The organism is Serratia sp. Sp408 (assembly GCF_057180665.1).
Map to the genome: position 1 here is coordinate 57672 of NZ_JBXUFT010000003.1, position 56337 is coordinate 114008.

At 56.4% G+C, this 56337-nt stretch carries 58 protein-coding genes and 1 pseudogene (2 of these 59 running past the window's edge); 22 read left to right on the forward strand and 37 right to left on the reverse strand.

The window, feature by feature from the left end:
• The 3 genes in view from ftsX to ftsY are tightly spaced (at most 5 nt apart) and all read right to left on the reverse strand, a layout consistent with a single transcriptional unit that may run on beyond the window.
• Positions 1–229, reverse strand: the 5' end (the start) of a protein-coding gene (gene ftsX, locus AC2AXP_RS12675) for a permease-like cell division protein FtsX (RefSeq protein WP_004957534.1). 725 nt of this gene lie to the left of the window's left edge; 229 of the gene's 954 nt are visible here — the first part of the coding sequence; the start codon lies at positions 227–229; the stop codon falls past the left edge of the window.
• Positions 219–890: a cell division ATP-binding protein FtsE gene (gene ftsE / locus AC2AXP_RS12680; RefSeq protein WP_004957531.1), complete on the reverse strand. Its 672-nt coding sequence runs from the start codon at positions 888–890 to the stop codon at positions 219–221. The genes ftsX and ftsE overlap by 11 nt, the downstream gene beginning before the upstream one ends.
• A gap of 5 nt (positions 891–895) precedes the next feature.
• A complete protein-coding gene (gene ftsY / locus AC2AXP_RS12685; RefSeq protein WP_484381724.1) occupies positions 896–2569 on the reverse strand; it encodes a signal recognition particle-docking protein FtsY in 1674 nt (557 codons plus the stop codon).
• A gap of 192 nt (positions 2570–2761) precedes the next feature.
• On the opposite strand from ftsY, the gene rsmD reads away from it, so the two are divergent.
• Both rsmD and AC2AXP_RS12695 read left to right on the forward strand, forming a co-directional pair.
• Complete coding sequence (gene rsmD, locus AC2AXP_RS12690) at positions 2762–3385, forward strand: 16S rRNA (guanine(966)-N(2))-methyltransferase (RefSeq protein WP_004957523.1); 624 nt, start codon at positions 2762–2764, stop codon at positions 3383–3385.
• On the forward strand, positions 3375–3647 hold the full coding sequence (locus AC2AXP_RS12695) for a DUF1145 family protein (RefSeq protein WP_004957517.1): 273 nt from the start codon (positions 3375–3377) through the stop codon (positions 3645–3647). Before rsmD ends, AC2AXP_RS12695 begins: the two co-directional genes overlap by 11 nt.
• Positions 3648–3657: 10 nt before the next feature.
• Here AC2AXP_RS12695 and AC2AXP_RS12700 read toward each other — a convergent pair whose 3' ends face one another.
• The gene (locus AC2AXP_RS12700) at positions 3658–4017 is read right to left on the reverse strand and encodes a DUF2500 domain-containing protein (RefSeq protein WP_004957515.1); all 360 of its coding nucleotides are present in this window, start codon (positions 4015–4017) and stop codon (positions 3658–3660) included.
• Between the two features lie 436 nt (positions 4018–4453).
• On the opposite strand from AC2AXP_RS12700, the gene AC2AXP_RS12705 reads away from it, so the two are divergent.
• The 5 genes from AC2AXP_RS12705 (at position 4454) to AC2AXP_RS12725 (ending at position 8493) form a co-directional block, all read left to right on the forward strand.
• The gene (locus AC2AXP_RS12705; RefSeq protein ID WP_484381725.1) at positions 4454–5230 is read left to right on the forward strand and encodes a hypothetical protein; all 777 of its coding nucleotides are present in this window, start codon (positions 4454–4456) and stop codon (positions 5228–5230) included.
• Positions 5227–5697: a hypothetical protein gene (locus AC2AXP_RS12710; RefSeq protein ID WP_004957506.1), complete on the forward strand. Its 471-nt coding sequence runs from the start codon at positions 5227–5229 to the stop codon at positions 5695–5697. The genes AC2AXP_RS12705 and AC2AXP_RS12710 overlap by 4 nt, the downstream gene beginning before the upstream one ends.
• Before the next feature lie 831 nt (positions 5698–6528).
• Entirely contained in the window at positions 6529–7323 is a 795-nt protein-coding gene (locus AC2AXP_RS12715) for a winged helix-turn-helix domain-containing protein (protein ID WP_273868668.1), read from the forward strand.
• Positions 7320–7799 (forward strand): hypothetical protein, encoded by a 480-nt coding sequence (locus AC2AXP_RS12720; RefSeq protein WP_004957501.1) that lies wholly within the window; start codon positions 7320–7322, stop codon positions 7797–7799. The genes AC2AXP_RS12715 and AC2AXP_RS12720 overlap by 4 nt, the downstream gene beginning before the upstream one ends.
• A 328-nt stretch (positions 7800–8127) precedes the next feature.
• Positions 8128–8493: an STY0301 family protein gene (locus AC2AXP_RS12725; RefSeq protein ID WP_039991549.1), complete on the forward strand. Its 366-nt coding sequence runs from the start codon at positions 8128–8130 to the stop codon at positions 8491–8493.
• 111 nt (positions 8494–8604) lie between these two features.
• On the opposite strand, the gene AC2AXP_RS12730 is transcribed toward AC2AXP_RS12725, so the two are convergent.
• Positions 8605–9519 (reverse strand): haloalkane dehalogenase, encoded by a 915-nt coding sequence (locus AC2AXP_RS12730; protein WP_004957498.1) that lies wholly within the window; start codon positions 9517–9519, stop codon positions 8605–8607.
• Between the two features lie 54 nt (positions 9520–9573).
• Between AC2AXP_RS12730 and AC2AXP_RS12735 the strand changes: the two genes are divergently transcribed.
• Entirely contained in the window at positions 9574–10011 is a 438-nt protein-coding gene (locus AC2AXP_RS12735) for a MarR family winged helix-turn-helix transcriptional regulator (RefSeq protein ID WP_484381726.1), read from the forward strand.
• A gap of 119 nt (positions 10012–10130) precedes the next feature.
• Here the strand turns inward: AC2AXP_RS12735 and AC2AXP_RS12740 are convergent, their stop codons facing one another.
• From AC2AXP_RS12740 to AC2AXP_RS12785, 10 genes are all read right to left on the reverse strand, one after another.
• On the reverse strand, positions 10131–10811 hold the full coding sequence (locus AC2AXP_RS12740) for a LuxR C-terminal-related transcriptional regulator (RefSeq protein WP_484381727.1): 681 nt from the start codon (positions 10809–10811) through the stop codon (positions 10131–10133).
• 1097 nt (positions 10812–11908) lie between these two features.
• Complete coding sequence (locus AC2AXP_RS12745; RefSeq protein WP_004957490.1) at positions 11909–12424, reverse strand: fimbrial protein; 516 nt, start codon at positions 12422–12424, stop codon at positions 11909–11911.
• A 24-nt stretch (positions 12425–12448) separates the two neighbouring features.
• Positions 12449–12955 carry a fimbrial protein gene (locus AC2AXP_RS12750; protein WP_449145511.1) on the reverse strand — a complete coding sequence of 169 codons (507 nt, stop codon included), beginning with the start codon at positions 12953–12955 and terminating at the stop codon, positions 12449–12451.
• Between the two features lie 17 nt (positions 12956–12972).
• Positions 12973–13494, reverse strand: coding sequence for a fimbrial protein (locus AC2AXP_RS12755; protein WP_484381728.1), 522 nt, complete (start codon positions 13492–13494; stop codon positions 12973–12975).
• 198 nt (positions 13495–13692) lie between these two features.
• Positions 13693–14208, reverse strand: a complete 516-nt coding sequence (locus AC2AXP_RS12760) for a fimbrial protein (protein WP_484381729.1) — start codon at positions 14206–14208, stop codon at positions 13693–13695.
• A 79-nt stretch (positions 14209–14287) separates the two neighbouring features.
• Positions 14288–15283 (reverse strand): fimbrial protein, encoded by a 996-nt coding sequence (locus AC2AXP_RS12765; protein WP_484381730.1) that lies wholly within the window; start codon positions 15281–15283, stop codon positions 14288–14290.
• 5 nt (positions 15284–15288) lie between these two features.
• Positions 15289–17853, reverse strand: a complete 2565-nt coding sequence (locus tag AC2AXP_RS12770; protein ID WP_449145507.1) for a fimbria/pilus outer membrane usher protein — start codon at positions 17851–17853, stop codon at positions 15289–15291.
• Positions 17854–17958: 105 nt separating this feature from the next.
• Positions 17959–18636 carry a fimbrial biogenesis chaperone gene (locus AC2AXP_RS12775; protein WP_484381731.1) on the reverse strand — a complete coding sequence of 226 codons (678 nt, stop codon included), beginning with the start codon at positions 18634–18636 and terminating at the stop codon, positions 17959–17961.
• Positions 18637–18740: 104 nt separating this feature from the next.
• On the reverse strand, positions 18741–19265 hold the full coding sequence (locus AC2AXP_RS12780; RefSeq protein ID WP_449145505.1) for a fimbrial protein: 525 nt from the start codon (positions 19263–19265) through the stop codon (positions 18741–18743).
• A 295-nt stretch (positions 19266–19560) separates the two neighbouring features.
• Positions 19561–19788 carry a hypothetical protein gene (locus AC2AXP_RS12785; protein ID WP_484381732.1) on the reverse strand — a complete coding sequence of 76 codons (228 nt, stop codon included), beginning with the start codon at positions 19786–19788 and terminating at the stop codon, positions 19561–19563.
• 236 nt (positions 19789–20024) lie between these two features.
• Here AC2AXP_RS12785 and AC2AXP_RS12790 point away from each other — a divergent pair, with 236 nt between their 5' ends.
• Both AC2AXP_RS12790 and AC2AXP_RS12795 read left to right on the forward strand, forming a co-directional pair.
• On the forward strand, positions 20025–20417 hold the full coding sequence (locus tag AC2AXP_RS12790) for a DUF1090 domain-containing protein (protein ID WP_004957468.1): 393 nt from the start codon (positions 20025–20027) through the stop codon (positions 20415–20417).
• Between the two features lie 360 nt (positions 20418–20777).
• A complete protein-coding gene (locus AC2AXP_RS12795; RefSeq protein WP_004957466.1) occupies positions 20778–21404 on the forward strand; it encodes a lysoplasmalogenase in 627 nt (208 codons plus the stop codon).
• A gap of 35 nt (positions 21405–21439) precedes the next feature.
• Here the strand turns inward: AC2AXP_RS12795 and AC2AXP_RS12800 are convergent, their stop codons facing one another.
• Both AC2AXP_RS12800 and AC2AXP_RS12805 read right to left on the reverse strand, forming a co-directional pair.
• Entirely contained in the window at positions 21440–21754 is a 315-nt protein-coding gene (locus tag AC2AXP_RS12800) for an AprI/Inh family metalloprotease inhibitor (RefSeq protein WP_449145504.1), read from the reverse strand.
• 124 nt (positions 21755–21878) lie between these two features.
• Positions 21879–23330, reverse strand: a complete 1452-nt coding sequence (locus tag AC2AXP_RS12805; RefSeq protein ID WP_039991543.1) for a serralysin family metalloprotease — start codon at positions 23328–23330, stop codon at positions 21879–21881.
• A gap of 764 nt (positions 23331–24094) precedes the next feature.
• Here AC2AXP_RS12805 and AC2AXP_RS12810 point away from each other — a divergent pair.
• Entirely contained in the window at positions 24095–26413 is a 2319-nt protein-coding gene (locus AC2AXP_RS12810) for a zinc/cadmium/mercury/lead-transporting ATPase (RefSeq protein WP_484381733.1), read from the forward strand.
• Positions 26414–26534: 121 nt separating this feature from the next.
• Here AC2AXP_RS12810 and tusA read toward each other — a convergent pair whose 3' ends face one another.
• On the reverse strand, positions 26535–26780 hold the full coding sequence (gene tusA / locus AC2AXP_RS12815; RefSeq protein WP_004957449.1) for a sulfurtransferase TusA: 246 nt from the start codon (positions 26778–26780) through the stop codon (positions 26535–26537).
• 284 nt (positions 26781–27064) lie between these two features.
• Here tusA and AC2AXP_RS12820 point away from each other — a divergent pair, with 284 nt between their 5' ends.
• From AC2AXP_RS12820 to AC2AXP_RS12830, 3 genes and pseudogenes are all read left to right on the forward strand, one after another.
• The gene (locus AC2AXP_RS12820; protein ID WP_004957447.1) at positions 27065–27730 is read left to right on the forward strand and encodes a 7-cyano-7-deazaguanine/7-aminomethyl-7-deazaguanine transporter; all 666 of its coding nucleotides are present in this window, start codon (positions 27065–27067) and stop codon (positions 27728–27730) included.
• Between the two features lie 116 nt (positions 27731–27846).
• A pseudogene (locus AC2AXP_RS12825) lies at positions 27847–27984 on the forward strand (GNAT family N-acetyltransferase); the annotation flags it as partial.
• Positions 27985–28065: 81 nt separating this feature from the next.
• The gene (locus tag AC2AXP_RS12830) at positions 28066–28629 is read left to right on the forward strand and encodes a DcrB family lipoprotein (protein ID WP_039991537.1); all 564 of its coding nucleotides are present in this window, start codon (positions 28066–28068) and stop codon (positions 28627–28629) included.
• A gap of 80 nt (positions 28630–28709) precedes the next feature.
• Here the strand turns inward: AC2AXP_RS12830 and glpC are convergent, their stop codons facing one another.
• The 3 genes from glpC to glpA are packed head-to-tail and all read right to left on the reverse strand — an operon-like array spanning position 28710 to position 32816.
• Positions 28710–29909 (reverse strand): anaerobic glycerol-3-phosphate dehydrogenase subunit GlpC, encoded by a 1200-nt coding sequence (gene glpC, locus AC2AXP_RS12835; protein WP_004957439.1) that lies wholly within the window; start codon positions 29907–29909, stop codon positions 28710–28712.
• The gene (glpB, locus tag AC2AXP_RS12840) at positions 29906–31177 is read right to left on the reverse strand and encodes a glycerol-3-phosphate dehydrogenase subunit GlpB (protein WP_004957437.1); all 1272 of its coding nucleotides are present in this window, start codon (positions 31175–31177) and stop codon (positions 29906–29908) included. Before glpB ends, glpC begins: the two co-directional genes overlap by 4 nt.
• A complete protein-coding gene (glpA, locus tag AC2AXP_RS12845; protein WP_088499814.1) occupies positions 31167–32816 on the reverse strand; it encodes an anaerobic glycerol-3-phosphate dehydrogenase subunit A in 1650 nt (549 codons plus the stop codon). Before glpA ends, glpB begins: the two co-directional genes overlap by 11 nt.
• 358 nt (positions 32817–33174) lie before the next feature.
• On the opposite strand from glpA, the gene glpT reads away from it, so the two are divergent.
• Together glpT and glpQ are read left to right on the forward strand one after the other, a co-directional pair.
• Positions 33175–34527 (forward strand): glycerol-3-phosphate transporter, encoded by a 1353-nt coding sequence (glpT, locus tag AC2AXP_RS12850; RefSeq protein ID WP_004957424.1) that lies wholly within the window; start codon positions 33175–33177, stop codon positions 34525–34527.
• A 76-nt stretch (positions 34528–34603) separates the two neighbouring features.
• A complete protein-coding gene (glpQ, locus tag AC2AXP_RS12855; RefSeq protein WP_039991535.1) occupies positions 34604–35683 on the forward strand; it encodes a glycerophosphodiester phosphodiesterase in 1080 nt (359 codons plus the stop codon).
• A 29-nt stretch (positions 35684–35712) separates the two neighbouring features.
• On the opposite strand, the gene yigL is transcribed toward glpQ, so the two are convergent.
• The gene (gene yigL / locus AC2AXP_RS12860; protein ID WP_004957418.1) at positions 35713–36513 is read right to left on the reverse strand and encodes a sugar/pyridoxal phosphate phosphatase YigL; all 801 of its coding nucleotides are present in this window, start codon (positions 36511–36513) and stop codon (positions 35713–35715) included.
• 11 nt (positions 36514–36524) lie between these two features.
• Positions 36525–37562 carry a lysophospholipase L2 gene (pldB, locus tag AC2AXP_RS12865; protein WP_004957417.1) on the reverse strand — a complete coding sequence of 346 codons (1038 nt, stop codon included), beginning with the start codon at positions 37560–37562 and terminating at the stop codon, positions 36525–36527.
• A gap of 149 nt (positions 37563–37711) precedes the next feature.
• On the opposite strand from pldB, the gene rhtB reads away from it, so the two are divergent.
• On the forward strand, positions 37712–38332 hold the full coding sequence (gene rhtB, locus AC2AXP_RS12870; RefSeq protein ID WP_004957416.1) for a homoserine/homoserine lactone efflux protein: 621 nt from the start codon (positions 37712–37714) through the stop codon (positions 38330–38332).
• A gap of 64 nt (positions 38333–38396) precedes the next feature.
• Here rhtB and rhtC read toward each other — a convergent pair whose 3' ends face one another.
• Genes rhtC through pldA form a run of 3 tightly spaced genes read right to left on the reverse strand, consistent with a single transcriptional unit; the run spans position 38397 to position 41805 of the window.
• Complete coding sequence (gene rhtC / locus AC2AXP_RS12875; protein ID WP_004957413.1) at positions 38397–39023, reverse strand: threonine export protein RhtC; 627 nt, start codon at positions 39021–39023, stop codon at positions 38397–38399.
• Positions 39024–39035: 12 nt separating this feature from the next.
• Positions 39036–40868 (reverse strand): ATP-dependent DNA helicase RecQ, encoded by a 1833-nt coding sequence (gene recQ / locus AC2AXP_RS12880; RefSeq protein ID WP_039991532.1) that lies wholly within the window; start codon positions 40866–40868, stop codon positions 39036–39038.
• Positions 40869–40926: 58 nt separating this feature from the next.
• Positions 40927–41805, reverse strand: coding sequence for a phospholipase A (gene pldA / locus AC2AXP_RS12885; RefSeq protein ID WP_039991531.1), 879 nt, complete (start codon positions 41803–41805; stop codon positions 40927–40929).
• A 203-nt stretch (positions 41806–42008) separates the two neighbouring features.
• On the opposite strand from pldA, the gene AC2AXP_RS12890 reads away from it, so the two are divergent.
• The gene (locus AC2AXP_RS12890; protein WP_004957407.1) at positions 42009–42479 is read left to right on the forward strand and encodes a thioesterase family protein; all 471 of its coding nucleotides are present in this window, start codon (positions 42009–42011) and stop codon (positions 42477–42479) included.
• A 64-nt stretch (positions 42480–42543) separates the two neighbouring features.
• Positions 42544–43431 (forward strand): EamA family transporter RarD, encoded by an 888-nt coding sequence (rarD, locus tag AC2AXP_RS12895; RefSeq protein WP_004957406.1) that lies wholly within the window; start codon positions 42544–42546, stop codon positions 43429–43431.
• Here rarD and AC2AXP_RS12900 read toward each other — a convergent pair.
• The 4 genes from AC2AXP_RS12900 to AC2AXP_RS12915 form a co-directional block, all read right to left on the reverse strand.
• Positions 43423–44481, reverse strand: coding sequence for an AbrB family transcriptional regulator (locus AC2AXP_RS12900; protein WP_449145502.1), 1059 nt, complete (start codon positions 44479–44481; stop codon positions 43423–43425). The genes rarD and AC2AXP_RS12900 overlap by 9 nt on opposite strands.
• A 163-nt stretch (positions 44482–44644) precedes the next feature.
• Positions 44645–45595 carry a magnesium/cobalt transporter CorA gene (corA, locus tag AC2AXP_RS12905; RefSeq protein WP_004957399.1) on the reverse strand — a complete coding sequence of 317 codons (951 nt, stop codon included), beginning with the start codon at positions 45593–45595 and terminating at the stop codon, positions 44645–44647.
• 163 nt (positions 45596–45758) lie between these two features.
• Positions 45759–45851 (reverse strand): YsgD/CorL family protein, encoded by a 93-nt coding sequence (gene ysgD, locus AC2AXP_RS12910; protein ID WP_420894630.1) that lies wholly within the window; start codon positions 45849–45851, stop codon positions 45759–45761.
• Between the two features lies 1 nt (position 45852).
• Complete coding sequence (locus tag AC2AXP_RS12915) at positions 45853–46020, reverse strand: hypothetical protein (RefSeq protein WP_156000351.1); 168 nt, start codon at positions 46018–46020, stop codon at positions 45853–45855.
• 22 nt (positions 46021–46042) lie between these two features.
• Between AC2AXP_RS12915 and AC2AXP_RS12920 the strand changes: the two genes are divergently transcribed.
• Positions 46043–46516, forward strand: a complete 474-nt coding sequence (locus AC2AXP_RS12920; protein ID WP_484381734.1) for a WbuC family cupin fold metalloprotein — start codon at positions 46043–46045, stop codon at positions 46514–46516.
• Between the two features lie 21 nt (positions 46517–46537).
• On the opposite strand, the gene uvrD is transcribed toward AC2AXP_RS12920, so the two are convergent.
• From uvrD to lptM, 6 genes are all read right to left on the reverse strand, one after another.
• Positions 46538–48700, reverse strand: coding sequence for a DNA helicase II (uvrD, locus tag AC2AXP_RS12925; RefSeq protein ID WP_198773607.1), 2163 nt, complete (start codon positions 48698–48700; stop codon positions 46538–46540).
• 77 nt (positions 48701–48777) lie between these two features.
• Entirely contained in the window at positions 48778–49494 is a 717-nt protein-coding gene (yigB, locus tag AC2AXP_RS12930) for a 5-amino-6-(5-phospho-D-ribitylamino)uracil phosphatase YigB (RefSeq protein ID WP_004957389.1), read from the reverse strand.
• Positions 49494–50408: a tyrosine recombinase XerC gene (gene xerC / locus AC2AXP_RS12935; protein WP_198773606.1), complete on the reverse strand. Its 915-nt coding sequence runs from the start codon at positions 50406–50408 to the stop codon at positions 49494–49496. The genes yigB and xerC overlap by 1 nt, the downstream gene beginning before the upstream one ends.
• Entirely contained in the window at positions 50405–51109 is a 705-nt protein-coding gene (locus tag AC2AXP_RS12940) for a DUF484 domain-containing protein (RefSeq protein WP_004957385.1), read from the reverse strand. The genes xerC and AC2AXP_RS12940 overlap by 4 nt, the downstream gene beginning before the upstream one ends.
• Positions 51106–51930, reverse strand: coding sequence for a diaminopimelate epimerase (gene dapF / locus AC2AXP_RS12945; protein WP_004957382.1), 825 nt, complete (start codon positions 51928–51930; stop codon positions 51106–51108). The genes AC2AXP_RS12940 and dapF overlap by 4 nt, the downstream gene beginning before the upstream one ends.
• A 201-nt stretch (positions 51931–52131) precedes the next feature.
• Positions 52132–52338 (reverse strand): LPS translocon maturation chaperone LptM, encoded by a 207-nt coding sequence (gene lptM, locus AC2AXP_RS12950; RefSeq protein WP_310648681.1) that lies wholly within the window; start codon positions 52336–52338, stop codon positions 52132–52134.
• A 79-nt stretch (positions 52339–52417) separates the two neighbouring features.
• Between lptM and cyaY the strand changes: the two genes are divergently transcribed.
• The gene (gene cyaY, locus AC2AXP_RS12955) at positions 52418–52738 is read left to right on the forward strand and encodes an iron donor protein CyaY (RefSeq protein WP_004957367.1); all 321 of its coding nucleotides are present in this window, start codon (positions 52418–52420) and stop codon (positions 52736–52738) included.
• A 54-nt stretch (positions 52739–52792) separates the two neighbouring features.
• On the opposite strand, the gene AC2AXP_RS12960 is transcribed toward cyaY, so the two are convergent.
• Positions 52793–55348 (reverse strand): class I adenylate cyclase, encoded by a 2556-nt coding sequence (locus AC2AXP_RS12960; protein WP_004957365.1) that lies wholly within the window; start codon positions 55346–55348, stop codon positions 52793–52795.
• A 315-nt stretch (positions 55349–55663) separates the two neighbouring features.
• On the opposite strand from AC2AXP_RS12960, the gene hemC reads away from it, so the two are divergent.
• On the forward strand, positions 55664–56337 hold the 5' portion of the coding sequence (gene hemC, locus AC2AXP_RS12965; protein WP_004957362.1) for a hydroxymethylbilane synthase. Its footprint extends 268 nt past the window's final position; only the first 674 of its 942 coding nucleotides appear in the window; its start codon is at positions 55664–55666; the stop codon falls past the right edge of the window.

Here is a 56337-nt window from a genome sequence, read left to right on the forward strand (position 1 = left end):
TCAGCTGCGGTGTCGGATACCACTGCGTGGCAGCGGTACTGACGTTCTTCCAGACGATATAGCACACGCTCGGCAACGTTAGAGAGATGGCTATTACCATCACCGTCAGCAGCGTCGCCAGCGGTTGGCGCAGCATGTCCTTGATGGCGTTCATCCAGGCATAGCGCCATTGTTCACGCCAGCCGCCGCGCAGCGCCTTGCTCTTGGCGGTTTTTGCGTTATTCGCCATGATGCGCTCCTCCTGCCATACGGCCCTGGCTGAGCGTCAGGATGCGGTAATTGCGCCGGGCGATCAGCCCGGTATCGTGCGTTGCCATCAGCACCGTTACCCCAACGCGGTTAAACTCTTCAAACAGGCGTAGAATGCCTTCGGACAGCGCATCGTCCAGGTTGCCGGTTGGCTCATCCGCCAACAGCACCGCAGGTTTGTTCACCACCGCGCGGGCAATGCCGACACGTTGTTGTTCACCGCCGGACAGCTGGATCGGGAAGTTCTTCGCTTTGTCCAACAGCCCGACCTTGTCCAGTGCTGCCGATACGCGACGACGGATATCCTCGGTGCTGGCACCGGAGATGATCAGCGGCATGGCCACGTTGTCATAGACGGTACGATCCAGCAGCAGATGGTGATCCTGGAAAATCATGCCGATCTGACGACGCAGAAACGGCACCTCACTGTTTTTCAACCGGCTGATGTCGTGGCCGCCAAACCAGATATGGCCGGCGCTTGGCCGTTCAATACCACAAATCAGTTTCAGCAGGGTACTTTTACCCGCGCCGGAATGGCCGGTCAGGAATGCCATCTCTGCCGGACGCAGATGAAAATCAACGCCCTGCAGCGCTTGTCGTCCGCCCAGATAAGCTTTACTGACCTGTTCAAAGCGAATCATCCGTATTAATCCTCTCGGGCAAAAAGTGCCTCAATAAAATCGTCGGCCTTGAAAGGCCGCAAATCTTCGATGCCTTCACCGACACCGATATAACGAATCGGAATGCCGAACTGATCGGCAATGGCGAAGATCACCCCGCCCTTGGCGGTACCGTCCAGTTTAGTCAGAGTGATGCCAGTTAAGCCCACGGCTTCATTAAATAATTTCGCCTGGCTGACCGCATTCTGACCGGTGCTGGCGTCCAGCGTCAGCATAACCTCATGGGGGGCATGCTCGTCCAGTTTTTTCATGACTCGGACGATCTTCTTCAGCTCCTCCATCAAGTGGGCCTTATTTTGCAAACGCCCTGCGGTATCGGCGATCAAGACATCCACGCCACGCGCTTTGGCGGCCTGCACCGCGTCAAAAATCACCGAGGCGGAATCGGCGCCGGTATGCTGCGCCACCACCGGGATACGATTGCGTTCGCCCCAGACCTGCAGCTGTTCGACCGCCGCGGCACGGAAGGTGTCGCCCGCCGCCAGCATTACCGACTTGCCTTCTGCCTGGAACTGGCGCGCCAACTTACCGATAGTGGTGGTTTTGCCAACGCCGTTAACGCCAACCATAAGAATGACATACGGCGTTTTGCCACTGACATCCAGCGGTTGATCCACCTTGGCCAGAATTTCAGACATTTCCTCCTTCAGCTTGCCGTAGAGCGCCTCGGCGTCTTTCAATTGCTTGCGGCTGGCATGCAGCGTGAGGGATTCAATGATTTTACGCGTGGTTTCGACGCCAACGTCGGCAATCAGCAGCTGTTCTTCGAGTTCTTCGAACAGATCGTCGTCGATCTTCTTGCCACGGAACAAGCCAATAAAGCCGGAACCGAGGTTCTGTTTGGTTTTGATCAGGCTGCGCTTCAAACGGGCGAAGAAGCCTTCCTTGCTCGGCCGTTCCTGTTCCTGGGTTACCGCCGGCGCCGCGAGGTCTTCAGCAGTTTCAGACGCTGGGGCGGCGACGATCGGCGCTAACGCGACGCTGGCTGGCAACGGCTGCGCTTCCGGCTCGGATGGCAACACCGATTCTGGCTCGGGCTGGGGTACGTGCGGCTCCGCTGGTTGAGCGGCCGCCTGGACCGGTTCCGGTGCGGGTTCCTGCACGGGTTCCTGCACAGGTTCCGGCTCTGGCTGTGGCTGTGGCTCTGGCTCTGGCTGTGGTTCCGGCTGTGGTTCCGGCTCTTCTACCGGCGGCTGTTCGACCTCTGGCTCCGGTTCCTTCACCGGCACAATGCGTTCTGGTTCCGGCTCGGCCAGTGGCTCAGGCATTGCGTCTATCTGCGGCTCGGCTTGCGCCAGCGCTTCAGATGACCGTTCTGCCACTACCTGTTCCGTGACGGCAACCACCTCGTCAGCCAACCGTTCAGCCGACGCCGTGCGTTCGACGATGCCCGGCACGTTTTCTGCGATCTGTTCCCCGTTGAGGCTGCCGTCCCATTCTCCCGGGGTATCAACCGAGGCGGCCGGCTCAGATTCCTGCGCAGGGAGCTTGTCATCCAGCGTGGGGGCCACCGGCTCGGCCGGTGTCGCTACCGCCTGCTGTTCAGCCTGTTCGGCTGACGGCTCAGGTTGCTGCTGTTGTTCTTCCTTCTGGCCAAAGCCCAGCCAGGAGAAAAACCCACGTTTCTTATCTTTTGCCATGTTGTGACCTTGCTCCGTACCGATGGCTAATAACGAAAATATTTTAACCGCCGAGTCTACCACTTTCCCTCGCGTAGCAACACGCATCCGGCTTGGGAAATCAGGTAACAACGTTTTCGCTTTTCCCTCGACGTCTCTGCCCGGTAGAATAGCGGCAACTTTTCGTTAACTCGGCAACACATTAAGATTCTTATGGCAAAATTATCGCCGCGAGCGCCGGTTAAAAAACCGCAGACGGCTGCCGCCGGGCAAATCCGCATTATCGGCGGCCAATGGCGTGGACGTAAACTGCCGGTGCCGAACAGCCCCGGCCTGCGCCCGACCACCGATCGCGTGCGCGAAACGCTGTTCAACTGGCTGGCGCCGGTGATTCAGGGCGCGCGCTGTCTGGATTGCTTCGCCGGCAGCGGTGCATTGGGGCTGGAAGCGCTGTCGCGCTACGCCGGCAGCGTCACGCTGCTGGAGTTCGAACGCCCGGTGGCACGGCAACTGGAGCAAAACCTGGCGCTGCTGAAAGGCAACGGCCTGGTGGTGAACACCAACGCGCTGAGCTGGTTGGCCGGCAAGGCCGAACCTTACCAGGTGGTATTCCTCGATCCGCCGTTCCGTAAAGGAATGCTGACACAGACCATCACCTTATTGGAGCAGCAAGGCTGGTTGGCCGATGAGGCGTGGATCTACGTGGAAGCCGAGGCGGAAAGCGCCGCTACCGACGTGCCTGCCAACTGGTCGCTGCACCGTGAAAAAGTCGCCGGTCAGGTGGCCTATCGTCTTTATATTCGTTCTGGCAAAGAGAAAACCGACAATGCTGATTAATCTGGGCCGCCTGCTGATGCTGTGCGTATGGGGCTTTTTGCTCACCAACCTGTTCCACCCGTTCCCCAAGCCGTTGAAGTACTTTATCGACGTCGCGCTGTTCTTTATGGTGGTGATGCACGGGCTGCAACTGGTGCTGTTGAAATCAACACAGCCGAAAGATCAGCCCATCAGCAAATGGCAGGAAACCAAGATCTTTATCTTTGGGGTGTTTGAACTGCTGGACTGGCAGAAGAAGCAACCACCAATCAACAAAAAATAACCCTCACCTACTATGGGCGTTCGGCGGTAAACGACACAAAGCGCGTACCCTGCATTTTCAGGCTACCCTGCGCGCCCTGCTCTATCTGTTCATACTGCGGCTGTTTCACACGCACCACGATATTCTCACCGCCCCGCAGCGGCCGGAACGTGATTTCATACCGCATGGCCTCATTAACAATATGTTCGCGCTGGCGTGAGCGGTTGTTACTGGCCGGAAAGGCCCGTTTCTCGCTAACGATAACCTGCGTACTGCGCACCGGCGCACGGTCATTTTCCGCTTCCTGCTTACGCTGGCTGAAATAACGCTGCGTCGCCAGTACCACGATCAACGCCAGCACCGCTATAAACAGCATTGGGGGTTTGTTCATTCGTTCAGGTTCCGTTTGAGTTTACCGCTATAAAACTAGGTCTTTCCCCTGCCACTGTACAGGATAAACCGCGAGATAACCCAACGGCAGGTAGCAGGGGGTTGGCTGCGCATTATGCCGACCGGTTTATTTCGCCTAACCGCCGACGGATATAATTTTGCTCATCGCCGCGTCTGTTCCCCGGCGTCAGTTTTTGGCTATTACCGCCACTCGGCTAGCACGGCTGATGTTAATTAAATGTATATCCATGGTTATAAATAAAGGCAAACAGAACGGACGATGCGGTACCCAGGATGAATAATCTCTGCTGGTGGAATAGCTCTAAGATGGCGAAGATAAAACTTATTGCTCTACGTCACCTTTTTTGACTTAAGTTAAATTAACTTTTATGCTCAGCGTGTTAGGATTATTGTTATCTTCCAGGCGAGGCAATAATATGCCAGGAAAATACACCTTTATAAAAACCAGGTTGTTTAATGTCAGCAAGCAATATTTATTATTCGAGACATTTACCGTAGATAAGAAAATAATCTTATCTCCGTCGGCAAATGCAGGTCCTATCGTCCTTTTAAAACAGCAGGGAAAGGTTTTGTTGCAGAAGATATCATTAGCGTGCAAGCAAAAAATTCACCAGAGGGAAAGCGTGCCAAACGGCATTGAGCTGACGGGATGGTCATTGTGCCACCCAGATTACTGGTTAGTGCCTGGCGAGCACGCAGCGGTACGCGTATCACGCCTCACCAGATCATCACCGCCATCGCTGGCGATGATTACGCGAGTACGATCGCCCCATCCGGGTAAAAGCCATGATAAAAAACAAAATAAAACCACCGCCAACCTACGCGCCTGGCAATGTCATCACCAGCGAGTAGATAAAAGTCAGCGAGAAATTACCATTACCCTGACGAGCAAACTTTTTTCCATTAACGCCAGAGCCATTACCAACGCATCGCACAATACCGCAGGGCCCCGCCGGGGATTTATCCATAGCGCCCATTATTTAATTCCGCGGCAAAGCGGTACGCATAAATGCACTAGCATAAACACCCAACATTACATCAATATAACGTTAAAAAATGACAGATTAACTTATTGGCGCACTGCCGCCGATCGCCACAGCGTAAAATACCCTGCCAGCACCCATGGCATTAAGAATATCGTTGATTATCTCCCTATTGGCGTTTCGCTATATTATATTAAGGGAAACAGATGAAAAGCTATATTTTTGCCGCACTAAGCATCATTTTCATTGTTTTTGCTGCTTACCAACTCGGCACTTCTATGGTTCATGCTGTACCACCACGCAACATTGACTGCACCGCCGAACTGCAAATTTACAGCGAACAGGGTTCTTTTGCTGGCGTGTGGAAATTGCATGCCGCTGGCGGTAGAGGATTTTTCCGCGTGAGCGGTCGCTATAGCCACCACGCTCAGGTCGGCGGCAATCTCAACCGGACGGTATTTTTTGATTACACCCGTCACCAGAACATGCTGGATATCGTCTCGAAGCGGATCATACCCGCGATTACCGACAATGCGCAGGCAAGCGAACTGGCTGGTCTATTGCCTCGATTCCTTTACTCTGCTGCCACGTCCCACAGTTTTGAAATATACCCGCAGGCCAACGGGTATATTATTACCGGCACGGTGCTGCCATTCACCTACTGTCTACAGGCCTAGCAATCATTAGCCTCGCTGTTTTTGCGCCAAAAAAACGCATCGGCTTTTTGCCTGGCAGACAGTGAGGTATTTTAAATGCATCTTGGCGGAAATACTCCGAAAGGCTTAGTCGGCAATGAGGCCTAGCATAAGTGAGCACATGAACAACTCTGACCTGCTCACTATTGATTAATACGTCGATATATGAGTAATGTATTCACCGTCAGCATAAAAATGCCAGGTTCCGGCGATGAAACCGCTTCGCCTGACGCTGCGCGGAAAACATGGCTCACAGTTCAAGCACCGTTTTATCCTTTGCTTGTTTGACCATAGACAGGAAGAGGTTAACGATGAGAACAATATTGTCATCAGCAAAAACAAGCATTATTTATAATGCGATGATAGGCGCTGTTTAAAACCATGATGGAATTATATAGGTTTGTTTTGACCACTGAACCATCACTGAAAACTATTAATGGAGTCACTCCCATTTGGTTGCGTTATGAAACCAGGCTGACTCATAGCTACGATGAATGCTAGCATCGACGCTATGGCAAACAAACATATAAGTTAAAATAATGAATTAGTTCCCTTGGTAAAAAAGGTAACAACTTTAAAGGTTAAGCACCACTGAGCGTGATGAGCATGACTATTTAACTTACCCTGATCGGTAAGCCATGAAATATCATTCGTTAGAATACTAAAATGCCGTTCATCGTTGTACGCCAATTGTTTTTATTTATTAGTCGGTTTATTAAACATTAACTCAGTGCAAAGATGGCGAGTGGACAAAACCGTATCTTCTTATAGTATGTTAGGATTTGTCTTGCCATTGCATGCAAAGGATAAGTTATGCTAGGAAAGTATATAATTAATGACCGTGTTATTTTTGATCCAGAGGAAAGAAGCCTTATTTTAACCGGGGAACATATTGGTTCAACCAGTAAGTTAATACTGCATACCCCTACCAGCCAATGCTTAGCTTTGCTTATAGAACGTCACGGCGACGTTTTATCACAGGATGAATTACTGGAACTGATCTGGCGGAAAAAAGGCGTTGTCGTTTCCTCGAGTACCGTTTACCAAAATATCAGCCTGCTGCGACGATCCCTCAATCAGCTCGGTCTTTATGATGACGTGATTATCACCGTGCCACGACAGGGCGTCACCCTGTCGCGACACATTAAAATCACCCTGCTGGCGGAGCAGCACGCCGATGTCCGCCAGCAGGAATTGTTACCGGCAGTCGCTGGCGATGTTGCTGCGCCAACCGGAACAACGCCCATTTCTCCCAGCAAAGGAAAGAAATACTTACCAGGGCTGATTGCCGGTCTGAGTATCGCGTTGATTATGCTGTGCATCGGTGCTTTCTATCTGGGCCACAATAATTCATCTAACTATATGGATAGCTACGACCTGGCGCCAACCTCGCTGAGCGAGTGCCACATTTATGTTAACGATAATATGCCGACCGGCAGGCTCGAATATATTGTCAAAAACAGCGCTTTTGATTGTGCGACGCGACCCTTTAATTACGTCACCGCCTTCGCCGGGGTGAACCGCTATTCGGTGATTAGCTGCGTACGGGACATTGCCGGAGCGCGTGCCAGCTGCCGATCAAGCTTCTACCTGGAGGGTTCCAAATGAAAAAGGGATTGCTGGCCTGCATCGTTTTTATCCTGGTGATTATCGCCTCAATGAAATGGCAGTTTTGGGCAGGGTATGCAACATCCCCCGAGTCAAAAGAGATTGATTGCCGAGCCGTTTTAAACATTGTAACGCCCGAACAGTTACATTTTACCGGCGTTATGAAGATGCATGCGGTGAACGGCAAAGGGCTGGCGTTAATCGAAGGAAACTACCATCAGGCATCAGAGGCGCCGACGGTACTCAACAGGAAGGTATTCTTTGACTACAGCCAAAACGAAGACATGCTGAGTATGCACTCCAACAAGGTTGCCAGATTGCCTTCGGACAACGCCGACGAAAGCGTACTGGCAACGCTGCTGCCAACGTTTTATTTCCGACCAGACATTACGCATAACATCGGCCTGTATAAACAGGGAAGCGGTTATATTTTTGCCGGTACCGTCATTCCGTTTGTTTACTGCGTAAAGGGGTAGCGTTCAGCGGCACTCAACGGCCGCCAATGTACAGGGTAAAGGAAGAGGGATTAGCGCCGCCAACGGGATGTGTTACCGCCCGCGTTAACGCTTGGGCATAACCCGCATCTGCGTTACCGGCACCACGCCGGGCAACGCCGGTGAGTATAGCCTGAGCCGGCGGTGTGATAAAGACGAGTATTATTCGCCATAATTTACTCTTATACGAGTTATTCTTTCAATAAATATACAGCGGCATAATTTACAAAAGTAACGTATTTCCGCCTAGGCATTGCCTAATAACCAGATATGATAATCACCGTTGGTGGTTAATCACATGGAGAAAGCGATGAAACATACATCTTTTATACTGTTTTTTTGCTGGCTGTTACCTTTTTCCAGCTGGGCGGACACGGTGACTATTTGCCCAGCACAACAAAATAATAAGCTGGTAGCGATCGAGGTGTTCCATGGCAGTCCGCAGGATATGTTTAGTCTGGCTCCGGAGCCAAAGGACCAGAATAACGGTACCTGGGCAGACCTGACCGACATTTATACCGACGGAGAAAAGGTTACCGTCGGTTGCAGCTATCAAAATGGCCTGTTGCTGAATGTCGAAATCAACCCGGTGATAACTTCATGCAAATCATCAAACATTGGTGGGCTGAATATTTCATGCCAAATGAATTCGCCAAATAAATCATCAGCTAATTGATCCGCTGGTAATCTTGCCGGGGAGCATTCAGCTCCCCCGCCCCTCAACCTTACCGCCGTGGTGCGCCAATAAAACCCTCTGCTAACGCCGGAGGCAACCGCATAACACGATTTAGCATTTAGCCAGCCATTGATTTATCGCCGACGCTATTTCCGTAGGTCGATCTTCTGGCGCATTGTGTTTGGCCGCGCCACAGGGTATGACGTCAAGATTGGCGATATTCGCCTGACACCAGGCAATCATTGGCTGATTGATCGCCAGGCCGCCCGCAACGCCGTCAAACGACAGGAGAAGTTTGGCTGTATCCTTGCTGTTCCCCAGCCAGCGATGGTAAAACGCCATGCGCCTGACCACATCGGCAGGCTCGCCGTCAAATGGCATTGAGCGGCTCCATTCCAGTAACGGTCGGCGACTGTCCGCCGTTGTATAGGCAGCGGTATAGCATTGGATATCCTGCTCGGAAAGCGGGGAAAGCACCGTTGCTCGCAGCGTTTTCTCAATAAACTCATTGCCATCCAGCACAATTTTTTCGCCAAGCCCCGGCGTCTTCAACGCCTTAAAACGTGCCGCAACCTCAGTGGGCAGGCTGTCCCAACTCATCGGCCGAATAACGGCTTCCATAAAGGCAATACCGCGGACGCGTTCAGGGTGATGGGCGGCCCAGTCAAAGGCCAATGCCGCGCCCCAATCGTGGCCGACCAGGATCATGTCTTGCAACCCCATGACGTCGAACCAGGCATTCAGATAACGCGCATGATCTGAAAAATCGTAATTGAGCGGTGGCTTACCCGACTGTCCCATACCAATCAGGTCCGGTGCCAAACAGCGAAACGGCCCCTCGATTGCCGGCAGGATATTACGCCACAAATAGGAGGAGGTCGGATTCCCATGCAGAAACACCAAGGGTGTACCGACACCGTTCTGTTCATAATGTATGATTGAATCCAAAACTGAAATTGCAGGCATGGCAATGTCCTCTTGTGCTAAATAGTCAGTTGCCTGTCCAATATAGACATAGACAGTCACCTGTCAATAAAAAGATGACATGCAGGTGCCGCGTGGAACAAAGGATAAGTCGGAATGCATGACACCCCCGAAACGCCGGCGCTGGGTTTTCTTCTTCGCCAGGCGCACCAGCATTGGACTCAGCAGGTAGATTCAGCCCTTGATAAGGCCGGTTATACCGATATTCGCCCTTCTCACTCCAACGTTTTTGCCTTTACCCCACCAGAGGGGATCACCGTTAGCGCCCTGACGAAATTTGCCAAAGTGCGCAAACAGTCGATGACCCAAGCCGTGGAAGAGTTAGAAAAGCTCGGTTACGTTGAGCGACGCCCCGACCCAACGGACAGGCGCGCACGACTGATCTTTCTTACCGAGCGAGGGCAAGGCGTGCGGCCTATTGCCATCGCAGCCGGGCAGCAGGTGCAAGCACAATGGGCGAAAGCGATGGGCGAACAGGATATCGACGCGCTGACGCTGTTACTGCAGAAACTGGTATCGACGTTGCAAAACTAACGGCGGCTGGGTCTCATCGGTTGCCCAATCGTTGCAACTGGCAATCTATCAATATGCGGCCGGTACGCCGTTGCCGCCCTCACCCTGAGATGCGCAGGCCACCGCCGAATACTGGCCTGTCAGTTAAGGTATACGCTGTTGACATGATGGTTGACGATATTTTCCCGCAGCAGAAACAGCCCTGAATCATTTTTTACTCCCAGCTTGCGCATCGCATTACATTTATGCGCGCTGATGGTTTTAATGCTGCGCTGACGCAGGCGGGCAATTTGCGAAATGGACAAGCCGTTGAACAGGCACATCAGTACGTCATTTTCACGCTGGGTCAACGCTTCCAGCCTGGCCGGCCCATGTCCGTCGGTTTGCTCGAACATCTGGGCAAATTGTGGACTGTAGACCGTTTCGCCGGCCAGCGCGCGTCGAAACAGCGCGGCGGCCTGCGGCAGCGGCTCGTCGCGAGAAATCAGGCTCACCTGTGAGTACTGCCGCAGCGCCTGCATCACTTCACGCGGATGTTGCCGCGCATAGACGATAATCGGCATTGCCGGAAAGTGCTGACAGAGCATTTTTAGCGCATTGACGCCGTGCGTCACGCTCTCCCCCATGCCGCAAATATCGGTGATTAGCACATCCAACGGCTGTAGCTTCAACGAAATAAACACGTCATGCAGTTTGTTACTTTGCAGTTGTATCTCCACTTGTTCGTCAAGCTGTTGGCAAAAATGCGCCAAACCGTACAAATTCAGCGGATAGGGATCCATTAAAGCGATGGTTTTTCTGGTGGTGTTATTTGCATTCATTATATCTCTCCTGGTCAGGATGCCGTGCTCTCACAGGTATTACGGCGTAACGCCGATCGCTTGTCGCCCTATGTCGAATAACGGCAAGGACAGCCATGCCTGTATTCCCCTGCTGCGATGTTGCCTACAGTGGGGAATGCTAGCTTCTGAAACTAATGATTCTTTTTTACGCATTAATAAAAAATGTTGAAAAAAAGAAAATAATGACAGCGACAGCAAGCCAAAAATAACGGAAAATGACGTTAACATAGATAGCCCATTGCAATAATCGCAGCACAAACAAAACATTACCCCGTTTGCTGATTACCCATTACTATTAGGCGAAATGCGCGAATAAAAAATAACCGGTTAGTTTTTCTGTCGCTATGAATACCCTGGTAATGCTTGTGCCAAGGCTAATAGCTTCATTACCTCAGCGTGACACGCAGCAACTGCGGCAAGCCACCGACGCCGCTACCTGCAGCGAAAACCTCGCTAACCCATCTCGGCACGTCGCGAGATTGCCTCACGTTTAGCAGGCAACCCAGCAATTTTAATGGGGCAATACCTGCCGACGGAAAATTCTCGGCTCTTTATTATTTTTCAGCCATACCCTCAGGTACAGTGATTTAAATGATGAATAAAATAAATTCAAAAACAGATTTTATATCGTTAGTCACTTCACTCTGAATTATCTATTTTTACTTCTAATTCAGTCTAACGTAATCTAATCACCGCCAGAGGCTGGCAAATACCGTCAATCGGTTTTCTGCCCTGTGGGCTACTGATTGCCAGAACGGCCGATCGTGCCAACGCCGCTACCGCCGGTGCTTTGACGTTACTTACCGTTGTAGCCGTTACCCGCGGAGGGCGGCGGCTATTACCAACAAATCGGCGTGCAGACGGCTGCAGCTGGCCGGAGCTCACAGCGCGCCGAACGCCGTAGCTGGCAATCAGGCGCAATAAATACCAGACAATGGTTGCCATGCCGGTTAATAACAGCGGTGCCAATAAAGCCAACAGTAATACCTCTGGCGATAGATAGTCGTCTAACTTGCCCAAGATGCGTAATAGAATGGTGCCCATATTTATCAACCATCAGGCGTATGGCCAGTTGTTTACTGATACGTCATGCTCATCAGCACCATGCTGCTGAACTTCCCTGCGCCGACGTTGCCATTGAGGTTATAGAGACGGCCAGCCAGCGGGAAAATAGCGACCCGCTGCGCATTCACTGCCGCAGTCATACTGCTGCCCGGCCCCTGCACTTTGCTGGTATCAGCCTGCTGCGCCACCTGCAATGCAATACCGGTAGCGCCCGTCGCTAACTGGTTGGCGTACAGCGACGCATCAGTTGCAGATCGGCTACCGTCAAAGGTGACGGTCACCTGGCTGGTAGTTGCCGGGCAGCTCACCAGCTTGACGTTAACGTTTTTCCAGTCGCTGGCGGCACCGGCGGTTTTCAGCTCCGAGGCACGCAGCTGATCGAACTCCACCGTCTGGCTGACCGAGCCGCTATCAATCTGGCACGGGCTGGCAAATACCCTGCCGGTAATATTGATTTCGCTCGCGATGCTGGCGCAGCTCAGCAGGCTACCGATCACCAGACAGGTCACTGTGGTTAGGTGAGACATAGGGGTTTTCCTTCCCGTCGAAATTTATCTATACTCGAAGTTGACAAGCGCAACCGCCTTGACGCTACCGGGCGTGGCGTTACCTGTTGTTGCCACCATGCGTGCACTCATGCCCCAGCTAGCCTGCTGATTTTTGATGCCGCCACTATAAGTCACGCCTGAGGGTGGTAAAACAGTGGCACCACCGTCGGACATTAGCTCCACGGCGACTCCGGCGGCAGTACCATTATTGATGTATAAACGCGCTGAGTCCGGATCGGCAGTACCTTTGATCCGAGCGTACACGCTGCGCCCATTAAAACTGACCGGGCAATTGATTACCTTAAGCGCGAACTCTTTTAACGGCCCCGCATCACCGGCTGACTGCAGAGCGGCGAGTGGAACGTCACCGAGATCGACGTCCAGGCTGGCGGCGTCCACCATGCAGGTATTGGCTACCACCACGCCGCTAATGTTGATCTCGGCAGCCATCGCCGTGCCATAAAGCAGACAGGCATACCCCAGTAAAGCCACAATAATTAGATGAGACATAGCTATCCCTCCCCGATTTATTGATAGGTAAGCGTGGCTATCACCACCGCCTTTACGGTGCCGGGTGTTGCATTGCCTTTCATTGCAACCATCCGCGTGCGCATCGACCAGGTTGCTGAACGGCTACTATCTACATTAACGACCCAGTTTGTTCCGTTAGGTAGATTGGTATTACTATCAACTTTAGCTAGCTCTACACCTATTCCTTTCGCCGTCCCTGTATTTAAATACCGCCATAAAGGACCATCACGATCGGGCGTACCACTAAACGTTGCAGTCACCTTAGATGTACCTGCTGGACAATTCTTCACCATGAGGTTAAAGCTTTTCCAAGGAGTGGAACTATCGACGGCTGACAGTTCCGGGGCCGGAACTTCCCCTAAATCAACATTAATGCTGTTATTTCCATCAACCACACAAGGAGCGGCAATGACATTACCGGTAATATTGATAGTGACCGGATCGGCGCCATTGGCAATACCTATGGCGGCGATACCGGTAATTAAGCAGAGCAAAGAAAAACGCACATGCCTATTCATGGTTATTTCCTCTATAAAATATCGGCGGATATTAACGCCGCCCCATTCATCCCTGTTCAGGAGAATATTTAACGGTCTCGCACTATTGATACGTCAGGTTAAACGTCGCACTGGCGTTGGCCTTGCCCGGTTTTACTGTGCTTTTGGTTTGGTAATAGTGAGCATCATTAGGTAATCAATCGTTATATATCCAAATTTTTATTGATAGGTGAGTGTGGCTACCACCACCGCCTTTACGGTGCCAGGTGTAGCATTGCCTTTAATTGCAACCATGCGTGCTCGCATTGGCCAGCTTGCTGAACGGCTGCCGTCGACATTAACCGTCCAAGTAGCCCCATTAGCCAAATTTAGAGCAGTATCTCTAGCCAGTGCGATACTAACTCCGGTAGCTGTTCCGGTGTTTATATATCTATAAGGAGCATCCGGCGCTGGCGTACCGCTAAAAGTGGCCGTGACTTTGGTTGTACCTGCAGGGCAATTTTTCACTGATATTCTGAAAGCCTGCCATAGAGAGGCTGAATCTGCAGTAGCCAGATCAACTGCTGGAACGTCTCCCATATCAACATTAACGCTGTTAGCCCCATCAACCACGCAAGGAGCGGCAATGATATTGCCGGTAATATTAATAGTGACCGGATCTGCGCCATTGGCAACACCAGTCAGGCTCCCTCCCAGTATCAAACCGGCAAGCGACATGCGAAAATTATGATTCATTATTCTCTCCATTAAATATCGACGGATATTAACGCCGCCCCATTTATCCTTGGTTAGGGAAATAACTGACGGTCTCGACCTATTGATACGTCAGGTTAAACGTCGCACTGGCGTTGGCCTTGCCTGGTTTTACTGTGCTTTTAGTTTGGTAATAGCGGGCGCTAAACGGCAAGGTTTCCACGCCGCCGGCAGAGGTTTTTAATAACAGATTGGTATCTCGCTTTAGTGGCGCTCCATTATATAAAATCTGCACCCCAAGCCCGTCGGCTACCCCTGCCGTTCCAGCATTGGTTAGCGCCAGAATATCGCTATTAGCGATATCACTATTGGCAGTGCCGCTTAATGAGACGTTGACCTTGGCATTGGCGTCGCAGTTAAGCCCCAGGTTAAATCCCTTGGTTACCGGCGTGGCGCCAACGCCGGTGAACTTTGTCACCAGCACGTCACCCAATGGCACGCTGATATTACTGGCGCTGATGGCACAGGCCAGAGTGGTGACATTAAAGGAGGATATAAAAACATCATGTTCTGTTTGCCATGCATTATCCACTTTGGCGATACCGGCACTGACCTGTTTCGCCGAGACGATACCAGAACCCGTAGGGCCGGTTTTATAGATTCCCACGCCAAAACCGATCGGTCCGTCATTCATGGATGAAATATTTGCCGCTGGACCGGTCCAATACAAATTTTTCATATTATTTGGATCGCTTACTGTTAATATCCCTCCCCCTGGATACATGGCTTCAACGCTATAAGAAATACCCGGTATGTTAGTGCTAAATAAAGACGCCCCGGTTGGTGCGGAGGCAACTTTTGTGCCGTAGGCTTTGATCCCAATAAACGCCTCCACACTGGCAGCACCACTGCAGCTATATATTTTCTTCGCGGGTAGCGACGCCGAGCCAATAAGAGTACCAATAGGAACATCTCTTTGCACCACGATAGGCGGTATGGTTATGGTTGAACTAAGGCTGATAGGGCTACAACTGCCCGCAGTGGCATTATGCCCGCTGATTAGCCCAGCCATTGCCACGCCTATCTTTATAAATAACGTTACAAGGGTAAATTTCATATTATTCACCTGCACCGTCCATTAACCATCGTTACACCGCTCTGCGGCTGTGCCTGTGGCAGGCGGTAATCCACCCGGCACTGCTCGCCGGCGCCTTTACCCCACTGCACCTGCAACGAGCCGCCGGCGTTGAGGCCGGTCAGATAGACCTGGCCGCCGTCGCCGACGATAAAGCCCTGCGCTGCCGTGGCGGCCGGATCGGTGACCGTGGCGCCGAACGGCACCGGCGTATCGCCCTGACGCAGCAGCGTCATCAGCACCCGCTGGCCGACGCTGGCGCTGTAACTGGCCCGCACCACCGCACCGCGCGTTGGTACCACCGTCTGGTTGGTTTGCGCCAGATCCACGTCATCCGGCAGCGTTTCAGTGTTCAAGCCGATGCTGTTTTTACGGTATGGGCTGACGTACGGCACAATGGCGTAACCGCGCCAATCGGTCTTCACCCCGGTCTGATTGCTAACGCCAACGCCGTCGGCGCCCGGTGCCTGCACCAGCGCGATGGTTTCCCCCAGCGGTTGGCCAAAGGTGACGCCATTGGCATGGGCAATAATGCCGCCCTGCAGGCCGTAGCTCAGGCGTCGACTGTTGCGGTCATAGCCATAACCGGCGGTGACTTCCGCATAGGTGCCTCGGTAATCGGCGTTCATATTTCCGCTGTTGCCAATGCCCTTATTGCCAAAGCCCTGTTGCAGGCTCCAACTGAGGTTGTTGTCCGCCAGCGCCGTACCATTGATGCCAGCGTTATGGGTGGTGCCGCCGTGCTTGCTGGTATTGAGGTTGTAACTGGCATAGGTATTACTCAGCCAGCGATCCAGAGGGACGCTGACGTTAAACGCAAACAGCTGGTCTTTGTCATACACTCGGTTGCCGTTGCCACTGCCGGCCGAGTTGCGGTTATAGCTGTAGTTCAGGCCGTAGCTGATCCCGTTCCAGCTGTTGTTGTAGCCGGCGCCAAACGACTGCATCTTGCGATCGCTGTTCCAGTAGTCTTCACTCACCAGGCTCAGGCTGAGTGAACCGGCGCCCTCCCACAGACTCTGGCTAACCGTCATCTCCGCACGGTTGCGGCGCCGTTCCGCCAACGGCGCGTTACGGCCGTCGCGATAGGTGTCCAGCACCTCTTGCAGGCTGTAATAGCCGGCGGTGGAATAGCGATAACCGGCAATGGCGAAGTTGGTGCCGCTCTGCACGATGTTTTTGCTGTAGCGCAGGCGCCACGACTGGCCTTGCTCGCTGGGCAGATCCTTTTGAACCGACCACGCCTGGGTGGCATCGGCCGACAGCGCACCGTAATCGCCAAGGTTTTTACCCACCCCCAGCGCCAACGACTGATAATGGTCGGCAAACTGGCCGCCGCCGTAAACGGTCATACCATGCGGCAGGCCATAAATCGCCGTCCCCTGGCCAAATGGCGTTTGATCGATGCTGGTGTCATAAGAACGATACTGCCCGCCGGTCAGGCTGTATTTGAAGCGCCCCTCACGTTGCAGCACCGGCAGAGAGGCAAACGGCACCACCATTTTCTGTTCGCTGCCGTCAGCTTCCTTGATGGTGACGTACAGATCGCCGCTGCCGCCGGTCGGGTACATATCAGTGATGGCAAATGCTCCCGGTGCAACGTAACTCTGGTAAATCACATAGCCGTTCTGGCGGATAATCACCTGCGCGTTGCTGCGGGCAATGCCACGTACCACCGGCGCGTAGCCTTTCAGGCTGTCCGGCAACATATCGTCGTCGGAGGCCAGTTGCGCGCCACGGAACGGCACGCTGTCGAATACCTCCGCCGGCGAACTGCTGTCCCCCAGCGTCAACTGGCTGCCCAACGTCGCAATGTTGCGCTGCGCGTAGGTATACACCGTCGACCATTTATCCTGCCCGTCGCCGCTGCGGTTATAGGTGGTGTAGTTACGCAGCCGCCATGCGCCAAGGTTGATACCCGGCCGTAGATTAAGGAACTGACTGTTACTGTTTTTGCCTGCCCCACCGCGGGCATAATTGTTGGCGCCGCTGGCGCTGTAGTTCAGCAATAGCGCCGGGATACCGTCATCCCATTGGGACGGTGGCACATAGCCGCGCGCCATCAGCGCCAGTGCGGCCTGTGGGATGCTTAACAACAGCTGCTGTTTGCTGAAGCGAAACTGTGCGCTGGCCTGAGGGATGGCGGTTAAGTCGGCACATTGGCGACCGTCGTCGCCCAGTGCCGGGAATAGCTCGGTTCTGATGCCCATCTCTGCCAGCGCTTTTACGCTCAGGCAGGGCTGCAGGCTGGCTTTACCGTCGGCCCCTTTTTGCAGGGTAAACACCACGTCACGGGTATCGACCGGCTGGTCGTTAATAGCGATATCCACCCGATAACTGCCCGGCGCCTGGCTTTCGCCATCTTCAAATACCGACAGATCGACGCTGCCCTGCTGTGGATTGTCAAGCTGCAACAACGCCGGATTAAAGTAATCTCGCGCCTGTGCGTTCAACGGCAGTCCGGTCAATGCAAGCTGGGCAGCAATCAGGCAGGCCAGACGCGTGATTGCTAAAGGCGTGCCTCTCCCGCTGCGACTCAATGTGTTTTTCATCCGTACGTATGCTCCGTTACCTGCAAGGCGCCGATCGCGCCTGCCTCCTGCAATGCCACCGCCTGTGGAGTGCGTTGTCTTTAGGGTATGCGGGTGTCAGCTGGCTTAAATTTTGCCGCTATGCACCGGGCCGATGCCGCCGTAGTCATTGATGATCTTCCACTGCACCGCACCAGCGCTAACGCCGGCCGGCAGAGAGAAACTCGCGCTGCTCATTGGCGCAACGTAGGTGGCGTCAGGCACCTCTTTGCCACCCACGGTGACCGACTGCAGGTTCATATAAAATGGCGACGGGTTACTGACCAGCAGCTGGTTGCCGCTACGCTGCCACGTCAACTGCGACGCCAGCGCCTCCGGGTTGCCCTTCAGTCCCTTTGGCCGATAAATCAGCTTGATGCGTGTCTTGACCGCGATTTGCAGAGTGTTTTTGTTTTCGTCCTTGGCTGCGGAGGGAATGGATTTGATGTTCATCCAGAACAGCGATTCGCGATCTTCCGGCAGATTGCCGCCGGCACGGACTACGCGCAGCACGTTCTCCTGGCTGCCATCCAGCCGGAACAGCGGCGGGGTGATGATAAAGGGGGCTTTCTCAACGCCGCCGTTGTGCGGCTCGACCCAGGACTGCAGCAGGTATGGCACGCTGTCCGGGTTGCTGACGCTCAGTGAAGCCTCCTTCTTGCCGCCGTCATACACCAGTCGGGTGCCGCCGATAACCACACCAGCCTGTGCTACGTTCGCCGCCGTCAGTAATGCGGCTACCAGCGTTTTTGACCAAACATTCATTATTTACCGCTCCGCTGAAGAAATTGGGATTTAAGCAAACGGCCGACGGCATATGCCGCCGGCTCACAACGCAATGCCCCTGCACCAGGCAGGGGACAACGGGCTTAGTTGTAATTAATGGTAAAATTGGCGACGGCGTTGGCCGGGCCAACGCCAACGGTCGCTGCGGTGGCCACATAGCGCGCCACAAAGTCCAGGTTGTTAACCTCTGCTGCGCCAGACTTCAGCGGGTAGGCAGCAGATTGTGAGAACAGCGGCAAGACATTCTGCGAGACGTCAGTCAACTGGATGCCAACGCCGGTCGCGCCACCGGTCACCGCGAGCGCGTCATTGGTGTTGTCAGCTGCGGTGCCGTCGAATTTCACCGTGGCGCTCTTGGCGGTGGCCGGGCAGTCCTTCAGTTGCAGGGTGAATTTGGTCGGTGCCGCGGTGGAGCCGGCACCGCTGAACGCGGTCTTGGAGACCTTGCCCAGGGTGACATCCAGCGGTGCACTGACGCTATTGACCACCTGGCAGGCGGCATCAATGATTTCACCGGTGAAGCTGATCTGGCCATCAGCGGCAGAAGCAGAAGACATGCCCAATGCCGCAGTCACTGCCATAGCCATGGCCATCATGTTCTTGTTCATTTATCGCTTTCCTTTTCATTTAGCACGTCATGTGCACGTGAATATTGCGGCAATCATTTGCCGCTTCATTGGGATTAATGCGCTTACGCGTTAATGCATTTAGATACTCTCGCCCGATAACACCCTAATGCGGTCTTACCGAAAGCGTGACGCAGAGTAACAATGGGTTTTTTATTTCGCCATTAAACTAATTTTAGTTAGATATCATGGGATTCTATTGAGTAGCAGCATAAGGAAAATAAGAGGATTAATCTTTTATCATTTATTCTCAATATCTCATCCTGTGCTGTTTTTCCTACTGGCGCCGGTTGCATGCACCGTGCAGCACATCAACGTCAGCGAGCGCTTTCGCAATGCGCGACAGCCGAACAGCCAAGGCCCACAGGGCGTTGAAGCCCCGCCAGCGCCACGCCCTCACGCAAGGTTTAACTTTTGAAGTGAATTGAATCAAATCACTGCCCGTGGTGTGTTGCGGATTGTCATCAATTGGCTTGATAGCGGCGGTTTTACGCGTCCAGGCCACACAGCCTCACGCTAATCATGCTTAATGAATCATTAAGCCAGCGCCAGGCAGAGAATATAAAGTCGCTGATGTTTGCCAGAATGCCATTCTGACGAAAATACAATAATCATCAGGCAAAGTATTCGTTCAAATACATTCCGCGTTCTAATTAAATCTAAAGCCCAAATGCCGTTTAATAATTATTTAAATAAGCGCGACCACACTGCTGTTTTTACCACAACAAGGAGCTGTTAATTATGAAACACCACGTTACCGCTGGAATCTTTGCCCTCGTCGCCGCGTTCGGTTATTCCTCCGTGGCGTCGGCAGCCGATGCCCTCACCGGCTGCGCCGCCAAACGCGCAGAAATCGAATATCAGATCGGCTATGCCAAAGCGCATAACAACACGCACCAGGTCGCCGGCCTGCAGGCAGCGCTGGACGAAACCGAACGCCACTGCACCGATGACGGACTGCTGCGCCAACGGCAGGCCAAGGTCGCCGAAAAACAAAGCAAGGTTGCCGAGCGCGAGCATGAATTGCAGAATGCACGCGAAACCGGTAGCCAGAAGAAGATTAAACAAAAAGAGAAGAAACTCGCCTCCGCCAAAGAAGAACTGACCGAAGCGCAACAGGCGCTGAGCCGCTAACCCACGCCGAACGCCTTGCTGTGTTGCTGGCGTTACTACTCGGTGACAATTCCTTTCCCTCCTCATCCCCGATGGGAGTTGTCACTTTTTGCCGCAACACCCCAGTTACCCAGCCAGCCAGCCTTCCGCCCCTCTGCCCAGCTTTGCCTCAGGTCATGACGCAACGGTGATTATCCGATAACCCCAGCGTGGATCGCGATACCCGGTATTCGACCGGCTGCAAAATAGAGTAAAGTTCATGCAGCCATGCCGCCCGCTGCCAGGCTACACTCCGGGCATGAGGCTACACTGAAGACGTGACACCAATGACAATATTGGGCGCCGGCAATCTGCGGCGTCCGCAATGAATAAGGAAGACATATGAGTTGGCCATTCCTTGCGGTATTCTTTTCCGGTTGGCTGTTCGTTGATGCGGCTTACCGTGGCCCACGCTGGCAGCGCTGGGTGTTCAAACCGGTTACCCTGCTGCTATTACTGCTGCTGGCCTGGCAAGCGCCAGTGCTGGGGCCGGCCGGTTATCTGATCGTTCTCGGGTTGCTGGCCACGCTGGTCGGCGACGCACTGCTACTGCTGCCGCGCGAGCGCGTATTGTACGCCATCGGCGCTTTTTTCCTTTCGCAACTGCTTTACGCCCTGAGTTTCGCCAGCCAAATGACCTTCAGCCTGTTCTGGCCATTGCCGCTGACGCTGTTGATCGTTGGCGCACTGTTACTGGCCACCATATGGACACGCCTGGCGGCGCTGAAATGGGCCATCACCGCCTATGTCGCCATGACGTTGTTGATGGTATGGCTGGCGGGGGAACAGTATTTCCTGCGCAGCACCGATTACGGTTTCTCGCTGCTGGCGGGTACCTCGCTACTGCTGCTGGCCAACGTGGTATGGCTACTGAACCGCTATCGCCTGCAGTTCCGCGCTGCCGACGCCGTGGTGGCCCTGTGCTACTTTGGCGGCCACTTCCTGATCGTTCGCTCGCTGTTTTTGTAGACTGCCGACGGGTTCGCGCCAGCGAACCCTGCCGCTCAGCGCAGCGGCGTCAACGTCAGGCCATCGGCGGCGCCAATCGGATGGCGATACACCTCACCGTCGCGCGAAAAGAACGCCAGCGTGCTGCCGTCGGTCTGCAGCAATGCGATACCGTCCGGGGCCGCGCGCCAGCCGATAACCTCGGCGTTGAATATCGCCTTCAGACACCGCTGTCGATCGCGTAATTGATAACCATTGGTCTCGCGTTGCGTATCGGCCAGCAACTCCAGCCGACATTGCCGTTCACCGTTGGCTAACTGCCATTGTCCCGCCAGACTCTGTGCGGAAGGAAGAACCAGACTGCTGGCCATAACCACTCCTGTCATTAAAATGCTGCCCGCCATCATGGCAGCGTAGAAAATGCGTTTTATCATCAACGACTCGCTGGTTAACTGGTAGGGGCCGGCGAACCGGCCCACGGTACACCGCCAATAATCAGACGATAAAGTCGGTAGCAATTTCCGCCTGTCCGACAATTTTCACCAGGAAGTCCGGCGTCTGCTGACCGCTGAGGTTCAATGCCAGATCGCTGACGTTACTGGTTGCATCATAGGTTAACAGCGCTTCGCCCGCCGCACCGCTGAAATGGTCGACGAACTTGATAAAGTCAGCGCCTTCGGCACCCTGATTGAAGAACGACAGGTCAATCTTGTCGATGCCCTTCTGGAAATCGCGGATCCAGTCGGCTGCGCCCGATTTGGAATCGCTGGCAGCGGCGAACACAAAGATATCACTGCCCGCGCCGCCCCACAGCTCATCGGCCCCGCCGCCGCCGAACAGCACGTCGTTACCGGCGCCGCCCTTCAGCAGGTTATTGGCCTGGTTGCCCACCAGCACGTCATTGCCGGAACCGCCAATGGCGTTTTCAATCGTCACGCCCGCAGCAATCGACACGTTGCCTTTCAGCCCACCAACGTCCGAGAACGATTTCTCGTTCAGGTTGATACGCTGATTGGCAGTATAACCGGAGAAGTCGAAGGTATCTTTGCCACCCCCATCCCAGGCGGCAAAAATCACTTTCTGCGCGTTGCTGCTGGTGCTGAGGAAGTCACGACCGGTATTGGAATTGAAGCCATACACCGTGTCTCCGGTACGTGTCGACATATTGGCACCGTACAAATGCTGAATGGCAGAAATGTCATCCAGCAGCGGAGCCGCAGAGTAATGACCGCCATTATCGCCGCCGGTGTTGGTTTCGCTCCAATAGCTCATCAGGCTGAACATGCGCGTATCTTCGGCATAGCTGACGTCCTTGTAGCTCGGGTTGCCTTCGCCGGCATTATAGTCACCCGGGTGGCTCAGCCCCAGCGCGTGGCCGATTTCATGGGTAAACGTCTGGCGACCATAGTCTTCGGAGGCTGGGTGCTGGATGTTGGACTGGTTGATGTTGTACCAACTCTGGCCGGAAACGTTACCCGACCCCGGCAGCCAGGCATAGGCCTGGGTGTCATAGTCGGTGTTACCGTACTGATCCTGGCTGTAGTTGCCAAAGGTGATATTGGCCTTCTGGCTGCCGGAAACCTCGGTAAAGGTAATATTGGCGACGTCAGCCCAGGACTGAAGCGACAGCTTCGCCTGCTGCTGCTGCTCAACGCTGAACTTGCTCAATCCGCGATCGCCACCGGCGTTAGCCGAATTGAATGCGTAGTCCGGGAAAGCGTAAGTCAATTTCACCGGCGTATCAAACACGCCTTTGCCATTCCAGGTCTGATTGGAGCGGGTGATATACAGCCCGGCCTGCTCGGTAGTAAATGAGTCCTTGCCATTAATCTGAATGCCATTGCCTCGCTGATGATAGTGCAGCAGATCATTAACGGCATCGTAGCCGGTAGTGGTCGCAGCGAGGTTGGATTCAGTAATTTCTATTGCCTTTTTTGTCGATTGCATGGGTTCGATTCCACTCATTATTCGATCGTTAACGATCAAACAGATAGAGATAACCTTCCTTTCGGACGCAGAAGACCTGCCGTTACCGGTAAGAAAGGGGTTAATCTGCCAGTCACGGCAGTGGTAAATACGGAATTAATGCATAACAATCAGAAAATAAGATCACCATCCCAAATGGTAATCGTTTCCAAGTATAGGCAGGACAATAAAACACCACACAAAATAAATGACTTTTTATTGATGTAACGAAGGTTATTTAAACTACTTATTTACACTGTTTACACAGATTCGGCAGTTTAATCTGTCTATGTTGGCAATAAGAGCCAATAAAAATGCCGATTACAGCCATAGAGAATCATGCTGGCATTTTTCTGTAAAAACGCGCATGTCACACAAACGGAATAAGTTAATAAATTTTTATTATTAACCTGATGAACTAATTAATATCGCCTGGGGGTTTGCGGCGACGCGGTGAGAATTATTGAGGTTGATAACAACGTCGCTCCATTGGAGGAAAATACCCACAGCTGGCGCTGCACGATGGAACATATCCCTGCGTCTCCCCGACCGGCCAGCCGGAAAAAAGCTCTGCAAATTTGCTGCCGGCACATTTGTCCGGCAACCCACGCCGCTACAGCCTGCTCGCCCTACTGTCAGACTTTGTCGGTAGTCGGAATTATTCTCATCCCGCTGCTTGACTCTGGAGTTGGCTCCAGGGTGTACAGTCGGCAAGGTGAGCATCACTAACTGCCGAAGGGGGCATTATGCAGACACGTCCATCACCACACACACATTCACACAGTCATAACGACAGCGGTTGTGGCTGCGGCCATGACCATGCCAAAGCCCAACACGGCTGCAGCAGCGAACAACCCACGACGGTAGACGCGCAGCAAACGACGCAGCCGCCATCATGCCAAAGCACGCAGTGTTGCAGCAGCGGCGATCCCGCAGATCCGGACGAAGAAAGCGACAGGCTGGCCGCTGTTCCCCCTTCCGGCAGTCAGCGTTTTAGTTGGAAAGTCAACGGCATGGATTGCCCAAGCTGTGCGCAAAAAATAGAAAATGCCGTCACTGCCATCCCCGGTGTGGACAGCGCTCGCGTGCTGTTCGCTACCGAAAAGCTGGTGGTCGACGCGCAGAGCGATATCAGCCAGCGCGTGCAAGACGCGGTCGGCAAGGCTGGCTTTACCCTGCTCGGTATCGGTGAGCAGGCAAAGACGGTGGTCGTCCCATCGCGGCTGGTTGAGTACGGCCCGTTACTGTTGATGGCCGCGCTGATGGTCATCAGTTGGGCGCTGAACGCCGTTAACCCGCAGTTTGGCCGCATCGCATTCATTGCCACCACGCTGGTGGGGCTGGCGCCGATCGCCAGCAAAGCGCTGCGTCTGATCCGTAGCGGTACGCCGTTTGCCATCGAAACGCTGATGAGCGTCGCTGCCATCGGCGCGCTATTTATCGGCGCCACTGCCGAAGCGGCGATGGTACTGCTGCTGTTTATGGTCGGTGAACTGCTGGAATCCTACGCCGCCAGCCGTGCACGTCGTGGCATTAGCGCCCTGATGGCGCTAGTGCCGGAGGATGCTTTGCTGATCCGCGGCGAACAGCGGCAGCGGGTGCCGGTCGCCAGCCTGCGCCCCGGAGATGTGATTGAAATCGCCCCTGGCGCCCGCCTGCCGGCCGACGCCGAGCTGATCAACCCGTTCGCCAGCTTTGATGAAAGCGCGCTGACCGGCGAGTCGGTACCGGTCGAACGCCAACAGGGCGAGAAAGTGGCGGCGGGCAGCCTGTCGGTCGATCAGGCAGCTCAAATGAAAGTGGTTTCCGAACCGGGCAACAATGCCATCGATCGCATCCTGCAACTGATTGAAGAAGCGGAAGAACGCCGCGCGCCCATCGAGCGCTTCCTCGACCGTTTCAGCCGTTATTACACCCCGGCGATCATGCTGCTGGCGGTAGCGGTGATCCTGCTGCCGCCGCTGCTGTTCGCACAGCCATGGGAAACCTGGATTTATCGTGGCCTGACGCTGTTGCTGATTGGCTGTCCGTGCGCGCTGGTCATTTCGACACCAGCGGCGATCACCTCCGGTCTGGCGGCCGCCACGCGGCGTGGCGCATTGATCAAAGGCGGCGCAGCGCTGGAACAGTTGGGCCAGGTGCAGACCATCGCCTTTGATAAAACCGGTACCTTGACCGAGGGCAAACCGACGGTAACTGACGTGCTGCCGATTGGCGATGTCGATCGGCAACGCCTGTTGGCGCTGGCCGCCGCGGTTGAGGCCGGCTCGCACCATCCGCTGGCGCAGGCGATCGTTCGCCACGCCGAAGGCAACGGTGGCCTGCTGCCTTCGGCAGCCAATCGCCGTGCGCTGGTCGGTATGGGGGTAGAAGGCGAGGTAGACGGGCAACGCATACTGATCGGCGCGCCGACCAAGGTCGCCGCCGGCCTGCTTGCTGACCCGTGGCAAAATCGGGTCGAGCAGTTGGAAAACGCCGGAAAAACCGCCGTGGTGGTATTGGCAGACGGCGTACCACTCGGCTTGCTGGCACTGCGCGATACGCTGCGCAGCGATGCAGGTCAGGCGATCGCGGCACTGAGACAGTTGGGTATCAATGGCGTGATGCTGACCGGCGACAACCCGCGCGCCGCAGCGGCTATCGCCGGCGAGTTGGGGTTGGATTACCGCGCCGGACTGTTGCCGGAAGACAAGGTCAGCGCGGTGAATCAACTGAGCCTGTTGCGGCCCACCGCGATGATTGGCGACGGCATCAACGATGCCCCGGCGATGAAGGCAGCCAGTATTGGCATCGCCATGGGCAGTGGTACCGATGTCGCGCTGGAAACCGCCGACGCGGCGCTGACCCACAACCGGCTGCTGGGCATCGCGGAAATGGTGCGTATTTCACGCGCGACCCATGCCAATATCCGGCAGAACATCACCATCGCATTAGGGCTGAAAGGCGTGTTTCTAATCACCAGTCTGTTGGGGCTGACCGGCCTGTGGTTGGCGGTGCTGGCCGACTCCGGCGCGACCGCCCTGGTGACGTTGAACGCATTGCGACTATTGAAAAACCGGCAATAATCCGCTGATAACCCCGCCAGGCTGCCGGCAACCGTCAGCCTGGCGTAGCGAATTGGCGAGCGGGGAAACCCCAGGCATTTACCAGCAGCGCTGCGTTTTAACCCCGCAGCGCTGCCGTCGCTTAGAGGCCTTTGCGCAGCAGATAGCGGTAGGGTGCGCGTTCGGTTTCCTGCGCCACCAGCGTATGTTCCATAAAGCGACAGAAGCCGGGAATATCGCGGGTAGTGGCCGGATCGTCGGCAATAATCAGCAGCGTTTCGCCGTTATCCATATGACGAACGGTCTTGCGCACCATCATCACCGGCTCCGGGCAGCGCAGGCCAAGCGCATCGAGGGTTTGGTCAGCCTCGGAAAAAATATCAGTCATGCAGTTTGTCTCGATCAATTCGATCGGCGAACGCTCGCCGGATCGTATAGCGCTATAGTTTACGCCGGTGTTTTTTCTGTGCAAGGGACGTTAACGTTTGCGTGTATTTTAACCGTTTATTTCATTGCATTGGTTGCGCAAACGCGTATCATGCCGCCGCGCGGAAAATTTATCGCGCCACGATTTTTTGGTCATATACTCAACGTAGATTGCAAGCGCAGCAAGCCTGCTTCCGGCTATGGCGAGTATGGGTTCCCTCACCCCATTTTTCAAAAAGGTCAGTTATGTACGCATTTACCGCTCAACAGCGCTTGAACGCGCTGGTATGGCTATCGTTATTCCATATTGTCATCATCACCTCCAGTAACTACCTGGTGCAGTTGCCGATTACCGTTTTCGGCTTCCATACCACCTGGGGCGCATTTACCTTCCCGTTTATCTTCCTGGCGACCGATCTCACCGTGCGCATTTTTGGCGCGCCTCTGGCTCGCAGGATCATTCTTGCGGTGATGGTGCCGGCGCTGTTTATCTCCTATGTGATTTCAACCGTCACCTATCAGGGGGAATGGCAAGGCTTTGCCGCACTGCGCCAATTTAACCTGTTTGTGGCGCGTATCGCCGTGGCCAGTTTTATGGCCTACGTGCTTGGTCAGATCCTCGATGTTCACGTCTTCAACCGCCTGCGTCAGCGCAGCGCCTGGTGGGTGGCTCCCGCCGCCGCGATGTTCCTCGGCAATATCAGCGATACGCTGTCGTTCTTCTTCATTGCCTTCTACAAAAGCAGCGACGCCTTTATGGCCGCTAACTGGGTGGAGATCGCGCTGGTGGACTACAGCTTCAAGGTGCTTATCTGCCTGATATTCTTCCTGCCGATGTACGGCGTACTGCTCAACATGCTGCTCAAGCGTCTGGCGAACCGCAATCCGGACGGTTCGCTGCAACTGAGTTAACCTGCCGATTCGGTTATCATGGCGGCCCACGAGCACACCGAGACCGCCATGACCCTGATCATCCGTCACGCCACGCTGGAAGAGATTGCCCCGCTGTATCAACGCATCCCCGAATTCGGCGGCTGACGGTAAAAACCCGCAATCAGTTTCGCGGCATGCTGATGCTGCTGATCGATAACGGTTATCGGATTGTTGAACTGGAAAAGAAAGGCGAAGTCGCTGATTATCGGCTATTACTGGAGAAAACCCGCTGACAACTTCCAGCTTGCATTTCACGGCGGAATACGTTGCGATCGGACAGAGACACCATACCTGTAAAGGAAGAAGGAAGCCCAATGCGTAAAGTAGCAACATTGATGGGAATCGGCCTGTTAGTTCTCGGCCTTGCGGCCTGCGATGGCGAAACCAAAGACACCTCCGCGCCAGCCGGCGATGCCGCCGCCAGCGCCGCCGCTGGACAACAGGTAAACTTACTGGACGGTAAACTGGCCTTTACCCTGCCCACCGGCATGTCCGATCAGAGCGGCAAGCTGGGCAACCAGGCCAATAATATGCACGTTTACGCCGACACCACCGGCCAGCGTGCGCTGATTGTCATTCTGGGCGATAAAACCGCCGACTCGCTGGAAACCCTGGCACAACGCCTGGAAGAAAAGCAGCGTTCGCGTGATGCCAACCTGCAGGTGGTCACCAACAAGGCGATTGAAATTGACGGCGTGCCGTTGCGCCAGTTGGACAGCATCATTGCCAGCGGCGGCGAGAAAGCCTACTCCTCGATCCTGATCGGTACGCTGGATAACCAGCTGCTGACCATCCAGGTGACGCTGCCGGCGGATAACCAACAGCAGGCACAAACCGAAGCGGAAAGCATCATCAGTACGCTGAAACTGAAACCATAAGTCCAGCGTGCCTCACCGGCACGCTGAAACTAACGCCGTAAACCCGGGGCCGCTACGCTGCCCCGTTCATTCCGCGCCACTTACGCCAGCGCCTGAGCCAACAGGGTGATCGGGTGTTCACAGCGTTTGCCGGTCGACATTTCAATCTGCCATTTGCAGGTTTCGCAATCGGTTACCACCAAATCTACCCCGCTTTGTTCAATCTGGCGGAACAGCGCCGCGCCAATGCCCTGCGAAGTGTCGTAGTTTTCCGATTTAAAGCCATAGGTGCCGGCAATACCGCAACACTGCGACTCCAATACGATCAGTTCCAGTCCGGGGATCTGCCGCAACAGCTCTAGCGTATAGGCGGTCCAGCCCATTTTTTCCATATGACACGGGGTGTGGTAAGCCACCCGCAGCGGCGTAGGGTTCAGCGGCAGCGTTCTCCCCTGGCTGAGCAGGCGATAAAGGTAGCGCGTCGCCAGTTCCACCCGGTCACGCACCGCGGAGGTGTCGACCTCGAGCAAATGGGGATATTCGTCGCGCAGCGTGAAGGTGCAGCTCGACGAGGTTGCCACCACCGGCATGCCCTGTTCCAGCACCGCATGGCGCAGCGCGTCGGCATTGACGTTGGCCTGCCTTTTCGCCTGTTGGATAAAGCCATTGGCGATCAGCGGCACGCCGCAACACTTCTCACGCTTTAACAGCTGAACGCCGATATCCATCGCGTTGAATACCGCGATCAGATCCTTGCCCAGTTGCGGGTGATTGTAGTTGACGAAACAGCCGTGGAAGAACGCCACTTGCTCACGATACCGCGCCTGCTGCTGCGCCTGCGAGCGATACCAACGGCGGAAGGTGCCGAAAGAATACTTCGGCAACGTGCGCCGGTGATCGATTTTCAGCGCCTTGTCCAGCAGTTTGCGCACCGGCTTCAGGCCGGTAGTGGCGTTGACGATCGGCGCAAACGGCGTCGACAGCGAGCCCATGATATCGGTATGACTGAGAATGGCATCGCGCAGCGTCGGCTTGCTTTGGCTCAAACTGGCGCGCGCACGCTGGATGATATCGCCGATATTGACCTCCGACGGGCAGGCCACTTCGCAGCGCTTACAGTTGGTGCAATATTTCAGCGCTTCGTCATACAGCGCCGGATCCTTCAGTCTCAGGCGTTCACCGTCCGGCCCGGCCTGTTTTGGCCCGGGGTACAGCGGGTTGACCTTGGCCACCGGACAGTAGGTAGTGCAGACGGTGCATTTGATGCAATTTTCAAAACTGTTGTCTTTTGACAGGCTCATGCCGATCCTCCCTGCGCCACAATCTGTTGCGCGACATATAATGCGCCGAGCAACGACACACCGGCGCCGCAGCCTTGTTGCAACGGGTCGTAGCCGCCGGCCACCGCACCAATCGCGTACAGATTTTCCAGCGCCTGGCCCTGATGCAAGGCGCGCAACCGAGCGTCAGTCCGGACGCCAAATTGCAGATACGGCTGAGGCGCAAACAGATCGCGCCGGGTCCACTCGGCGCGATCTGCTTTGCTGAACACCTCCAGCCCGAACACCGGCTCATATACCCGCTGACGATCGGCCACCAGCCCATTGCTGAAAAAGCTGCCGCTGGCCAGCACCACCTGCCGCGCCCGCAGCGGAATATCACCGTGGTTGCGGGTCATCAGGCCGGTGACCCGGCCGCCAGCGATTTCTGCCCGCAATACCCGGTCTCCCGGCATCACCATACCGCCCAGCTGTTGAAAACGTTGTCGTAGCGCCTGATGCAGGCGCATGCCGAGCACCGATGGCGGCAAGGTCGGCAGCAGGCATACCGGTTTACCCAGCGTCTGTTGCAACACCGCCAGCGGCCGATCGCTTTCCAGTCCGAGGCAGGCCGGTAGCAAAACAGCCTGCGCGTCGCCGGCCAGGCGTTGGATTTCCTCTGCCAGCGCCGCACCGTGCTGCGGTAAGTCGAGCAGTCGGGCAATATTCACCGCACGAAACTCGCTGGGATTATTGCGTAGCCGATCCAACGCCGGCAGATGCAGATGACCTACCGTGGCATGCACGCCTAACGACTGTGACAGCGAACTGGCGACCATTTGCGGCTGGAAATCGAGAAAACCCTCGATGCCGATCGCCGCGATACTGCGCCAGGGCAGATCGCCATCCAACGGCGTGGTCGGCACCGCCTGCGGGCTGAGCCAGGTGGCGCGGCGCGTGCCGAGCGGCGTAATGCGCAGATGATTACGCCGGCTGTCACCGTACAACCGAAGACCACAGCGTTGCAGCAACCGCTCAGCCTCTCCCGCCAGCGTGGCGACCTGCGCCGCCCCCATCAGGCTGTAAGGATGTTGCGGCGCCTGCTGCGCCAACGCCGGCAGTGCTTCCAGCGGTGCCGCCACCGGCGTACCGTCCGGCAGTTGCGCCAACAGATCCAGCGAACCAGAGGAAAAATATAGCGCGCTCTGACCCGAGCTGACCACCACGCAGCGCTTACCGCTTTCGGCCAGGCCAACGGCACAGCTTAAGCCAGCCAGACCACCACCGATCACAACCACATCAAATTGCATCGTCCGCCTCCTGCTTAGCGTCGCCGCGTGCGTCCAGTCCGCATAATCCCTGATAGACCCAGCCGGTGAACTCGCTTTCACGCAGCGCATCGCCCCAGGCTATGGGTTGCACCCCTTTCCAACGCTCATTGAGGAAATGCGATAACTGGGTGAGCGATTGCTGCGGCGTGGTGACGTTGAAACGCGTCAGTAATCCCGCGGCACGACAGGCGCACAGTTCGCCCTGACAGGTCCCCATACCGACGCGGGTACGGCGGCGCAGATCGACCAGATTGTTCACCGTCAGCGAATCGACCGCATAGCGCACTTCGCCGGCGGTCACCGCTTCGCATTCACAGACCAGACTGTTGGCCAGCCGGTCGCCGGCCGGTACCTGGCTGGCGCGATCGCCATGTCGATAGACAGCCGAGCCGCGAATACTCGCCGGCAGCGCCACCACGCGGCGAACGGTTTCCTCTGCCGACTGGCGCGAGCCGGGCAGCGCATCCTGTGCGGTGGTACAGGGGGGAGCAACGCCCAGTTTTTTGCACACCGCGTCGGTGGCCCACTCCGCCATCAGCCGGTAGGTCATCAGCTTGCCGCCGGTAATGGTAATAAAACCCTCCAGACCGTCGCGGGCGGCATGATCCAGCAGCACGATACCGCGACTGACGTTGCGGCCCGACGGATCGTCGTCGCTGGCCACCAGCGGTCGCACGCCGGCATAGGCGCGTAAAATGCGGGTTTGTGCCAGCGTCGGCGCCAGCAGTGCCCCTTCACGCAGCAGGATGTCCACTTCCTGTGGCGTCACCGCCATGTTGTCTATCTGATCGTAATCGATGTGGGTTGAGGTGGTGCCAATCAGCGAAATGGTATCACCCGGCACCAGGATGTCGGCGTCTGCCGGCTTGCGGCAGCGGTTGATCACCATGTTGTTGATGCGATGGCCCAGGATCAGCAAGGCGCCCTTGGCCGGGAACATGCGCACGCGCAGATCGGCGTACTCGGCAATTTGCTGGCCCCAGATTCCGGCGGCGTTAACCACCACCTCGGCGCGAATTTCATACTGCCGACGATTTTTATGGTCGTAAACGCGCACGCCGTTAACGCGATCGCCCATGCGCAGTAAGCCGATCACCTGATGATAGGTCAGGATCTGTGCGCCATGCTCGCGCGCATCCAGCATATTGGCGGCGGTCAGGCGAAACGGGTCAACGGTGCCATCCGGCACTTTCACCGCGCCGATCAGCGCCGGATTAGCGGCCGGTTCCAGGCGCAGCGCTTCACCAGGGTCAATGGCTTCGGCGTTTATCCCGGCGCGTTGACAGGCGGCGATAAACGTCTGCTGATAGGTCAGCGAATCCTGCGGCAAGGTGATGAACAGACCGTTGCTGGGTTCAATACAGTGGTGGGCGATACGTTTGAGAATGCGGTTTTCCTCGATGCATTCACGCGCCGACTCACCGTCGGTAACCGCGTAGCGCGCCCCGCTGTGCAGCAGTCCATGATTTCGCCCGGTCGCGCCGGTGGCAATATCATGGCGCTCCAGCAATAGGCAGCGCAGGCCGCGGCGCGCGCAGTCGCGAGCGATCCCTGCGCCGGTAGCGCCGCCGCCGATAATGATCACATCCGTTTCGCTCACCGCTGAACTGTTGCTCATCCACCCTTCCCCAGATTGCCGGTTTGGCGCTATTGAGCCACAGTCAGTGCGGTCTTTGTTTGATAAGGAACAATAACGAACCTAAAACGAAAGAAAAATGTCCATAAAAAACCATGATTGTGATCATCATCACGACTTTTTTAGGTTTTTCTATTTCATAACGTTAACGAATCGCTCAAAATCCGCCGCAGTTTCATAAAAGTGTAACAATTGCGCCATGCATCACAGAGCCATCCAGGGGTTTTGACTAGCATGACGTTCGTTATGGAACAAAAAACGACACATTGATATCCGCTCAATCATCCCGCCATCTTTTCTGCCCGGGATGCAATAAACGATAAAGCCATCGGAGGCGTTCATGTTGAGTATTTTCAAGCCAGCTGCACACATTTCCCGTGTGCCGCTCGATAAGGTAGATCCGCTCTACCGCAAATTGCGCTGGCAAATTTTTCTGGGGATCTTCTTCGGCTACGCCGCATACTATCTGGTGCGTAAAAACTTTACCCTGGCGATGCCTTATCTGATCGATCAGGGCTTCAGCCGTGGCGATCTGGGCTTCGCACTGTCCGGTATTTCCATTGCCTACGGTTTTTCCAAGTTCATCATGGGTTCGGTTTCCGACCGCTCCAACCCACGGGTGTTCCTGCCGGCCGGCCTGATTCTGGCCGCTGCCGTGATGCTGTTCATGGGCTTCGTGCCCTGGGCGACCTCAAGCATTGCCGTGATGTTCGTGCTGCTGTTCCTCTGTGGCTGGTTCCAGGGCATGGGGTGGCCGCCGTGTGGCCGTACCATGGTGCACTGGTGGTCGCAAAAAGAACGCGGCAGTATCGTTTCGGTGTGGAACTGCGCCCATAACGTTGGCGGGGGCTTGCCACCGTTGCTGTTCCTGCTGGGGATGGCCTGGTTCAACGACTGGCACGCTGCGCTGTACATGCCGGCCTTCGGTGCGATTCTGGTGGCCTTGATCGCCTTTGCGCTGATGCGTGATACGCCGCAGTCCTGTGGGCTGCCGCCGATCGAAGAGTACAAAAACGACTACCCGGACGACTATTCGGAAAAAGCGGAAGAAGAGCTGACCGCCAAGCAAATCTTCATGCAGTATATTTTGCCGAACAAACTGCTGTGGTACATCGCCGTCGCCAACGTGTTCGTGTATCTGCTGCGTTACGGCATTCTGGACTGGTCGCCGACCTACCTGAAGGAAGTGAAGCACTTCGCGCTGGATAAATCGTCCTGGGCCTACTTCCTGTATGAATACGCCGGTATTCCGGGCACGCTGCTGTGCGGCTGGATGTCGGACAAGGTGTTCAAGGGTAATCGCGGCGCTACCGGCGTGTTCTTTATGACACTGGTGACCATCGCCACCATCATTTACTGGCTCAATCCGGTCGGCAACCCAGGCATCGATATGGCATGCATGATCACCATCGGCTTCCTGATCTATGGCCCGGTGATGCTGATTGGCCTGCACGCGCTGGAGCTGGCACCGAAAAAAGCCGCCGGCACCGCCGCTGGCTTCACTGGACTGTTCGGTTATCTGGGCGGCTCGGTCGCGGCCAGCGCCATCGTCGGCTATACCGTTGACTTCTTCGGTTGGGATGGCGGCTTTATGGTGATGATCGGCGGCAGCATCGGTGCAGTATTACTGCTGCTGCTGACCATGATCAGCGAAAGAAAACACCACGCGGCCATTGCAGCCAAACGCGGTTAACCGTCACAGAAATAACGCATTATATCAAGGCCGCTCTGCGGCCTTTTTACTACCCTGCCCACTCATGGAGAAGATTATGCGGACTCATGTCAAAGCCCTGCTGACAGGGATCATGTTAGCGACGTCGATCGGCGGTATCGCCCAGGCTGCCGACAAGGTGGTGATCGCCCACCGTGGCGCCAGCGGCTACCTGCCAGAGCACAGCCTGCCGGCAAAAGCCATGGCCTATGCCCAGGGCGCCGATTTCCTCGAGCAGGATCTGGTGATGACCAGGGACGACCAACTGGTGGTGCTGCATGACCACTATCTCGATCGGGTCACCGACGTGGCGCAACGCTTCCCGGATCGCGCACGCAAAGACGGTCGTTACTACGCCATCGACTTTACGCTGGCGGAAATCAAGTCGCTGAAGTTCAGCGAAGGCTTTGACATCAAGGACGGTAAGCAGGTACAGAGCTACCCGGGCCGTTTTCCGATGGGCAAGTCGGACTTCCGCGTGCATACCTTCCAGGAAGAAATCGAATTCGTACAGGGACTGAATCACTCCACCGGCAAGAACATCGGCATTTACCCGGAAATCAAGGCGCCGTGGTTCCACCGGCAGGAAGGCAAGGACATTTCCAGCAAGGTGCTGGCGGTATTGAAGCAATACGGTTACACCGGCAAGAACGACAACGTGTATTTGCAATGCTTCGATGCCAACGAGCTCAAACGCATCAAGAACCAGCTGGAACCGAAGATGGGTATGGATCTGAAGCTGGTGCAGCTGATCGCCTATACCGACTGGAACGAGACTTACGAGCAAAAGGCCGATGGCAGCTGGGTCAACTACGATTATGACTGGATGTTCAAGCCGGGGGCAATGAAGCAGATCGCCCAGTACGCCGATGGTATCGGGCCGGACTATCACATGCTGGTAAACGCCGATCTTTCCAAACCTGGCCACGTCGTGCTGACCGACATGGTGAAAGAGGCGCACGCCAGCAAGCTGGCAGTGCATCCGTTTACCATTCGCGCCGACGCGCTGCCGAAATACGTTACCGACGTAAACCAGTTGTACCAGGTGATTTACAACCAGGCCGGCGTTGACGGCGTCTTCACCGACTTCCCGGACAAGGGCGTGCAGTTCCTGCAAAAACAGGGGCAGCATCAATAAAAAAACGGGGCGCTTTGGCGCCCCGGCTATTAGCGCAGAAACATCTCGCGCAGATAGTGCGGCACCGCGTCGTCAATATTGGAACCGATCACTTCCAACTGCGGCAGCTTGTCTTTCAGGCGCTGATGCGCGTCGCGCATGATGCAGCCCTTGCCTGCCATCGACAGCATTTCCAAATCGTTCATTCCATCGCCAAACGCAATGCACTCCTTCAGCGAATAGCCGATGATCTTCGCCACTTCTTCCAGTGCATGGCCCTTCGACACGCCGCCGGCCATCACTTCCAGACAGGTCGGGAACGAAAAGCTGACGTTGACCCGGTCGCCCCAGCGCGCATTGATGGCATCTTCCAGCGTCAGCAACTTGTCATGATCGTCACAGGTGTAATACACCTTGCATACCCCATCGGTCTCCAGCAGGCCCGGCTCAAACAGCTGGTACTTGAAGACCGATTCGCGGAAGAACTCTTTTTGCTCCGGGCTTTCGCGGTCGATAAACCAGTCGTCGTTGCGATAAACGTTGGTGGTGATATCCGGATCGTTGTACTTCATCCCATACAGATCGCGCGCAATATCACTGTCCAGATTGTGGCTGAAGATCAGTTCACCGGCGGTGTTATGCACCCGCGCGCCGTTGGAGGTGATCATAAAGGCGCTGATCTCAAGGTTGTCGCGGATCTGCGAAACGTCGATGTGATGGCGGCCGGTAGCGAAAACAAAGTGAACGCCTCGCTGGGTCAGCAGCTTCAGGGTCTCTTTGGCGTAAGGCGACAGCGTATGGTCGGGGGATAGCAGCGTGCCATCCAAATCGGAAGCGACGACGTGATACATAGCGTTATGTTCTAACCTCTGATGGAGTTGTCGGCGGTAGGGTTACCACCTAAGTGTTGAGCAAAGAAACGCAGGATTGCGTTCAGTGCTTCGGCGCGCATCGCGTCCCGCTCAAACAGGATCTCATGGCGAGCGCCGTTGATAACCCGCGGTTTCTCCCCCTCGCAAGGGTGCCCCGCGTCTGACAATGCCTGACAAAAAGCCCGATGGGAACGGTTGTCGACCACCCGATCCTCGCTGGCTTGCAATAATAAGAGTGGCGTGGTGATCTGCGCTGCGCCGGCAATCGCCTGTTGCCCGGCCAGTATACTTTCCCGCACCCAGTGGTAGGTCGGCCCACCCAACTGTAGCTCGGGATAATCGGCATAATAGCGTACCGCGCGCCGATAGCGCTCGCGACTGTGGGTCAGCATGTTGACCACGTACGGCAATGGCCGCCACTGGCCGGTACCGACCGCATAGTAATCACGGATGCCGGGGTGTTTTTCCGCCCAGTTGAGGATGCGGCTCGCCATCCAGCCCGGCATCGGTAATATAATACCGAACATCGGCGCGCACAGCGCGGCTGCGTCAAACGCCTGCGGCTGGCGAGCCAAAAACTGAGCCAGTATCGCGCCCCCCATCGAATGCGCCAACGCAACCCGTTGCCGATAGCCGAGCGGTGCCACTTCCTGCTGGTAAAAACGGCTGAAATCCTCAACGTAATCGGCAAAGTTTACCACATGACCACGGTGGGGATCCGCCAGTAAACGGCCGGAACGCCCCTGACCACGGTGGTCGAGGATCATCACATCGTAACCGCAGTGAAACAGATCGTAGGCGACTTCCGGATATTTAACGTAGCTTTCAATGCGGCCGGGGCTGATCACCACCACCCGCTGATGACGCGAAGAACTGAAACGCACAAAGCGGATCGGCACGCCGCCCACGCCGCTGAACTCGCCCTCTTGGCGTTGCCGCCAGAAATCCAGCAATGGCCCGGTCGCAAAAGCGGCAAAGTGCGTTTCGCGGGTTAACCATTCATCAGGGCTGAGTATAAACGACGTCATGAAATGCGGTTTCCTTCACTCGCCAAACGCAGCGCATTGTGGCCTATGGCGTAAAAAATCATACTCGCGTATTGTGATGCACATCTTACAAAAAGTGACGCAATACCGGCGTATTGTGGCATAAAACGGCGCTTTGAGGGAGTTTCGCAATGACCGTAGACTGGTGGCTGACCTATCTGGTCACCACGATTATCCTCAGTTTGTCCCCCGGTTCGGGTGCCATCAACACCATGAGCACCGGCATCAGTCACGGTTATCGCGGCGCAGCGGCTTCCATTGCCGGGTTGCAGCTCGGGCTGAGCATCCACATTGTGCTGGTCGGCATCGGGCTCGGCGCGCTGATTTCACAGTCACTACTGGCGTTCGAAATGTTGAAATGGCTTGGCGCCGCTTATCTGGTATGGCTCGGCATCCAGCAGTGGCGCGCCGCCGGTGCGCTGGATCTGCATACGCTGGCCGGCAGCATGCCGCGCCGTCGTTTGTTCCGCCGCGCGGTGCTGGTCAACCTGACCAACCCGAAGAGCATCGTGTTTCTGGCCGCGCTGTTCCCGCAGTTTATCCTGCCCAATCAGCCGCAGGCCGAGCAGTACCTGGTGCTCGGCGTCACCACCGTGGTGGTGGATATCCTGGTCATGATCGGCTATGCCACGCTGGCCACGCGTATCGCCCGCTGGCTGAAGACGCCGCGCCAGATGCAGTTGCTCAACCGCATCTTTGGCTCGCTGTTCATTCTGGTGGCGGGACTGCTGGCGACCGCCAGAAAGGTCTGACAAGGTGACAAACAGGCGAGTGGCCGCGGCGCCAAAGCCCGCACGCCCCGCCCGATAACACGGCCTAGCGGGTAAAGATCAGGTGCAAGCCAAATCCGGTGAACAACACCCCCGCCAGCCCGTCGATCCATTTCGCCAGTCGCTGATAGCCACGGCGCATCGCCGGCAGCGCAAACACCACGGCGACCAGACTGAACCAGACAAAGGTTTCAGCCACAATCAGCAGGAACAGCCCCCAGCGCGCGCCAGCGCCGACGTCGTCGCCGACAAACAGCGAGAACACGCTGCCGAAGTAAATCACCGCCTTCGGGTTGGACAGGTTGGTCAGCAGGCCGCGGATAAAGCTGCGGCCAGGTTTTGGTAACGCCACCTGAACCTCGCTGCTGGCCGTTGGCCCGGCGTTTTGCGCGCGGGCAGAGCGCAGCAGTTGCCAGCCCATCCAGCACAGGTAAATCCCGCCGCCGACCATGATGACCTGATGCAGCCAGGCCATTTTCTGCAGGATCAGGTGCAGCCCCATCAGCGCCACGCCGGCCCAGACCACAATGCCCAGCGAAATACCGAGCACCCCCATCATCGCTTCGCGACGGGAGCGGCTGGCCGCAGTCTGGGAGACAAAAAAGAAATCCGGCCCCGGACTCATCAGCGCAATCAGGTGCACCAGCGCCACCGTCAGAAACAGCATCAGCATTTTCAGTGATTCCTAGTCGTCGTCATTATCGAGATGGTCGCGGATCATCGCCATAAACGGCGAACCAAAGCGCTCCAGTTTGCGTTGCCCTACTCCGTTGACGCTGAGCAGTTCACTGGCCTTGGTCGGCATCTGCTCGGCCATTTCCAGCAGCGTGGTATCGTTGAACACCACGTAGGGCGGAATGTTTTCTTCGTCGGCAATAGATTTGCGCAGCTTGCGCAATTTGGCAAACAGTTTGCGATCGTAGTTGCCGCCGTAGGTTTTCTGACTGCCGCCGCTGCGCGGCTTCAGGCTCTGAATTCGTGGCACTGCCAGTTGCAACGGCACTTCACCGCGCAGCACCGGGCGCGCGGCTTCGGTGAGCTGTAGCGCCGAGTGCAGGGCAATATTTTGCGTAATGAAGCCCAGATGAATCAGTTGGCGCAGTACGCTGGTCCAGTGTTCGGTAGTGTGATCGCGGCCAATGCCGTACACCGGCAATTTGTCGTGGCCGAACTCGCGAATGCGCTGGTTGTTGGAACCACGCAGTACTTCGACCACGTAGCCGATGCCGAACCGCTGTCCAACGCGGCCAATCGCTGATAGCGCCTTGCGCGCATCCTCCAGTCCGTCGTAGCGTTTTGGTGGATCGAGACAAATATCGCAGTTACCGCAGGCCTGCTGCTTGCCTTCGCCAAAGTAGTTCAACAACACCAGACGACGACAGGTTTGCGCCTCGGCAAACGCGCTCATTGCGTTCAGCTTATGCCGTTCAATGTCCAGTTGCTGGCCGGCCGGTTTTTCCTCCAGACAGCGACGCAACCAGGCCATATCGGCCGGGTCGTATAACAGAATGGCTTCCGCCGGTAAGCCGTCGCGCCCGGCGCGGCCGGTTTCCTGATAATAGGATTCGATGTTGCGAGGAATGTCAAAATGCACCACAAAGCGCACGTTGGGCTTGTTGATCCCCATGCCAAAGGCGACGGTGGCTACCACCACCTGCAAATCATCACGCTGGAACGCCTCTTGCACCTGGGCACGGCGCTCGTTGTCCAGCCCGGCATGGTATGCCGCAACGCTCAGACCGCGGCTTTGCAGGCGCGCGGTGGTGTCTTCCACCTTGGCGCGGCTGTTGCAATAAATGATGCCGCTTTTGCCGCGCTGATCCTGCACAAAGCGCCAAAGCTGGTCGAGCGGCTTGAACTTCTCCACCAGCGTGTAGCGGATGTTCGGTCGGTCGAAGCTGCTGACCTGCACCAACGGATCGTGCAGCGCCAGCAGGCGGGTAATGTCGCCGCGTGTCGCCTCGTCGGCGGTGGCGGTCAGGGCAATAACCGGCATCGTGGGGAAGCGCTGCTTCAACTGGCCAAGCGCCCGGTATTCCGGGCGGAAATCGTGCCCCCACTGCGAAATGCAGTGCGCTTCGTCCACCGCCAGCAGTGCCGGTTGGCAATGGTCGAGCAGGTCGAGGAAGCTGTCCATCATCAGCCGTTCGGGGGCGATATACAGCAGCTTCACATCGCCGCGGCGGCAACCGGCCATCACCTCAAGCTGCTGCTCGCGCGTCTGGGTAGAGTTGTAGCAGGCCGCAGACACCCCATAGGCCAGCAATTGGTCGACCTGATCCTTCATCAACGAAATCAACGGGGAAACCACCAGCGTCAGCCCGTCCATCACCAGCGCCGGGATTTGGTAGCATAACGATTTACCGCCGCCGGTCGGCATCACCACCAGGCAGTCCTGCCCGTTGATAGCCGCATTGATAATCGTTTGTTGTCCCGGACGGAATTGCTGATAGCCGAAGGTGTCACGTAACACCTGTTCTGCCAGCAACTCTCTGTTTATCACTGCTGCGGTAGACACACACTTCCCCATTTTTATCGCAGCGGCGCATCAACGCACCGCTTTTATGACTGCCAGATTACATAATATCGTTAAGCATGACACCAACGCCAACCCGTGTCTGCCGGAAGTTGTAGTCGATCAGCGATTCGCCGTAACCGCTGAACACCTGGGTGTAGAAGCGCACGTGCTTGGTAATCGGGTAACTCCAGCCCAGTTCCGCGCCGCCGAAACCGCTGTTCCAGTTATAATGGCCGTCAACGCTGAACACGCTGTCACCCCAGGCATAACCCACCTTCAGGCGGTAATAGCCCATGTACTTGGTGATGTCCGGGTTATCGTCGCTGCTGGCGCTTTCCGAAAAGCGCAGCCACGGTTTAACGTCCACCTGCCAGTTGCCGTTTTGCGCCATCAGGCGCGCATAGGCGCGGTTCCAACTGCGGGAGGTGGGCTCCGAACGGCCGTTGGACTGATGGTTGAGGCCGATTTCCACGTCGCGCAGCGTCCAGCCGGCGAAGCTGTAATCGGTCGCCCAGCCAAGGAACACCTGCGGTTCGTAGTTGGTTTCACGGAACGGCGAAGACTGGCCGCTGTTGGATAACTGCCACCACGAGCGCTGAGTATAGGACGCACCGAGCACCGAGTTTTCACCGGCAATGCCGCGCCACAGCGGGAACGCCAGGCTGAGCTGGAACTTCACCTCGTCCTTGCGCGCTTTATCCGACCAGTTGTAGGTTTCGATGGCTTCTTTGTTGAGATCGCTGGTATCGGTGTACAACACATAGTTGGTATCGTATGGATACAGCGTGAACGGATTATCGTGTGATTGCAGCATGTTGGCGATAATGCTGCCGCGTACTGCCGGTTTATCATGTATTTCTTGTTCTTTGGCTTCTTCGGCCTGCACCAGCGTCGGCGCCAACAGCATCGCCAAAATAACCCCTGACAGAATGCGCATAACTTCATCACTCCAGCAAAATAAAAACATACCCTGAAAGAAAAAACAGGCCATTTTACACACAAAGCGCGCTTTACAGCAGTGCGGAATGCTTTTATTGGATTAGTCTGGAAAGCAACAAAGGTTAAGCATAAAATCAACAAACCATTAACCTGGACTGACCAGTAGCTTATACCGTCAAACCAACAAGAAGAATCAATGCCATGTCGACCACACCTCTTACCCTGGAAGCCGCCCGCCAGAAGATCGGCGAAATCTTTGTTTATCACATGCCGTTCAACCGCGAACTGGGGTTGGAACTGCGGCGTTTTGACGATGACTGCGTGGAGCTGACCTTCACCAATCAGGCCAAACTGGTGGGCAACGCCGCCCAGCGTATCCTGCACGGCGGGGTGATCGCCTCGGTGCTCGACGTCGCCGCCGGACTGGCCTGCGTCGGCAGCGTGCTGATGCGACAGGATCCGCTGATAGAACAAGAGCTGGCCGCACGTCTGGCGCGCATGGGCACCATCGACCTGCGGGTGGACTATCTGCGTCCTGGCCGCGGTGAGCATTTCGTCGCCTCCGCCACGGTATTGCGCAGCGGCAATAAGGTGGCGGTAGCCCGCGTCGAACTGCACAACCACGACGGCCTGCATATCGCCAGCGCCACCGCCACGTATCTGGTGGGATGATTGTGCCTGGTGAGTGACTTCAGTACACTCACCACATCTTCGGTTTTACCTTCAGAGTAACGTCATGGACGCACAACAGACGCGGCAGGGCATCTTCTTTGCTCTGGCCGCCTATTTTATTTGGGGCATCGCCCCGGTGTATTTCAAACTGATCCAGCAGGTGCCGGCCGACGAGATCCTGACCCATCGGGTGATCTGGTCGTTCTTCTTTATGCTGGGGTTGATTTCGCTCGGCCATAACTGGAAGAAGGTGCGCGCCGCCTGCCAAAACCGCAAACGCCTGCTGTTGCTGGCGCTGACCGCGGTGCTGATCGGCGGCAACTGGCTGTTGTATATCTGGGCGGTGAATAACCATCATATGCTGGAAGCCAGCCTCGGCTACTTTATCAACCCGCTGGTCAACGTGCTGCTGGGCATGCTGTTTCTTGGCGAGCGTTTCCGCCGTATGCAATGGGTTGCGGTGGCGCTGGCGTTTACCGGTGTGCTGGTGCAGCTCTGGCAGTTTGGTTCGCTACCGATTATCGGACTGGGGCTGGCGTTCAGCTTTGCGTTCTACGGCCTGCTGCGCAAGAAAATCGCCATCGACGCGCAAACCGGCATGCTGATCGAAACCCTGTGGCTGCTGCCGGTCGCGGCGGTGTATCTGTTCGTTATCGCCGACAGTGCAACCAGCCACCTCACTGCCAATCCCTGGTCGCTGAACCTGCTGCTGGTCGCGGCTGGCATCATCACCACCGTGCCGTTGCTGTTCTTCACCGCCGCCGCGACCCGGCTACGGCTGTCGACGCTGGGTTTCTTTCAATACCTCGGTCCAACGTTGATGTTCCTGCTGGCGGTGACCTTCTACGACGAAACCATCGGCCAGGACAAACTGGTGACCTTCGGCTTTATCTGGGCGGCGCTGCTGCTGTTCATCCTCGACGCCCTGTATACCCAACGCCGGTTACGTTGATGCCGGCGCGGCGCGGTTGGAGATAAACCGCGCCATCGCCGGGCCGGTCAGCAGAATGGTAAACAACCGCAACGTCTGCATCGCCATCACGAAAGACATATCCACCCGGCTACCCGCCGCAATAATCGCCACCGTGTCCAACCCTCCCGGGCTGGTGGCAAGATAGGCGGTCATGATATCCACCGGCAGGAACCAGGTCAGCATCCACGCTAGCAGGCCGCAAAACAGCATCAATGCCACAATCGACACCACCATTTGCGGCAACGTGCGCAACGCCAGTAAAAAGATCGGCCGGGTAAAACGCAAACCGACGCTCCAGCCAATCAGGGTATAGGCCAGAGCCAGCAGCCATTCGGGGATCTGCAACGCCATCACGCCGCTCGAGTGCAGCGTTGCGCCAACCATCATCGGCAACAGCAGCGCGCCGGAAGGAATACGCAGGCGCGGCCCCAGCCAGGCACCGCCGGCCGCTACCGCCAGCGTTGCGATGAAACGCCAGTCGAGCGGCGGAAACCAGACCAGCGTTGCACTGCCCTGTCCGGCGTCATCCCCCAGCCCGATGCGCGCCACCGCCGCCGCCGCGGTGGCGACAAACAGCACCCGCAGGTATTGCATAAACGCCACCAGCCGTACGTCGGCGCCAAAATCGCCGGCCATCGCCACCATTGCCGACGCCCCGCCGGGTGACGCGCCCCAGGCGCCGGTCGAACCGGGCAAATCGCTGAAACGCACCAGACACCAACCGGAAACGCCGCTGGCCAGCAGCGTGGCGATCAACACCAGCAGTACCAGCGGCCAGTCGGCAAACAGCGGCGTGAGAATGGCGGGCGAGAGGCTTTGCGCAATCATGCAGCCCAACACCGCCTGAGCGGCGATAAATAGCGGCGCGGGAATGCGCACTGAGGCACCAAGCAACCCCATCGCTACGCCGACGATCATCGGGCCCAGTAATAAAGCGGCGGGAATATGAAATGTTTGCAGGCCAAAGCCCAGCGCCAGCGACGCCAGCAGCAGGATCAGCCATTGCACTACAGCGGGGAACCTCGCCATGAAAACGTATGCCTTAAATCAGTACGCAGGCAACTATCTTAGCAGGCGAACAATCGCAAATCACTGACAACGCTTTGCCGCCGGCATCAAGCGGGCAGCCCCCGAGCGGAGGCGCCATCGAAAGGTGTGCGCGCCACCGCGGGGCGACCGGTTGGCGTTACGGTTACAGCCAGTTCCTGCGTTTGAAGTACAGATACGGGGCCAGACCGGCCAGGATCATCAGGCCAATCGCCCCCGGATAGCCAAACGACCACTTCAGTTCCGGCATAAATTCGAAGTTCATGCCGTAGCTGGACGCCACCAGCGTTGGCGGCAGGAATACCACCGAGACTACCGAGAAAATCTTGATAATGCGGTTCTGTTCGATATTGATAAAGCCCATCGCCGCCTGCATCAGGAAGTTGACCTTCTGGAACAGCGATTCGTTGTGCGGCAGCAAGGATTCGATATCGCGCAGCACTTCACGCGCCTGCTCCAGCTGGCCGGTTGGCAACCGCGCCTTGCGCACCAGGAAGTTCAGCGCGCGCTGGGTATCCATCAGACACAGGCGCACTTTCCAACCGATGTCTTCCAGCTCTGCCAGCGTCGACAGCGCTGCATCATATTCATCACCCTGATGACCTTCCATGATCACCCGGCTAAGCTTTTCCAGATCGCTGTAGATGTTTTCGATCTCGTCTGCCAACTGTTCGATTTTGGTTTCAAACAGATCCAGCAGCAGCTCGTAAGCGTTGCCGTCAACCATCATCTGGTTGCGAGCGCGCATGCGGTACAGCCGAAACGCCGGCAGTTCCCGTTCGCGCAGGGTATATAAACGGCCGTCGCGGATGGTGAAGGCCACGGTGGAGTTGCCGGCATGGTCTTCGGCATCCTCGAAATAGAAGAAGGAGTGAATGTGCAAACCATCTTCGTCTTCGAAGAAACGCGCAGAGGCTTCGATGTCATCCAGCTCCGGCCGGGTCGCCAGGCTCTGGCCCAGCTCATTCTGCACGCGGTCGCGCTCGCCTTCTTCCGGTTCGACCAAATCCACCCACAGCGAGGTGGTCAGGTCTTCGGCGTCATCCAGTTCCAGACGGGATAAGCGGCTGTTATCTAATTTGAAAGCGCTTAGCATGTGCCAAAACTCCCTTATGATGGGGGGCAGACAACGCGTTGAAGCACAGAAACCGAGGGGGATAATGGCCCGCTCGTTTCAGACCATGTACAGATCTGACTCAGAGCGACACACAAAGGGGGTCGCCGACAACCACGAAGGCCATCAGCAGAATGGGATAGCCTTAGAAGTTGTACCTGTTGAAATCCAGGTCAATGAGCCAGTATCTACTGGGTGTGTCCAAGGCGAATGTCCTCATTATTAATCGTGCGCGCATGTTACGCCGAGAAGAAAAAGCCTGTCAACACGTTAGACAGGATAATCGCGCAACAATTCACCGCGATGACAGGGCGGTGAAAACTGTGGTTCAACCGCAGATAAACGCCGGCGGGAAAGCGGCGCTTATCGCTGGCCGCGGCGAGGGAAATTGCTAAAATCAGCGCCACATTTTGCCTGCGGATTGAACCGATGAAACTGATTACCGTTGCTGATTTGAATGCCATGAGCGAACAGGCGGCGCAATTGCCGCGCCTGCGCAGCCACCGCACGTTGCATGACGCGTTAGCCGATCCGGTACAGCGGCTGGCCATCGCCATGGAGCCGGGCACCTATATCCGCCCGCACCGCCACCCGCATACCTGGGAACTGCTGATGCCGTTGCGCGGTCGCTTCGTGGTGCTACAGTTCGATAACGGCGGCACGGTGACCCAGCGCACGCTGCTGAGCGGCGAAAACAGAGTATTGGAAATGCCTGCCGGCACCTGGCATGCGGTGCTGTCTCTCGACGCGGGCGGCGTGATTTTTGAAGTCAAACAGGGGCCGTATCAACCGCTGTCGGAGGCGGACTGTATGCCATGGGCGCCGCCCGAAGGCGGCGACGGCGTGGATGAGCTAATGCGTTGGTACGCCAGCGCGCAACTGGGTGAGCACTACACACGCTGACGCCGTCGCGGCCGCCGACCGTCAGTCGGTTTCCAGCTTGGCGTAGGCCGCCACCAGCCATTTGATGCCTTCGCCCTGGAAGGCGATCTGCAAGCGGCTGTGTTCGCCGCTGCCTTCCAGGTTGACGATGGTGCCTTCGCCAAATTTGGGATGACGCACGCGCTGACCCAGTTTGTAGCCGGTGTCGTTTTCAGCGATCGGCGTGCCGATCCGTCGATGGCTGACCGGGCGCGATACGCTGGCGCGCAGGCGAACTTCTTCGATGCACTCCTCCGGGATCTCGCCGATAAAACGCGACGGGCGGTGATACACCTCTTTGCCGTACAGACGGCGGGTTTCGGCGTAGGTCAGCGTCAGCTTTTCCATCGCCCGCGTCAGGCCAACATAGGCCAGGCGACGCTCTTCCTCCAGCCGTCCACCTTCGTCCAGCGACATCTGACTCGGGAACATGCCTTCTTCGACGCCAACGATAAATACCTGTTTGAACTCCAGCCCTTTGGCCGAGTGCAGCGTCATCAATTGCACCGCGTCCTGATACGCATCGGCCTGCCCTTCGCCGGCTTCCAGCGCCGCATGCGACAGAAACGCCTGCAACGGCATCAGATCCTGGTCTTCGTCCTGGTAGCTGAACTGGCGCGTCGCCGTCACCAGTTCCTCAAGGTTTTCAATGCGCGCCTGGCCTTTTTCGCCCTTTTCCTGCTCGTACATGATAAACAGGCCCGAATCGCGGATCACCCTATCGGTCTGCACGTGCAGCGGCATATCGGCAGTTTCATGCGCCAGCGCGTCCACCAGTTCGCTAAAACGCTGCAGGGCAGACGCGGCACGGCCAGCCAGCACCTTGTCCTGCAATAGCGCCCGGGTGGCCTGCCACAGCGTCATCTGCCGATCGCGCGCCGTTTGGCGCACCACGTCCAGCGTGCGGTCACCGATGCCGCGCGTCGGGGTGTTCACCACCCGTTCAAACGCCGCGTCGTCATTGCGATTGGCAATCAGCCGCAGATAGGCCAGCGCATCCTTGATTTCCTGGCGTTCGAAGAAGCGCATGCCGCCGTAAATGCGGTACGGCATGGCGGTCTGCAACAGCGCTTCTTCCAGCACGCGCGATTGGGCGTTGCTGCGGTAGAGAATTGCGCAGTCGTTCAGCGCCCCGCCGTTGTCCTGCCAGCTCTTGATGCGGTTGACCACAAAGCGCGCTTCGTCCAGCTCGTTGAACGCGCAGTAGAGGGAAATCGGCTCGCCCTCGGCGCCGTCGGTCCACAGGTTTTTCCCCATGCGTCCGTCGTTGTTGGCGATCAGCGTGTTGGCAGCCTTGAGGATATTGCTGGTGGAACGGTAATTCTGCTCCAGACGGACGGTTTCGGCACCGGGGAAATCCTTCAGGAAGCGCTGGATGTTCTCTACCTGCGCACCGCGCCAGCCATAGATTGACTGATCGTCGTCGCCAACGATCATCACATTGGCGCGATCGCCCGCCAGCAGGCGGATCCAGGCGTACTGGATGCGGTTGGTATCCTGGAATTCGTCCACCAGAATATTGGTGAAGCGCTCGCGGTAATGGTTGAGAATGTGCGGCTTGTTCAGCCACAGTTCATGGGCGCGCAGCAGCAGTTCGGCAAAATCCACCAGCCCGGCGCGATCGCAGGCTTCCTGATAGGCCTGATAGATGCGCAGCCAGGTCGCTTCCACCGGATTGCCGTAGCTTTCAATGTGCTGTGGCCGCAGGCCGTCGTCTTTCTTGCCGTTGATGTACCACATCGCCTGACGCGGCGGCCACTGTTTTTCGTCGATATTCAGCGCGCGCACGATGCGTTTGAGCAGGCGTAGCTGGTCTTCGCTGTCGAGTATCTGGAAATCCTGCGGCAGATTGGCGTCCATGTGGTGGGCGCGCAGCAAGCGGTGCGCCAGGCCGTGGAAGGTGCCAATCCACATACCGCCCTGGCTGGTGCCAATCAGCTGCTCGATACGGTGGCGCATTTCCGCCGCCGCCTTATTGGTGAAGGTCACGGCCATGATCGAATACGGCGAACAGTTCTCTACCGATAGCAGCCAGGCAATGCGATGTACCAGCACCCGGGTTTTTCCGCTGCCCGCGCCTGCCAGCACCAACAGGTTGCTGCGTGGCGCCGCCACGGCTTCGCGTTGTTTATCATTCATGCTGTTGAGCAGATCGGAAACGTCCATAGGCACCATTAATTGGTAAGGGATAGCCGGCGTTACGCCGGTTTCCACTGGGAATTTATACAGAGTTCTGGCAGGGATTATAACAATGCTGTCAGCGATGCCAACTGCGAAATCTCAATATGTGGCAATAGGCGACTGTCAGCCGCCTGCATCAGGTTGCGCTGCCGATCGTTGATCCAGCAGGCCTGCAAGCCCGAGCGCAGCGCACCGGCAACGTCGGTGGTCAGGTCATCACCGACGTGCAAAATTGCCGCTGGCGCAACCTTCAGCCGTTCAGCAGCCAGATGGTACATATCCTGATAGGGCTTGGCGCGGCCATCCGGCCCGGAGCGCAGCACGAAGCTAAAGTAACCGTCCAGCCCGCACAGCGCCGGATCGGCATTGCCATTGGTGATAGCCACCAACGGATAGCGTTCAGCGAGCGCTTGCAGCGTCTGGTGGGTCGATGCCGGTACGTCGATGCGGCTACGCCACAACGCGAAGTTCTGCATTGCCGCGTCGGCGCCCAGTGCGGCTTCGGCATCGCGTAGCCCCTGCCGGGTCAGCGCCAGATGGATCGCACGCCAGCGCCATTGAGTAACGTCGTGGTAAATTTCCGGATCCTGCTCGCGCAGTTCCATGCGCAGACGGTGAAAATCCGCCGACTGGAAGTGGCTCAATCCCGGGTGATAGTCCTGCAAAAAGGCCACCGATTGCTGCTCGGTCTGCTTAATCACCGGGCGATTATCGTATAAGGTATCGTCCAGATCGAAGGTCAACGCCGCCAACTGGCGCAGCGGGCGGTAAAAATGCATCAGGATTTCCCCCGTTTGGCGCGTGGATGTGCCGCATCATACACGTTGGCCAGATGTTGAAAGTCGAGGTGGGTATAGATTTGGGTGGTGGTCAGGTTGGCATGGCCCAGCAATTCCTGCACCGCGCGCAGATCGCCGCTCGACTCCAGCATATGGGTGGCAAACGAGTGGCGCAGCTTGTGCGGATGAATATGGCTGCTGACGCCCTGCTTGACGCCCCACTCGGCAAAGCGCTTTTGCACGTTGCGCGGTGAAATACGCTTGCCCTGATTGGACAGAAACATGGCATCGTCGCCCGGAGCGAACAGCTCACGCAGCGCCAGCCAGTGTCCCAGCCAGGTCACCGCCGTGCGGCCAATCGGCAGTTTGCGCTCTTTGCTCCCCTTACCCATTACCCAGACTTCGCCGGCGGCCATATCGACGTGGCGACAATCCAGCCCGACCAGTTCGGACAGACGCAGCCCGGCGCCGTACATCACTTCCAACATGGCGCGATCGCGCACCGCCAGCGGATCGTTTAGATCGATCTCCAACAGTTGGCCCATTTCATCAACGTCGATGTTTTTGGGTAAATGACGGCCGCTACGCGGCGTGCGGATGCCCTTGGCCGGGTTGGCGACTATCTGCCCCTGGCTGACCAGCCAGTCGAGGAAGCTGCGCAGCGCGGAAAGCCGTAACGCCAGACTGGAAGATTGCAGGCCGGCGCGTTTGCTGCGCGCCGCCAGTTGACGTACGGTAGCGGCGTCCAACTGACGCCATTCGCTGACGCCCAGTTCGGCTGCCAGCGCCATTAGCGCCTGTAACTGGCGAGAGTAGCTGATTTGCGTCAGCGGACTGAGCTGACGTTCGACCTTGAGATAACGCAGAAAAGCGTCAACCGGCGGTTGCAGGCTGGCCGCTAGCGGCGGAGTCATGCGCGTTCGATCCAGCGTTCCAGTAGTTCCGGCAACATGCGCGCCAGCTGATTGAGCATCACGGTGCCCATGCCGGCTTGATAATGCTGCGTATCGCGACTGCTGAATATCACCATGCCCAGATCGCCGTTGGCGCCCAGTAGCGACAGGGCCACCGAACCCACCTGCTTGGCCTGTGGCAACAGCAGCAGCAGCTCAGGGCCGTTCAGGCTGCCAAGAAAATGATGTTCATCCCCCAGGCGCTGGATACGCAGCGGTTCAAACGCCGAACGCGACAGGCCCAGGTGGGTGAAGTCCGACGGCGCACCGATGTTCCAGCTGTCGTTGAACAGGCGGATATTGGCCCCAGCCAGACCGAAGCCGCGCGCCCAGCGTTGCAGACGGTTGAGCAGGTCTTGCAGACTGTCGGCGGTCGCCAGATTGGCCTGCAGATGCAACAGACTGCCAAACAGGGTTTCATTGGCGCTGGCCTGCTCCATCAGTAGGGTGATTTCTTCTTCCAGCCGATTGATGTGGTTACGCTGACGCGCCAGGTGCCATTCCACCAGCGACACGGTACCGCGCACCGGATGCGGCACGCGCATCTGCTCCACCTGCCGCGCATTGCGGATAAAGAAATCGGGATTTTGCCGCAGGTACTGCATTACGGCGTCGTCATCAAGCTCAATGGCCTCGACGGCCTGGTCCTCAACGCTTTTCATAAATGAATAAATCCGTCATAAACATGGGTTGCCGGACCGGTCATAAACAGCGGCGTACCCGGCCCTTTCCAACGTATATGCAGGCTGCCACCCGGCAGTTCTACATGTACCTCTTCTGACAGCAATTCCTGTTGAATCCCTACTGCCACGGCGGCACAAGCGCCGCTGCCGCAGGCCTGCGTTTCACCGGCACCGCGCTCGTAAACGCGCAGCTTGATGCGATCGCGACTGACCACCTGCATGAAACCGATATTGGCGCGCTCAGGAAAACGTTCGTGGCTTTCCAGCACCGGGCCAAGCAATTCTACTTTGGCGGTTTTTACATCATCTACCTGCAAAACACAATGTGGATTGCCCATCGATACCACGCCGGCCAACACCGTGTGTTCTGCAGCGCGCATGATGTAGGTTTTTTCCGCCTTGGCGGCGCGAAACGGCACCGTCTGGGGATCAAAATTCGGTTCGCCCATGTTGACGCACACCAGATCGTCGTCGGTCACGCTCAATACCATGCGGCCGGTTTGGGTGCTGACGCGAATATCGCGTTTGTTGGTCAGCCCCTTGAGACGCACGAAGCGGGCAAAACAGCGCGCACCGTTGCCGCACTGCGCCACTTCACTGCCGTCGGCATTAAAAATGCGGTAGTGGAAATCGAGCTCCGGATCGTATGGCGGTTCCACCACCAGTAGCTGGTCAAAACCGATGCCTAAATGCCGATCGGCCAGCCGGCGGATCAGCTCAGGTGAGAAATAGACATTCTGTGTTACGGCATCGACCATCATAAAGTCGTTGCCCAGACCGTGCATTTTGGAGAACTGCATATCATACTCCGCTATCTGGACGCGCTCTGCCCATCATACTGCAAGCCGCCTTGCCGCTAGCCTACGCTCCCTGGCCACATGGCCAGCGCCAGCCTTGCTCACGCCGGTCTGCGACCGATTTGCCACCGCGCCACCGCCGCGCTGCAACTTGCCTTCTTTTGGGTATACACTGTGTGCTAGCGCCCGGCACCGCGCATCGCGTTACTCTGCGCTCATCGACGGTTTTTGCTGTGAACCAGAAAGATCCTGCTGGTTCTTCTGTACGTGATCGCCAGTCGTCACCGGCGGCGTGGCCGGTTTTTGCGTTGCCGGATCGGCCGGTGGGAAGTACAGCGGCCCTTTCAGACCGCAACCGGAAAGCCCGGCGAGCGTCACTGCCAGCAGCGCATAGCGTAGTTGTTTTTTCATTTGCATTAATGCCTGTAATCCATGCATCCAAGCTCTCTATAATCGGTAGATGGATCATGAAAAGCAATAGGAATTGAATATGAACGACAGTGAGTTTCACCAGTTGGCTGACCAACTGATGCTTAATATCGAAGAGACGCTGGATGATTTCGATGGCGATGCCGACATCGATTACGAAACCAACGGCGGCGTGATGACGCTAAGTTTCGAAAACGGCACCAAAATCGTCATCAACCGCCAGGAGCCGTTGCACCAGGTCTGGCTGGCGACCAAGGCCGGCGGTTATCACTTTAACTACCGCGACGGCGACTGGATCTGCGATCGCAGCGGCCAGTCGTTTTATGCGTTGCTGAACGAAGCCGCCAGCACGCAGGCCGGGGAGTCGGTGCGCTTCGCCTAATTGCACTGGCCGTGGGGAACAGGGTGGCGTAAATGCTGCCCTGTTCCCTCGGAGTCAATGCAGTTGGTACTGCTGTTTTAGCGGCTGCGGCGCACTGCCATCGGGCACCGTGATGCACAGGCTCGACAGGGTGCTGCTGCGGAAAGGGATCACCTGCGTGCGGTCATCGATCTGCACGATCTGATAGAACTGCGGCAGGTTGAAGTTGATAAAGCTGGAACCGTAGGTAAAGCGATCGTGTGAGGACGAATAGAAGCGGCTAACGTCACGCACCAACTCCTCTTTGCTGCCTTCACAGTGGTGGTAGACCTCAACCCGATTCGACTCATCCAGAATATAGATGTTGAAGCCTTTATCATCGGTGGTGTCTTCGAAGAAGAACTGGATGATGCCTTCGCTGGCGAAGCCATCGACCACCGGCGGCAGATGCACCTGATCGGTTTCAACCTTGATCGACAGGCCGTGCAGCTTGTTGTTGGAAATCGCGCCATAAAATTCCACCGCGTTTTCCAGTTTTTGCACCGATACGCTTAACCGTTCGAAGAACAGCCCCCAGGTCTGACCGGCAACCCGCACCGCCTTGAAGCGCCCTGGCTCCAGGCGGGTGCTGGAAAGCCGCAGCTCGATGCATTCGGTTACCAACTGCTGAATACGGGTGCGGATCAGGCCACGCAAATGCTGGCTGTAACAGAACACCTCCACCGATTCCGGCGGCGCCGCATCCTGATGCATTTTACCCAGAATGGTTTTCAACGCCTCCAGCACCGACTGCTCACCGCTGAAATGCAGCGTACGCACCTCGTTCCATGAATTGCGGTACAGCAGATCGATACTGCCCACCAGACATTGCTGCTGCTGGCCAAAGCTGAATACGTCAAGCTTGCGGAAATCGAAGTGCACCACCTGATTGCGGAACGCGGCGGTCGGATCGTTTTCCAGATTGACGATAATCGCCAAATGGCGAATTTCGCACGGGCTGTACAGCGCCTTTGGCGTCGGTGCCGGCAGGCGCAGCGGGAAGCTGTGCGAGACGTCGGCCACCAGTTCCTGCAGCTTGGCGGTGTCACAGAGATTGCCGCTTTTGATATGCAGTCGGGTGCGGGAAGTCAGTAAGCCATTGAAGTACGCCCAGGCCACCAGCTTGTTCAGGTAGCGGTTATATTCCAATGGCTGATGGCTGACGATCGAATCCATGGCCGGCGCCTGATTGTACAGGTACCAACCGGTGCGGTTGGCACGGCCAATCGGCACATGAATAAAGGTCAAATCGCTTTCCGACAGGTCCGGAGAAATCTGCGGGTTAACCAGCGTCACCTTGCCCGGCAGCGCTTCAAACGCGGCATACAGCTTGCGAGTCAGCACGCCGATATCCTGCGGGCTGGCGCTGACGCTCAGGTTGTTGCGACGCGCGAAACGAATCAGATTGCGATAGCTCTGCATCATCGCATCAAGCAGTTCGTTGTGTGCTTCACGCACCCGTTCGATCTTCCAGTTGGCGCGGTTATCCAGCATTTCCAGACGGGCGTCATCCCAGCCCCATTCGCTGACCAGCTGGCCGAGTATTTCACGCCGCCAACCGACGCTGGTTTTGGCCTGCGACAGCTTTTCACAGACTTTGAGATAGAAACAGCGGCGTACCAGATCGAGGCGGGTGGTATCGTTGATTTGCGTGAGATAATGCGTAACGCGTTCCAGCATCATGCAATAGGAGTCAAGGCCGAAACAGACGATTTCACCTTGATGCAGCCGCTGCTTGATATGCGTTGCCAGCAGTTGCGTATTGGGATATTCCCAGGAGTAGGCTTCCAGCAACAGCGTTTTCAACACCGCCTTGTACGGCGAGTCGATGCTTTTATACAGTTGCCACAGGCTGGCGCCAAAGTATTCTTCCGCCGACAGGGTGCTCAGGCCGCCCAGATCCAGCCATTCGTTCGGCGTTAATGCCCCCTGGGCATACAGCGACAAAACGTATTCATCGTAATGGGCTTCTTCTTCGCACGGCACCATATTCCATAGAATACGCTTGCCGGCCAGGCGCACCGCGGTGCGATAGAATTCGTCGAGCAACAGGATATGCTGGGTAGAACCGCAGTCTTCGCCGCCCAGGTTGCCGCTTTCATTATGGCGGAATCTGTTTTCATCAATCAGGAAGAAGCTGACTTCCACGCCCATCGATGCCGCCCACTTCTCCAGCAGGCTGCATTTTTGCTGGAGCCGGTTACGCTCTTCATTATCGAGCCAGGACTGGTGGCATACCCAGATGTCGAGATCCGAGCTGCAACTCTGGCCGATCGATGAAGTGCTGCCCATCGAATATACGCCGGTGATCGGCAGTTCACCGCTGACAGGCTTGGCAAACGGGCTGCCCCATTTGTCTTCTAGATCGTTGAGATAATGCTGTTGGCTTTCGTCGGGCGTATACAGACAGATGCCGTGGGGAACGTTACCATTCAGGTAGCCCGGCATCAGTGGGTGATGGTGATGCAATAAAGTAGGCAGCAGACCGTAGACCCGTTGAAAAGCAGGTTTCATTGCCGCCAGGGCACGATCGACACGTAGTTGGTTGATCGCATCCAGTCTTTGTTTCAGTGTCTCGATGTAGAGGTACAAGACGTCTCGCCTGATTATCCCGGTGCTTGGAAAAAAACCCGTATTCCATAAGCGTCGTTAGGTTTAGAAGAATATTTGACAACTTATTGCTGGAAACGTGATCAATTTAACACCTTGCTGATTGACCGTAAAGAAGCTAACGCGACACACTTATTGTAGCGCTTTTCTAAACGATTACCCGCAGTGTCAACTGCCCCTAAATTTCATCCACCTCCCTTTGATTCCGTTGTCCTTTCTTCGCCTGTGGCTTCTTACACTGACAGTTTTCATCCTCGGTGGTAGGATGGACGGCGAAATATTAAAACGGTAACAAGCATGTTAGACAAAATTATTCGAATTGCCACCCGACAAAGCCCACTCGCGCTCTGGCAAGCACATTATGTGCAACAGCGCCTGATGGCAAGTCATCCTGATTTGCAGGTCGAGCTGGTGCCGATGGTCACGCGCGGCGACATCATTCTGGATACGCCACTGGCGAAGGTCGGCGGTAAGGGTCTGTTTGTCAAAGAGCTTGAGCTGGCGCTGCTGGAAGGCAGAGCCGACATCGCCGTGCACTCGATGAAAGACGTGCCGGTGGAGTTTCCCGCCGGGCTCGGCCTGGTGACCATTTGTGAGCGCGACGATCCGCGCGATGCATTTGTATCAAACCGTTTCGCTTCCCTCGATCAACTGCCGCAGGGCAGCGTGGTCGGCACATCCAGCCTGCGCCGCCAATGCCAGTTGCGCCAGCGTCGCCCCGATCTGCTGGTGCGCGATCTGCGCGGCAACGTCGGCACCCGCCTGGCCAAACTGGATAACGGCGATTATGACGCCATCATTCTGGCGGTGGCCGGGCTGAAGCGCCTGGGCCTTGAGCAGCGCATTCGCAGCCCGATGAGCCCGGAAGAATCCCTGCCGGCGGTCGGTCAGGGTGCGGTAGGCATTGAATGCCGGCTTGACGACGCGGTGACCCGCGCCCTGCTGGCCCCGTTGAATCATGAACTCACCGC

Coding starts and splice junctions, on each gene's coding strand:
- ysgD (WP_420894630.1), bottom strand. CDS start 45,851: ATGCGCGCACGATTAATAATGAGGACATTCGCCTTGGACACACCCAGT.
- AC2AXP_RS12940 (WP_004957385.1), bottom strand. CDS start 51,109: ATGAAAAGCGTTGAGGACCAGGCCGTCGAGGCCATTGAGCTTGATGAC.
- lptM (WP_310648681.1), bottom strand. CDS start 52,338: ATGAAAAAACAACTACGCTATGCGCTGCTGGCAGTGACGCTCGCCGGG.
- yigB (WP_004957389.1), bottom strand. CDS start 49,494: ATGCATTTTTACCGCCCGCTGCGCCAGTTGGCGGCGTTGACCTTCGAT.
- cyaY (WP_004957367.1), top strand. CDS start 52,418: ATGAACGACAGTGAGTTTCACCAGTTGGCTGACCAACTGATGCTTAAT.
- AC2AXP_RS12790 (WP_004957468.1), top strand. CDS start 20,025: ATGAAACACCACGTTACCGCTGGAATCTTTGCCCTCGTCGCCGCGTTC.
- AC2AXP_RS12710 (WP_004957506.1), top strand. CDS start 5,227: ATGAAAAGCTATATTTTTGCCGCACTAAGCATCATTTTCATTGTTTTT.
- rsmD (WP_004957523.1), top strand. CDS start 2,762: ATGGCAAAATTATCGCCGCGAGCGCCGGTTAAAAAACCGCAGACGGCT.
- AC2AXP_RS12720 (WP_004957501.1), top strand. CDS start 7,320: ATGAAAAAGGGATTGCTGGCCTGCATCGTTTTTATCCTGGTGATTATC.
- glpQ (WP_039991535.1), top strand. CDS start 34,604: ATGCGGACTCATGTCAAAGCCCTGCTGACAGGGATCATGTTAGCGACG.
- AC2AXP_RS12760 (WP_484381729.1), bottom strand. CDS start 14,208: ATGAATCATAATTTTCGCATGTCGCTTGCCGGTTTGATACTGGGAGGG.
- AC2AXP_RS12780 (WP_449145505.1), bottom strand. CDS start 19,265: ATGAACAAGAACATGATGGCCATGGCTATGGCAGTGACTGCGGCATTG.
- AC2AXP_RS12755 (WP_484381728.1), bottom strand. CDS start 13,494: ATGAATAGGCATGTGCGTTTTTCTTTGCTCTGCTTAATTACCGGTATC.
- AC2AXP_RS12700 (WP_004957515.1), bottom strand. CDS start 4,017: ATGAACAAACCCCCAATGCTGTTTATAGCGGTGCTGGCGTTGATCGTG.
- AC2AXP_RS12715 (WP_273868668.1), top strand. CDS start 6,529: ATGCTAGGAAAGTATATAATTAATGACCGTGTTATTTTTGATCCAGAG.
- AC2AXP_RS12745 (WP_004957490.1), bottom strand. CDS start 12,424: ATGTCTCACCTAACCACAGTGACCTGTCTGGTGATCGGTAGCCTGCTG.
- AC2AXP_RS12775 (WP_484381731.1), bottom strand. CDS start 18,636: ATGAATGTTTGGTCAAAAACGCTGGTAGCCGCATTACTGACGGCGGCG.
- ftsE (WP_004957531.1), bottom strand. CDS start 890: ATGATTCGCTTTGAACAGGTCAGTAAAGCTTATCTGGGCGGACGACAA.
- rarD (WP_004957406.1), top strand. CDS start 42,544: ATGGACGCACAACAGACGCGGCAGGGCATCTTCTTTGCTCTGGCCGCC.
- AC2AXP_RS12810 (WP_484381733.1), top strand. CDS start 24,095: ATGCAGACACGTCCATCACCACACACACATTCACACAGTCATAACGAC.
- glpT (WP_004957424.1), top strand. CDS start 33,175: ATGTTGAGTATTTTCAAGCCAGCTGCACACATTTCCCGTGTGCCGCTC.
- glpA (WP_088499814.1), bottom strand. CDS start 32,816: ATGAGCAACAGTTCAGCGGTGAGCGAAACGGATGTGATCATTATCGGC.
- AC2AXP_RS12805 (WP_039991543.1), bottom strand. CDS start 23,330: ATGCAATCGACAAAAAAGGCAATAGAAATTACTGAATCCAACCTCGCT.
- rhtB (WP_004957416.1), top strand. CDS start 37,712: ATGACCGTAGACTGGTGGCTGACCTATCTGGTCACCACGATTATCCTC.
- AC2AXP_RS12800 (WP_449145504.1), bottom strand. CDS start 21,754: ATGGCCAGCAGTCTGGTTCTTCCTTCCGCACAGAGTCTGGCGGGACAA.
- tusA (WP_004957449.1), bottom strand. CDS start 26,780: ATGACTGATATTTTTTCCGAGGCTGACCAAACCCTCGATGCGCTTGGC.
- uvrD (WP_198773607.1), bottom strand. CDS start 48,700: ATGGACGTTTCCGATCTGCTCAACAGCATGAATGATAAACAACGCGAA.
- pldA (WP_039991531.1), bottom strand. CDS start 41,805: ATGCGCATTCTGTCAGGGGTTATTTTGGCGATGCTGTTGGCGCCGACG.
- AC2AXP_RS12740 (WP_484381727.1), bottom strand. CDS start 10,811: ATGAATGCAAATAACACCACCAGAAAAACCATCGCTTTAATGGATCCC.
- rhtC (WP_004957413.1), bottom strand. CDS start 39,023: ATGCTGATGCTGTTTCTGACGGTGGCGCTGGTGCACCTGATTGCGCTG.
- AC2AXP_RS12705 (WP_484381725.1), top strand. CDS start 4,454: ATGCCAGGAAAATACACCTTTATAAAAACCAGGTTGTTTAATGTCAGC.
- AC2AXP_RS12820 (WP_004957447.1), top strand. CDS start 27,065: ATGTACGCATTTACCGCTCAACAGCGCTTGAACGCGCTGGTATGGCTA.
- AC2AXP_RS12765 (WP_484381730.1), bottom strand. CDS start 15,283: ATGAAATTTACCCTTGTAACGTTATTTATAAAGATAGGCGTGGCAATG.
- AC2AXP_RS12725 (WP_039991549.1), top strand. CDS start 8,128: ATGAAACATACATCTTTTATACTGTTTTTTTGCTGGCTGTTACCTTTT.
- AC2AXP_RS12770 (WP_449145507.1), bottom strand. CDS start 17,853: ATGAAAAACACATTGAGTCGCAGCGGGAGAGGCACGCCTTTAGCAATC.
- AC2AXP_RS12830 (WP_039991537.1), top strand. CDS start 28,066: ATGCGTAAAGTAGCAACATTGATGGGAATCGGCCTGTTAGTTCTCGGC.
- ftsY (WP_484381724.1), bottom strand. CDS start 2,569: ATGGCAAAAGATAAGAAACGTGGGTTTTTCTCCTGGCTGGGCTTTGGC.
- xerC (WP_198773606.1), bottom strand. CDS start 50,408: ATGACTCCGCCGCTAGCGGCCAGCCTGCAACCGCCGGTTGACGCTTTT.
- glpB (WP_004957437.1), bottom strand. CDS start 31,177: ATGCAATTTGATGTGGTTGTGATCGGTGGTGGTCTGGCTGGCTTAAGC.
- AC2AXP_RS12695 (WP_004957517.1), top strand. CDS start 3,375: ATGCTGATTAATCTGGGCCGCCTGCTGATGCTGTGCGTATGGGGCTTT.
- yigL (WP_004957418.1), bottom strand. CDS start 36,513: ATGTATCACGTCGTCGCTTCCGATTTGGATGGCACGCTGCTATCCCCC.
- pldB (WP_004957417.1), bottom strand. CDS start 37,562: ATGACGTCGTTTATACTCAGCCCTGATGAATGGTTAACCCGCGAAACG.
- AC2AXP_RS12735 (WP_484381726.1), top strand. CDS start 9,574: ATGCATGACACCCCCGAAACGCCGGCGCTGGGTTTTCTTCTTCGCCAG.
- AC2AXP_RS12795 (WP_004957466.1), top strand. CDS start 20,778: ATGAGTTGGCCATTCCTTGCGGTATTCTTTTCCGGTTGGCTGTTCGTT.
- corA (WP_004957399.1), bottom strand. CDS start 45,595: ATGCTAAGCGCTTTCAAATTAGATAACAGCCGCTTATCCCGTCTGGAA.
- AC2AXP_RS12920 (WP_484381734.1), top strand. CDS start 46,043: ATGAAACTGATTACCGTTGCTGATTTGAATGCCATGAGCGAACAGGCG.
- AC2AXP_RS12750 (WP_449145511.1), bottom strand. CDS start 12,955: ATGTCTCATCTAATTATTGTGGCTTTACTGGGGTATGCCTGTCTGCTT.
- dapF (WP_004957382.1), bottom strand. CDS start 51,930: ATGCAGTTCTCCAAAATGCACGGTCTGGGCAACGACTTTATGATGGTC.
- glpC (WP_004957439.1), bottom strand. CDS start 29,909: ATGAGCCTGTCAAAAGACAACAGTTTTGAAAATTGCATCAAATGCACC.
- AC2AXP_RS12900 (WP_449145502.1), bottom strand. CDS start 44,481: ATGGCGAGGTTCCCCGCTGTAGTGCAATGGCTGATCCTGCTGCTGGCG.
- AC2AXP_RS12890 (WP_004957407.1), top strand. CDS start 42,009: ATGTCGACCACACCTCTTACCCTGGAAGCCGCCCGCCAGAAGATCGGC.